Origin of the sequence: Arthrobacter sp. cf158 (genome assembly GCF_900106835.1) — a bacterium.
Lineage (GTDB): Bacteria > Actinomycetota > Actinomycetes > Actinomycetales > Micrococcaceae > Arthrobacter.
The window spans coordinates 55660-111380 of the sequence record NZ_FNNR01000006.1 but is presented as its reverse complement, the minus strand read 5'-3'; the positions used below and the strand labels follow the sequence as shown (position 1 = coordinate 111380).

Below are 55721 nucleotides of genomic sequence, written 5' to 3'. Positions count from 1 at the left end.
CCCTGCCGCGCAGGGGACGGAAGTGTTTCTCCGGGAGCGCCAGGACATCACGTCCGTTGAGCGCTACCCGCCCAGTGGCCGTCGCTTCTCCGTGGGGAAGCAACCGAAGGATCGCTTTGGCGATGGTGGACTTGCCCGATCCGGACTCTCCGATGAGCGCCAGGCTCTCGCCTTTGGCTACAGAAAAGGAGACGTCATGGACGACGGCGGTGGGACCGTAGGCGATGGACAAGCCCTGCACTGTTAATAGGTCTGCTAATAGGTCTGCGGATACGTTGGTGTCCTGGGTGTTCAGAGGCATGTCACTTCGCCTTTCGCAGCCAGCGGCTGATGCGGTTGACGGACAAAACGGTGACCACGATGACCAAGGCAGGCGCATACACCAGCCAAGGGGCCGTCACGTAGGTCTTTCCTGAGGCCACCAGCAGGCCCCAATCGGAGGCCGGGGGCGGATCCCCGTAGCCCAGGAAGGCCAGCGACGCGATGATCAGGATGGACGTGCCGAACTGGAGCACAGCGAGTACCAACACGGACCTGTAGGCGTTGGGAAGGATGTGGCCGAGCAGTGCGTGGAGCCGGTTGCCGCCTTGCAAGTAGGAGGCTTCCACGAAAGTGGCGCTGCGGACGCGCATCACTTCCGCGCGCATCAACCGGGCAAAGACCGCGACGGCGGACACTCCGGTGGCGATGGCCGCGTTGATGGTCTGGAAACCCAACGAACTCACGATGACCACGGCCAACAGGAACCCCGGGATGGCGAGGAGAACGTCAACGAACCGGCCCAGAACGGAGTCCAGCCAGCCGCCGCGGAATCCACTGGCCAGGCCGATGATGCTGCCCACCACCAACCCGATGAGCACTGCCACCAGGGCGCTGGTGACAGAGGATGCCGTGCCGTAGACGACGCGTGCGTATTGATCGCGGCCAAGGTAATCAGTACCGAACCAGTGCGCGGCACTCGGGGCCGCCAGTTTGCTCGCGGTATCTCCCGTGACAGGACTGAACGATGTGAAGAGACCTGGAACAAGGGACCAGAGGATGACGAGCAAAATCACGGCGAAGGACAGGACCACGGTGACCGGGGGCAGCCCCGCCGTGAGTCTTTTGGATGCTGTTCCAACATTGCGCAGTTGGGCGTAGCCAAGCGTGGCAGTCATGCGCTCACCTTCTCGCGGAGTTTGGACTCCCGGAGTTTGACGCGGGGATCGAGCAGCGGCGACGCGAGGTCGGCCACCAGGTTGACGGCCACGAACACCACGGCCGACAGGGAAACCACGGCTTGAAGCACTGGCTGGTCTTCTCCCGTCACGGCTTTTTGGACAACGGTGCCGATGCCGTCACGGCCGAAGATCGTCTCGGTAATAACTGAGCCACCCAGAAGTTCACCAACAATGAGCGCCACCATGGCCACGGAGGGCAGGGCTGACGGTTTCACCAGATGCTTGGCGAAGAGCTTGGCCTCGCTAAGGCCACGCGAACGGGCCACCAAGGCGTACTCCTGCCGGGATTCGTGGTCCAGGCTGGCAATCAGCACCTCGGCCAGCGGTGCCGAGACCGGAATGGCCAAAGTGATGGCTGCGAACAGCGTTGCCACCGGACTGTTGGGATCCGTGGTGGTGAAGGAATGAAGGCGGAAGGCAAAGAGTTCGATCAGCACCAGGCCGATCACGAAGTTGGGCACCGACAGGAAGAACGACGGAATGGAGCGGACGATTGCCGCCCACCTGCCCGGCAAATACTGGGCGCCGTACGCGATGACTACCGCGAAAACGATGGCGATGAGCAGCGCGCTGGTGGCAAGAGTGAGCGTGGAAGGCAACGCGTCTCCCACGATCTGGGACACAGGAAGATTGGATTGAAGCGAGAAGCCCAACTCTCCCGTCAGGAACCGTCCCAGGGAGAGCAACAGCTGCACGATCACGGGCTGGTCCAGGCCGTAGAAGGCCACGATCCGCTGGATGTCCTCCTCGCTCAATCCGTGCTGCGGGTCCCTCAATGTGTTGGTGATCGCATCGCCCGGGAGAACGCTGATCACCAGAAACGTGAGGACATAGGCCAAGAGGACGACGATCACCGCCTGACCCGCGCGGGTCAGGGCAAAACGCTTGTAATCGCTGGTCACTGCGAGATCCAAGCGGTGTAGAAGTTGGCATAGGCCAAGCCGTTGTACTGGACATCCTTGATCTTCGGGTTGATCAGGTAGAGGCGCTGGACAAGCTGGTTAAGAGGGATAAAGTAGCCCTGCTCCAGGACGTATTGCTGGAGCTCGTCGGCGACCTTCTCGCGGGATGCCCGATCCGAGGCCGTGGCGATCGCAGTGGAGAGGTCGTTGAGCTTCTGATCGCTGGTCCCCAGGCTGAACCAGTCCTCGCCCTTGTTCTGGCTGGTCAAGACTCCGGCGACCGTTCCGACGTCGACGAAGCTGCGTGAGGTCTGGAACAGCGGTGGCTTGCTGGCTTGGATGGCGGCGTAGCCGGCCACGTCCACTACCTTGAGGTTGACCTTGATGCCCACCTTCTTGAGTTGCTGGGCGATGAGCTCATCCTCGGCCTTGGTGGACGGGACATACGGATTGGGAGTGAGCGTGAATTCGAGGGTTTTGCCGTCCTTGGTGCGGTACTCGTCAGAACCCTTGGCCCAGCCGGCGTCGTCCAGGAGCTTGTTGGCTTTGTCGGCGTCGAATGCGAAGGAGTCGCTGAACTCGCCTGCTTCCGGGACGTTGCCCTGGATGAAGGTAGTGGCGGCGTTCCAGTCGCTGGTGTAGACGGTCTTGAGGATTTCTTCGCGGTCAATGCCGTGCTGGATCGCCTTGCGCACAGCGGGATCGTTGGTGGGGAAGGCCTGCGTGTTCACCTGGAATCCGTCCACAAAGCCCAGGTAGCGCGGGGTACCCACCGTGAAGCCCTGTGCCTTGAGCGATTCGATTTCCTGCGGCTCAACGTTGAAGGCAACATCGGCCTGGCCGGAGACCACCGTGGAGGTCCGGACCGACGTGTCCTTGATGACCTTGTACGTGATGGTGTCCAGGCGGGCCGGAGCGGTGTGGCCGAGCGCTGCCGGACCCCAGTTGTAGTCCTTGCGCTTCTCCAGGACATAACTGTCGCCCTGTTTCCAGGACTTGACGACGAACGGTCCGCTGCCGATTTCTTGGCTGAGGTCGGCCTGGGCCTCTACGGGCAGGGCCAGAGTCTTTGGGGAGAGCAGGATGCAGCCGTGGTACGCCAACGTGGCGATGAAGCCCAGTGCGGGGGAGGAGAAGGACACCTTCACGGTTTCCGCGTCGGACGCCTCTGCTGACACGAAGTTACTGGACGGGAAGAGGCCCACCTTGCTGACGCCACGGGTGGAATCGCCCTTGGCCCAGGCGTTGAGGTTGGCGACGACGGCCGCTGCGTCCAACGGAGTTCCGTCAGAGAAGGTCACGCCCTTCTTCAAGTGGATCACGAAGTCCTTGGCGCCGTTGAGTTCTTCCCAGCTCTCGGCAACCCACGGGCTCAGCTCACCCTTTTCATTGACGTACACCAGTTTGTCCGTGATCTGGCCCCAGAGGTTGCCCTCGTAGCTGGAGATGGACGTCTTGCTGGAGACCCAGCCGGTGTCGTAGCCCTGGATCAGGAAGGTGATGTTGCCGCCGTCCACGGGAGTTGTGGAGCCGGCGCCGGTGCTGGCCGTTGTGCCGCCGCACGCGGTGACAAGGGCTGAGGTGGACAGTGCGCCGAGGCCTGCAAGGAAGGCCCGCCTGCGGAATTCGGGGGTGCTAAAGGTGTTCATTGGGTGTGCTCCTGATGCGTTGGGGGATTGCGTTGGGGGTGCTGCGGGCAGGCGCTTAGATGGCTTTGCCGGGATTAAGGGTCTGTTGGGGGTCGATTGCCGCTTTGATGGCGTGCTGCACCTCGCGGCTGCGCTCCGAGAGTTCCAGGGCGGCCCATTCGCGCTTGATGGTGCCCACGCCGTGCTCGCCGGTCACTGTTCCGCCGAGCGAAAGCGCCACCTTCACCAGTTCAGTGGCGGCTTCCAGGAGGGAGGCAGGCGGGTTCGCGCCGTCGTCGGGCGTTTTGTCCTTGGTGATGAGCGGGTGAAGGTTCCCGTCGCCCGCGTGCGATACCGCCGAGATGTCCACGCCGAAGCGCGCTTCCAGGGCCGGGAAAGCGGCGTAGACCTTGGGCAGCTGGGACTTGGGAACGGCGATGTCCTCGCCGATGTACCACTTGTCCTGCGGGAGGCCGCGGCCGCTGCGGCGCAGTTCCCACAGCCGCGCGCCGTCGTCGTCGGACTCCACGGTGACACGTCCACCAACCGCACTGAGCGCGGTGGCGAGGTCCGCTGCTTGGTCGCCGATGCCGTAACCATCGATCTCGATGAGGATTAATGCAGCACCGCGGCTGCGCAGGCTGGTCCCCGAATGGGCGTCGATGTTGACCAGGCTGGGGGTATCGAAGAACTCGATCGCCGCAGGGCGCACCGGCGACAAGGTGATGGCTGCCAGCCCGTCCGTGCCCTCAGCGGTGCTGTTGAAGAACGCGCTGACCGTCTTGCGGGCCACCGGGATGGGGCGGAGACGGACCGTTGCCTTGGTGACAATGCCGAGGATGCCTTCTGAACCCACAATCAGCGACGTCAGATCCAGCCCGGTGACGCCCTTAATGGAGCGGTGGCCAACAGTGATGAGGCTGCCGTCGGGGAGAACGACGTCCAGCGACAAGATGGACTCCCGCGTTACCCCATACTTGGCGCAACGAAGACCGCCCGCATTGGTGGCGATATTTCCACCAATTGATGAAATGTCGAAGCTTGCGGGGTCTGGTGCGTAGAAAAGACCAAATGATTCAAGGTGCTTATTCAAATCGGCATTGATGACACCAGGCTCTACAACCGCCACCTCGTCCAGCGGGGACACCTCGATGATGGCCGTCAGTTTTTCGGTCGAAATGACCACTTGGTCCTGTTGTGCGGTTGCCCCACCCGACAAGCCGGACCCCGCGCCGCGCGGAACAACGGTCACGCCGAGTTCCGCGGCGAGTCTGACCGCCGTCTGAACGTCCGCTGCCGAGGAGGGAAGCACGACGGCGGGGCCCGGGTTTCCGCTTGCGGCTGCGGTTTTAGCGGTGGCTGCGTCGTGGCTGTAGCGGGTGGTCCCGGTGCCGGGTTCAAGGACCTCGATGCCTTCCACCCGGCGCCTGAGTTCCTGGACGTATGCCTGGAGTGAGGTGTGGTCTTCGGTGAGCTGCTGTGTTGTCATGCCGGCGTCTCTCTGTCCGGGTGCATGACAAGGCATTCCTGCGTGAAGCACCCAAAGGCTTTTGATGGATTTCCCGGTCACAAAATGACGGGTTCTTCAAAAGTTAGCGGGACTCGGAATTTACTCGCCAGTTTCCTGAAATGTCCATCAATAGTTCTCAATGGGGCGTCGCGGGGATTCCCATTTCGTTAAGTTTGGTCGCTGAAAGACGAATTGTGTCCCAGTAAAAAGCGCCGCGACGTCACATGTCGCTGCCTGCCGCGCCAGCCGAACTGCTACCTGCTTGGGTGGGGCGTGCGCGAGGTCAGCCGCGGGCTGAAGCCGCGAACCGGCGTCGTGAGTTGCTCAGGTGCAGGCGCATCGCTGCCGCGGCAGCAGCTGGGTCGCCCTCGGCGATTGCGTCGTAGATGGAGGAGTGCTCGTGGACCACTTGTTCGAAGCGTTCGCGGGAGTCCTGCTCATCATCGGCGACGAGGCGCGGGCGGGGCATGGTGATCATGGTTTGGCCCAGGGCGGAGATGCAGTCCGTATAGAAGGCGTTGCCGGTGGCTGCCGCAATGGCCCGGTGGAATTCGAAATCGGCCTTCATGGAGTGGGCCGGGTGCCCTGAGCTTGCTTTGAATTGCTCCAAGGCGCCTTGCGCGGCTTTGAGCTGGCGTTCTGTGTGGTTCCGGGCAGCAAGTGCTGCAGCTTCAGTCTCGACGCCGATGCGGAAGTCCAGCATTTGCAGGCGGTCTTCCATGCTGGAAACAGCCCGCGATCCGGGCGCGGGTGACGGACCTTCCGCGGGCGGTGTCAGCGCGAAGCTGCCCCGCCCGCGTTCGGTTTCCACAAGTCCCTCGGCCTGCAGGTGCGTCAGGGCAGAGCGGACCACGGTCCGACTCACGCCGAACTCGCTGATGAGGGTGTTTTCGCTGGGGAGCTTCTCACCTGGCTGGATGACGCCGTCGACGATGCGGTTGCGAAGGTCGGCGGCGAGATCCGCGGTCAGGTTTCGGCTCATGCGTTCAAGATTACGCGCCGAATTCCACAGATTCGGTGGTCCATGCGCGAGCCTGATCGCTGAGGGTGACGCCGAGCCCGGGGCGGTCCGGAACGATCATGCGGCCGTTCTTGGTCTCCAGGCGCTCCTCGAACAGCGGGTCCAGCCAGTCGAAGTGCTCCACCCACGGCTCGCGGGGGTATGCAGCGGCCAGGTGAAGGTGGATTTCCATGGCGAAGTGGGGTGCCAGTCCGAGCCCGCGTTCATCCGCCAATGCTGCGAGCCTCAGGAATTGGGTGATGCCGCCAACCCGGGGTGCGTCGGGCTGGATGATGTCGCAGCTGTTCGCGTTGATGAGGCCCTTGTGTTCCGCGACGGACGCGAGCATCTCACCCGTGGCGATGGGGGTGTCCAGGACCTGGGCCAGGTGCGCGTGGCCTTCAAAGTCGTAGGCATCCAGCGGTTCTTCGATCCAGATGAGGTTGAATTCCTCCAGCTGGCGGCCCATGCGCAGCGCGGTGGCCCGGTCCCACTGCTGGTTGGCGTCCACCATGAGCGGGACGTCCCAGCCGATGTGCTCGCGGACTCCGGCCACACGGCGCAGGTCCTCCTTGGAGTCGGGCAGGCCAACCTTGATTTTGATGCCGCCGATACCCTCATCAATGGAGCGCGTGGCGCGCTCTTTGACCTCATCCAGGGTGGCGTTGAGGAAGCCGCCGGAAGTGTTGTAGGTCTGGACCGAGTCGCGGTAGGAGCCCAGCAACTTGGCCAGGGGGAGTCCGGCGCGCTTGGCCTTGAGGTCGTAGAGCGCGATGTCGATGGCCGCCAGAGCCTGGGTGGCCACACCCGAACGGCCCACAGAGGCCCCCGCCCAGAGGAGTTTGGTGTAGATCTTGCCGATGTCGTTGGGGTCCTCGCCGATGATGCCCTCTGCGACTTCCTTGGCGTGGGCGTACTGTGCGGGGCCGCCGGCACGCTTGGAGTAGCTGAAGCCGATGCCGCTGTGGCCTTGCTCCGTGGTGATCTCGGCGAACAGGAACACCACTTCGGTCATGGGCTTCTGCCTGCCGGTGAAGACTTTGGCATCGCTGATGGGTACGGTGAGGGGCAAACGTGCCGTGGACAGCTTGACGTGGCGAATCAGATCTACGGTGCTCATGGTTCTCCTAGTGGGTGCGGCATCCTTGCCTGCCACTTAGGATACAAGTTTTGAACTTGTACTACAAGGGTTGGGGTTCGTTATGGTGACTGCCGAGGCCTCGCATACCCACCTGTTCCCGGGGGCCGTTCTTGTTGTAACCGGGGAAGGTCCTTCATTGGTGGTCAGGTTTTCGGACGGCGCTTCCGTCGCCGCTGAAATAGTCGACGACGGCGGCAAGCCCGCCTTGGTGATGGAGGCCTACACCACTGGTGCCGGGACGGTGATCCCGCGGAAAATGTGGTTCCTGAGGTCCCTCGAGTCCGAGGGTGGTGAACGGCGGCTGAAGGTTGGGCGGTCAGTGGCTTTGGGGTGATGGGCGCTACACCGGTGTCCCTTGGATCCCCGGGCGGGCAGTGGGTTGGTAGGCGACAAATTTCCATATGCCCTTGGTTTGGGTCCAGACGGCCAGGTAGGTGTTGTGGAGGGTCTTGGGAGTTCCGTTGAGGGTCAAGTGGGCGTTCATTTCCCCGAGGACCAGGGCGGTTTCGCCGAGAAGAACAACGGATTCAATGGAATAGTCGATGGTGGAGTACCGCAGGATACCGTTGCGAAGTTTCGTCAGGTAGGTCTGGAGGGAGTCTCGGTTTCCTGCTGTGTGTCCGTAAACCAGATCTGGATGGCAGAGGTGCTCAACTGTTTCGTAGTCCTGACGGAGAAGTGCGGCGTATCGGGTGTTTTCCAAGTTCAGGATGGTGTCTTGGAGCGAGCTGATCGTGTGGTTCAAACGCTTACTCCTGCGCTCTACTTGGTCCTGAGTCTGAGGGTGCAACGGGTTCGCCGTTGAGCGCCGCGAGGAGTAGGCCGCGAATTCCTGCGGGAGTGACTTCGCGGGGGTTCGCATAAGGGCTTCGTGTTGCCAGATCCGTAGCAGTCTCAACGTCCTGTTCGGTCAGTCCGAGTTCGCGGAGTGACCCTGGAGCGCCGAGACGGATGCTGAGCTCACGGAAGTAGGCCGCCGGGTTGTTCTGCCCGGTGGCACGCTGGAGGGCCTGAATCGCTTCTGGTGCGGAACCGCTATTGTAGGCCAGAGCGTAAGGAAGTATCACCGTGTGCGTCTCGGCGTGGGGAAGATTAAATGTACCGCCAAGGGTGTGACAGAGTTTGTGGTGCAGGGACATGGTGGTTGCTCCCAGCGTTGCACCGCACAACCAAGCGCCGTAGAGCGCCTCTCCGCGATATTCGATATTGCCGGGTTCATGAGCGATCTTGGGCAACGCTTGAATTAGTGCCCGAACTCCTTCCTCGGCCATCAGTGAGGTGATGGGGGAGGCATCAGGGGCGTAGAGGGCTTCGACTGCGTGGGCGATTGCGTTGAAGCCGCTGGTTACCGACATGCTGACCGGGAGAGACAACGTGAGCTCAGGGTCATAGATAACGCTCGTCGGAAGCACTCTTGGATCCCGGCCCGTTTTCTTCACGCCGCCAGCGGTAAGGCCCCAGATGGGGGTCATCTCGGAACCAGCGTAGGTTGTGGGGAGGGCAATGATCGGTGTGCCGAACTCCAAAGCTATGGCCTTGCCCAGGCCAGTGGTGGAGCCGCCTCCAACGGCGATGAATCCATCGGCCCCCGCTTGGCGGGCAAATTCCTGTGCGTCGTGTGCTGTTTCGATGGGGACGTGCATTTCAGCCTTCGCGTAGACTCCGACGCTGAGATCTCCCAGACTGTCAGAAATCTGGTGTGCGAGATCTTTCTGGAACTCTGTGGCCAGGACGAGGACTTTTTGAAGTCCCAGGTTGGTGACCTCATCGGCCAGCTTTGCGCGATGGCCGGCGCCGAAGCTCACCCTCATGGGTAGTGCTTCGTAGAAGAATGCTGTTGACATGGTGAGTCTCCTAGAATTCGGGGTGCAGGACGATATCGAACCGTCCATGGCGGAATGGGTTTTGAACGCCATACTGGGCGGCAGTGGCCGCATCGTCGGTTTCAGCAAAGTTCTTTACGAGGGAGTTCTTGACTGCAAAGACTGCGTCCGAGTCGATGTAATCGCTGCCCCCAATAAAGATGTGAGTCGTCAGTTCCCGGAAGCCAAGGGCGCTGACGAGGAAATGAATGTGCGCGGGGCGGTAGGGGTGGCGTTTCGTGGCCGCGAGTAGTTCTCCGACAGGGCCATCGGTTGGAATGGGGTAGTACATGGGGACGACGCTGCGGAAGTTGAACCGGCCCTGTTGGTCGGCTGTGAGCAGGGCCCGACCGTTGCCGATGCTCTGTACTCCGGGTTGTTGGACGTCGTAGAAACCGTGGGTGTCTGCCTGCCAGATGTCGATCTTGGCCCCCGGAACCGGGGAGCCGTCAACGGAGACAACCCGTCCGCTGACGACGCAGCGCGGCCCTTCGCTTTCCGGGGAGATGTCTTCCCCGAGGTCACGTGCGGGGGATTCGACCATGTGGAAGGGCCCCAGAACCGTTGAATCCGTGGCTTCAGGTGTCTCGACTCCGTTGATGGTTTCAACGAGCATTGATACTCCCAGGACATCGGATAGCAGGATGAATTCTTGCCTTAGGTCGGTGCAGGTCTTTCCGGTCCGGGTGAGGAAATCGATGGCCTTTTCCCATTCGTCAATGGATGGGGAGACCTCCCGCACGAAGGCGTGCAGGTGAGTAGTAAGGCTGTCCAGCATGTACTGGAGCCGTTTGTCGGGTGTTCCTGAGAAGCTCTCCCGAACTTCAGCGGTCAGGTTGTCGACACCAACGTTGCTTGCCATGGTCTTCTCTTCCTGCTGGTTTCTACGTGGAGGCTCACGCCGTGGAGGGCGCGGGCTTCGGTGTTGGCTGGTAGGCCAGCAGCAGCCAGGTGCCTCCGTCGCGGACCCAGACTGCTATGGCTGTGTTTTCCAGCCGCTTTGGAACTCCGGAAGCGGTGATATCTGCCTTCATTTCGCCGATGACTATGGCGACGGCGCCGACCACCAGGATGTCCGTGATGGGGTGCTCTATGGAGTGGTAGCGGTACGCGCCGGTCCGGCACTTTTCCAGGTAGGAGTACAACGAGTCCCGCTCACCATTGGAGTGGGTGTAGACCAGATCCGGGTGTGCCATCGCAGCAAACGCATCGTAGTCCTCCCGCAGAACGGCCTCGTATCGGAGGTCTTCCAGCGCCCGGATGCGCTCTTGCACCGCGGTGGTATCGGAAGTATCCAATTTGGTCATGACATTCCTCCATTGGAAAGACGTTGAGAGGTCAAAGGTAGGCGTCACATGAGCACAGTGTCAAGTAATACCGAACACTCTTGGTTCCGGCTCCGTGCGCGGAAACACCGCCTTTCTGCGGAATATCAAGGAAAATGGCGGCAAATCCATTCTTGACACCGGCCAGGAACGAGAGTTTGATGATCAAGCGTCCAGTCATACTGAACGCTTTTATGTTCGAGCGTCGGTCGGACCACGAGAATGCAAGGAGGGGCAGGTGCCTCAGAAGATGAAAGCCGCGGTGTACTACGGGGCCGGGGACATTCGGATCGAACAAGTGCCGGTGCCGGTGCCGGATGAAGGGGAAGCTCTCATCCGCGTCCTGCGCTCAGGTATCTGCGGGACGGACGCGAGCGAATGGATGTCGGGCCCGAAAGTCTTTCCGGTTGTGCATGCCCATCCTCACAGCGGACATGTGGGACCCATGATCCCCGGTCACGAGTTTGTGGGGGAGGTCCGCGAATTTCGGGGCCCGGCGGCCTTTGGGATCGGCGATGTGGTCGTCTCCGGGGCGGGCATTTGGTGCGGCCGATGTGACCGGTGTTTGGAGGGCCGGACCAACCTGTGCGCCTCTTACAGGACGCTTGGATTGAATATGAACGGTGGCATGGCTGAGTACGTCGTGTGCCCCGTTAAGGCGCTACGAGCCGTGCCGTCCGGAATGAATATCGACGCGGCAGGTCTCGCGCAGCCGTTGGCCGTGGGTATCCACGCGGCTCGCCGTTCAGGGGCCGGACGCGGTGACCGTGTCGTGGTCATCGGTGCCGGTGCCATCGGCTCCTTCGTTCTGGCGGGGCTGAAGCACCTTCGAGACCTCGATGTCACCGTTGTGGACTTTCCCGGTCGGAAACTTGAACGGGCCGCCAGATTGGGAGCTGATCGAACGATCGAGGCCGGAGAACGGCTGACCGACACGGTGGTGGCCATCTTAGGGGGGAAGCCTGATGTTGTTATCGAAGCGAGCGGTGCTCCCGGGCAACTTGCTGTCGCTTTGAAACTGGTGCGAGATGGAGGGCGGGTGCTGGCCGTTGGCATCCCCAAGGGGCATCCAGAACTGGATGTCCATTCCATGGTCTTCCGAGAGGTCACCTTGGAGACCACCTTGGCCCATATCTGCGATGAAGACCTTGATGCGTCGCTGAGGATCCTCTCGCAGGGCGTGCTGGCCGCAGAGTTGGCGGAGACTCCGAGGCCCCTGGAGGATCTGGGGGTGGCTCTGGATCAACTGGCGTCAGGGCGGGTCGAAGGAAAGATACTCATTACTCCATCCTTCGGCTGACGTCGTGACAGCGCGCTGTGGCGGTCCCGCGAGCACCGAGGGGTTGTCCAAGCGGGCCGGCTACTGGCGCCCGACGACGAACCAGATAGCGATGCATTCCTCGGTGTAGGGGTTGCTCAGCCGGTGCGGGGTCGATGAATCGAAGTTGATGCTGTCCCCTGGAGATAGCGTTTGGCGGGCGAACGCCACCTGGACGTCCAGGCGTCCGGACAGGATATGGAAGTATTCCCGCCCACCATGGCTGGACAGGTTGTCAGGGCTGCAGGATTCGCTGCCCGCCACGTACGTCACCCTGAGGAATTCGATGTCCGGATCATCACTGGGTGTAAGCCGCTCCCAGCGAACGCCGCCAATGAAAATTTCCGGCCGCTCGTCTGCGCGCTGCAGCCCTGGCAACTGTCCGACGTCGGGAAGATGCGCCACGTTCCCGGTTGGCCGCAAACCATCCGGGGCTTCATCGAGGTCCGTTGATGCGGCCTTCTCGGCAGTTTGAGCGGTGGATTTCCCGCTGCTTCGACCGTCGTGCATCAGAGTGTCGAGGCTGAGCCCAAGCTCAGAAACGATGTTGTACAGCGTGCCCACTGATGGGGATGCCAAATCCCGCTCAACCTGAGACATAAAGCTGGGAGAGACTCCAACGCGGCGCGCCAAGGCGCGCAACGAGATATTGGCCTCGGTCCGCGCCCTCCTTAGACGGGTTCCGAGCAGCAATCCTCCGGGGTTATCTGTTTCGTCCTGATTCACACTTGTTACTTTACGGCCACAGGTCTGGAAAGTCCCTGAACTCGCGGTCGCTGGAACCATTTAGAGCACATCTTCACCCAAGGACTTGACATGGATCACACTAAGTCGCACAGTTGGATCGTTAAGTATTAGTACACATGTGCATCTGGGATGTACAACGTGAGGCCTTTAGGAGCTGCAATGACGCGGCGGCTAAAGACGGCCCTGCCTGGGTTGGGGCTTTGCGGTCTCTGGCCCGGGCGTACTGACGGACCAAATCGCCGTCCTGGGTGCATAGTCGCTCCGGGGTGCCAAGGCCACGTCAAGAGCGGGAGATTCCCGGCTCGTACTTGTTGGCCCGCGACGTCCCGTGCGGGCCGCTAACTCAATTTCAATCCCATGCCCGCTAGCGGGCGAGACAAGCAAAAGGGGAGCGTTATGAAACGCCCTGTACCTATTTCCGGTCTGCGATTCTGCGGAGGAAGCCAGTGTTGATTGGATTCGCAGGCCTTGGGCGAATGGGCCTGCCGATGGCCACTCACCTCGCTGAGGCGGGACACTCGGTTCTCGCCTTCGACCCTGTGCTGCAGACTGCTCCGTTGGGACTGACGCTGGTCGGCTCGGCGAACGAGCTTGCCCAGGCACCGCTGACAATCAGTATGCTCCCGGATGGGCCCAGCACCATGGATCTGCTCTTCAGTGGACTGGAAAGCGCCGGAAGCGAGCATCTCCATGTAGTTATGGGCACTGTCGGGCCAGCCTTGGTCCGCGAGCTGGCTTTAGCCAGCCCTGTGGCTGTCATCGACGCGCCTGTCTCAGGAAGTGTCTCCATGGCGGAAGCCGCCACGTTGACCACGATGGTTGGCGGCAGCGAGGAACAATTCGCGCTGATCCAACCCATCCTGGCCGAGATGACAGCCGCGCAATTCCACACAGGACCCGCCGGATCCGGGTCAGCGGCAAAACTCGCGGTCAATGCCGTCCTGGCCGGTCTCAGCCAGGCAGTGGCTGAAGGGCTGCTGATAGCGGAAGCCGGAGACCTTGATCCCAAGGCTTTCTACACGGTGCTGCGAAACAGCGCGGCGGGGGCACCGTACGTGGACTACAAGGAGGAAGCCTTCCTTTCGCCGGAAACGGCCGGGGTAGCGGCCCCCGTGTCCTTGATCCGCAAGGATCTGGGCTTGGCGCTCGATCTCGCCCGGTCCCGCCACCTAAGCCTGCCCGGCGCGGAGGCCGCCTACGGGGTGCTTCAGGACGCCATGGCTGAGGGCCTGGGGGATAAAGACATGGCCCAAGTGCTGGCTGCCGTGCGACTGCGCAGTGGCCAGCATTGCGCGGTACGACAGGCGGTCTGACGGGAAAAACCCCGCCGGCCACGGCCCGCTGAAACGAATTCTGGACATATCCGGGCCGCCGCATCCCAGATTCCACCCTTAAACAATAATTTCCTGCCGCCAGTGCTGGCGGCACACAGTTCAAAGCGAAGGTAAGAATAATGCGACAAAACCGTTGGATAGTGCTGGGAGGATGTTTCCTCGCCTACCTGTTTGATGCCCTTGAAATCGTTCTGTTGTCCCTGGCGATGCCGGCAATCAGGCACGACATGGGGCTCTCGGTGACAGAAGGCGGCCTGTTGGCCACCGCGACACTTCTCGGCATAGGCGTCAGCAGTGTTGCTGGCGGATATATAGCCGACAACTTCGGACGCAAGAAAGCCTTGGTGGCTTCCCTGGCAGTCTTTGGCTTGTTCACCGCTGTCCTGTTCTTCGTGCCCAATTTCACGATCTTCCTGATCCTGCGCTTCCTCTCCGGAATCGGACTTGGCGCTGTATGGAGTGTGGTCTCGGCGTACGTGGTCGAAACCTGGCCCGAAAAGAGCCGCGGACGCGCAGCAGCCTTCGTGATCAGCGCCTTTCCTGCTGGCGGTGCCATGGCCGCCTCCATCTCCGGGTTGTTCCTTCCCGACTGGCGTCTCATGTTCCTCGTAGCAGGCACCGCAGCCATCCTGCCTATCCTCGTGGTGCATATTTTCTTCCAGGAGTCAGCCAGTTGGACCGCGGCAAGGACCCGGGACTCCACGGACATCGTTTCCGTCCGCGACGTACTAAGCGGCCCGCTGCGCCGCACAACGCTTTTGGGCACGCTCATGGCCGCACTGGCTTTGACCGGATACTGGGGGGCGACCACCTGGCTTCCTACCTACCTCACCACAGAGCGAGGCTTGCCGGCCGGATCAGTGGCGTTCTTTGTCACGATCCTGAATCTGGGAATGTTCATGGGATACAACGGTTTCGGGATGATAGCGGACCATATCGGGCGGCGCCGGACAATCATCATGACCCTGCTCGGCGTTTCCCTGACAATGCCAATTTATGCCGTGACCACAAACCAAATCGGTCTGCTGTGGCTCGGCCCGTTGTTTGGAGCCTTCACCGCGTTCTTCGGTCTGTTCGGTTCCTACCTGGGGGAGCTGTTCCCAACGCGGGCCCGTGCCACCGGGGCGGGCTTCTGCTTCAACATAGGCCGGGGTGTATCCGCCCTTGCTCCCTTTGGCCTTGCAGGGCTGGCCGGAACCATCGGGTTTAGCGGTGGCCTGATTGTTTGTGCCTGCTTCTTCGCCCTGGCCGCAGTCGTGGCTCTGCTGCTTCCACGCACTGGCGCACATGCTTTTGAACCCGAAACCGTGAAAGTCCACGATGGCGCTGGTCGCACCAGCTGACAAGTCCCCACGCGAACGGCGCCTGCACCTGCAGTCGCCGTTCGCTGTTTAAGCGAGTCCACGTCAGAACTCTCGTGCTCCCCACACTGCGAGCCACGCCGGGACTGCCAGCATCCCGAAGTCAAAGGTCCGTGCCGGTTGCCGGCACGGACCTTTGGTCTCCTGCTTTGGGTTGTCGGGACGCGCTAGCTATCGAGTTGCTGAAACTCGATCCAATTGCCAAATTCGCATCCGAGGTGCCAGCGGTGCCCTGCAACCATAGATTGCGGCACGCCCGCTGGGAACTCCACCGTTAGCCACGCTTCGAAGCCTTCGTGGAGGTCGCGGAACTGATGCCGCACGCCCCCTATGGCCTGCCCCTTGGCCGTGCGGGCTACACCCGCGACCTGCAGCGGATAGTCAGAGCTGGCCGGGGTGGTCAGGGATGAGACGTCCTGGTAGTCGATATAGAAACGTGTGGGCAACGGTGATCCCCCCGTCGTTTCGATGACTTTCTGCCGCCCCAGGTCGTCCTCACCAATAACGTAGTGATCTGGACATGCGGCCAGCATTGCATCGGAATCAGGAAGTGCCGACTGGGCGTTAAACCACTCGGCGAAACCCCGAGCAGACCCGACCGGACTCTGGATCTTGATTGAACTTTGCACCCGCGCCCCTCGGGCCCGGCGCGACGTCAAACCGGTGACAACGCCAGCTGTGCGTATCTTCCATTCGAGGCGCCGCTCCAGCTCACGGGGCCCCTGCTCGCGCTTGAGTGCCAAAAGCCGATCGCGGAGCACATCCACGTCCCCGCTTCGCGACGAGGCCGGAGCCCCAAGGGACTTGAGCACCGCCAGCGCGCGGGTCCGCTCCCAATCCAGGACCCGATCACGAGAGACCTTCTGGCCGTCAATGCTGCTGGTCAAAGCCAGGTGTTGGGTCATCGCAATTCCTCTCGAATGTATGAGAAACTTCAGAGTAACTTAATGCAAGAAAACTTGCGATAGGGAGACGATGGTATCCGAAGACAGGAATATCGCCGCGCAACCCCCTCGGCGTCCGGGAGGGAGGAGCGCACGCATCCGACAAGCAGTATTTTCAGCAACAATCGAGCTCCTACCTCAACATGGGATCGGAAATCTGAGCATCCGGCAGATCGCGGACCGCGCCCAGGTCGCGGAATCAACGATCTATCGCAGGTGGAAAACTCCTAGCGGGTTGGCCGCAGCTGCCGTTGCCGACTACGCCTTCACAGAGAACCCGGTCCCCGATACAGGAAATCTGGAAAGTGACCTACGGCTATTTCTGCAAAATGTAGTCTCGATCCTAGGCAAGTCCGATATGCGTCGGCTTCTGCGTATAGCTATCTCCCTCGATGAGTCTGATGTCCAAAACTCGGCTGCCTACGCCGAATTTTGGCGAAGCCGCTTCGCCACAGGTTCGGTAATCGTGCACCGCGCCGTCGAGCGCGGGGAACTCGCGCCGAACGCCGACCCTTTGATGGTGATTGAAACACTCGTCGGGGCCTCGTATGTCAGGGTCCTCCTACAGGAACTCCCCGTTGACAATGACCTGATGGAAGTGTCTGTCAGGGCGGCGCTGCATATTGCACGAACTGTTGCCGGGTAGCAGCATCAACCGTGTAGACGGAGGCTTCCTCGCAGCGGGGGCGGCTTCGACTGGCGAGGATATTCGGAGCCTCTGCAACACACTTGGGTATGTGGCGGACAGGTACAGGGTATGAGCTACCTTTCGAGAGCCCCTGATCCGGAAGAGGCCTTTCGGGCACTGTACGAATCCGCCTATCCCGACCTTCTCAGGTTCGTTCAACGTCGCACTGACTTGCCGAATGCCGAGGACGTCGTCGCGGAGGCGTTTCTCGTAGCCTGGCGACGGTTTTCGGAAGTGCCGGCACTCGAAACTGACGCCAGAGCCTGGGTTTTTGGCATTACACGAAACCTCATGCTGAATGCCCGCCGCGGTGAACACAGACGGCAGGCGCTCGGCGTTCGCCTGGCCGAGACGATGGTGACATATGGCGGCGACGGTTCTCACGCCGATCTGGTCAGCAGCCGCATCGACCTAAGCCGGGCTTGGGCGCTCCTCTCAGAAGTCCACCAAGAAACTCTGGGACTCGCGATCTTGGAGAATCTTCCCGCGCCTCAGGCAGCACAGGTGGTGGGTATTTCTCCCGTCGCGTTTCGGCTGCGCCTCACACGAGCGAGGCGGGCTCTCCGAATGCTGCTTCACCATGTCCCCGCGAATGAGTCTGCCGCGCCAGCGACATCTTCCGAAAAGGCCTCGACACCATGAAAAACAGCCAGAATATCGACACACTTTTGCGGTCCATGGACGCCGCCGATCAGGGTGCGGATCCCGACCGGCACCGTGTACAGGCAGACCTGGAAAGGATCCTCAGATCCCACCCGGCTGCTGAGGTGCTCGTGGAAAAGAAGACGCCGACGTCGCGTCCGAGCCGAAGGCGTCGAACGCTCGCTTTGGGTGCCCTCGCCTTGGCCGCCACCGTGGGGCTCCTCGTCGGGCCGGTCCTCTCGGGAGGCGACCCGGCCTTCGCCACGTGGACCGCCGCGCCGGGCGCGCTGATCGGTTCGGAGCGCGACAACGCTGTGTCCGGCTGCGTCCGGTCCAGCAAAGGTGTTGGTGATGGCATGTTCGCCAGTGATGTGGCTGCAGCGGAAGTAGCCATCGCTGAGAAGCGCGGTGCGTGGACCACCGTCGTCCTTGCGGGAGCGGATGGATTTGAAGCTACGTGCACCACGGATTCCACAGCGCCGTGGTTCAAAAGAGGATCCTTCGGTTCAGTCGGTAAGCCCGGCAACGGGCGAGGTCCCGAAGCCCGGGAGATCAGGACCACCCAGCTGGGTACCGGCGTCATTGCAGACAATCCGCTCTCAATGGCATCGGGTCAGGTTGGCCCCGAAGTCGTCGGGATGACCTACACCAGTGTGGCTGGCGAAAGGATCACGGCCACGGTCTCGGAGGGACAGTTCGCCTTTTGGCTTCCGGGAGGGGAGCTGACAAACTCCTCAGACGAGTCCGTGCCTGTTGAAGTGACCTACACCGACGACACGACAGAAATTCGCTATCTCAGCCTCTGACGGGCGGGGCGCTACAAGCAGCGAACCTACCCCCGCAGCGCTCCGAATCCCGTGATCAGCGCTTCAAGCCCCAGACTAAAGGCAACATCGGTGGGCCGCTCATGCCGTTCAAGAGCTAACCGATCCACAGCGGCCGTGAAGTTGGGGACCTGCTCGGCGAGGCTGCCGGCGTCGAAGATGTCCTCAGGCGCGGTGACGTCATAAGCGGCGCCGAACACAAACGCCTCCAGGGCCACGATCGCCGAGATGATTTTCTCTTCCGGGAACCCGGCGTCACGGAAGCCGGCCGTCACTGCCTCATACATGGCCAGGGTTTTCGGAGCGTTTGCCACCGGAAGTACTGCAATGACGGGGATGAGCGGCGTATGCTCCGAGAAAACGTCGCGGTAGGACCAAGCCCAGCGGCGCACAGCGGCATCCCACGGCTCCACCCCAAAAGCAGTCACATCCACCATTGCTGCCAAGTGGTCCTCCACCAGCAGCAGGACGTCATCTTTGGAGGCCACATGGTTGTACAGGGCGGAAGGCGCCACGCCCAGGGAGCGGGCCAGGGCGGCCATGGTGAGTCCGTCGTAACCCTTGCTGCTGATCAACTCAAGCGCCGCCGTCGTAATGCCGTCCTGATCCAGGATCGCCGCAGTTGGCCGGCCGGCGCGGCGGCGCGCGGGAACCGTGGAAGGAGCGGGCGTTGGTGCGGGCATCGGAGGCCTTTCTGCTGCCTGTGTCCCCAGCATTATTCCATCGGGCCTTCACAGCCGCCGACTCCGACGCTACTATGGATATAAATGAACGCCATTCATTTACTGGTCAGCCACCGAGGACGGCCACGGAGAGGACATCATGCAGAATCTTGATCGCGACGTTGTGATCGTCGGTGCCGGGCCGTCAGGGTTGACGGCGGCACGCGAATTGAAGAAGGCCGGACTCAGCGTTGCAGTGCTCGAAGCACGCGACCGCGTGGGTGGCCGCACCTGGACCGACACCATCGACGGCGCCATGCTGGAGATCGGCGGCCAGTGGGTTTCCCCGGACCAGACGGTCCTCATGGAGCTGCTGGACGAGCTCGGGCTGAAAATGTACTCGCGCTACCGCGACGGCGAGTCCGTCTACATCGGCGCTGACGGCACGCGCACCCAGTACACCGGCGACACGTTCCCGGTGAACGAAACCACCAAGGCCGAGATGGACAAGCTCGTAGCCATCCTGGACGAACTTGCTGCCGAGATCGGCCCCACCGAGCCCTGGGCCCACCCCAAGGCACGCGAGCTGGACACCATCTCCTTCCACCACTGGCTCCGCCAGAACTCCAGCGACGAGGAAGCCTGCAACAACATCGGCCTCTTCATCGCCGGTGGCATGCTGACCAAGCCCGCCCACGCATTCTCCGCACTGCAGGCAGTCCTCATGGCCGCTTCGGCAGGCTCCTTCAGCCACCTCACGGATGAGGACTTCATCCTGGACAAGCGGGTCATCGGCGGCATGCAGCAGGTTTCGCTGCTGCAGGCAGCAGAGCTGGGTGACGACGTCGTACTTAACAGCCCGGTCCGCACCATCAAGTGGGACGAGGGCAACGTAACTGTCGTGTCTGAGCAGGCAACCGTCAACGCCCGCTTCGTGATCATGGCCGTGCCGCCCAACCTGTACTCCCGCGTCTCGTTCGAGCCCCCGCTGCCGCGCCGCCAGCACCAGATGCACCAGCACCAGTCGCTGGGCCTGGTCATCAAGGTGCATGCCGTGTACGACACCCCGTTCTGGCGCGAAGAAGGACTCTCCGGCACGGGCTTCAGTGCCGGTGCCCTGGTCCAGGAGGTCTACGACAACACCAACCACGGCGACACCCGCGGCACCTTGGTGGGCTTCGTGTCCGACGAAAAGGCCGACGCCGTGTTCGAGCTCAGCGCCGAAGACCGCAAGAAGGCCATCCTCGAGTCCATCGCCAGCTTCCTGGGCGACAAGGCACTCACGCCCGAGGTCTACTACGAGTCCGACTGGGGCTCCGAGGAATGGACCCGCGGCGCGTACGCCTCCAGCTACGACCTCGGTGGCCTGCACCGCTACGGCAAGGACCAGCACGCGAACGTCGGGCCGATCTACTGGTCCTCGTCCGACCTCGCAGCCGAGGGCTACCAGCACGTGGATGGCGCGGTCCGCATGGGCCAGGCAACTGCCGCCCGCATTGTTGAAGCCAACAAGCTGGCCGCGGTAGCCGTCTAACCGCTGACAAAACCAAACCGGCAGGCCCGGGGGAGCGTCATTCCCCGGCCTGCCGGCTCCACTGTTTAAGCACCGAAAGGACCACCATGCGCTACGTAGTGGGGTACACCGCCAATGCGAGGGGGCACGACGCCGTTCACCTCGCCGTCGCGCTGGCCCGGAACCACGATGTCAGCCTGGATCTGGTCCTGGTGATCCCGGAGGATTCCCCCTTCAACGCCGTCTATCCGCCGGAGGCCGGCTACAACGACATCCTCAACGAGCAGGCCCAGCGTTGGTTGGATGAAGGCCTCGATCTGGTTCCGGAGGACGTCACCGCCCGCGCGCACATCCGCCGCGGCGACTCAGAGGCGCAAACCCTGATCGATGCTGCCATGGAATTCGATGCCGCGGCACTGGTCATCGGCGCCACCAACAGCGGCCTGTTGAAGCGCTTCACCATCGGGTCCGTGGCGAGTTCACTGCTCCACTCCTCGCCCGTTCCGGTCGCTTTGGCCCCGAACGGCTATCACCGGATGGAGCCGATCACGCGCTTGAGCTGCGGTTTTGGCACGCGCCCGGGCGCTGATGAACTCCTCGACGTCGCTGTTGAGTCGGCGCGGGATCGCGGCCTTCCGCTGCGGCTCGTCTCCCTGTTGGCGCTCGACGGCGGTAACTCGCCCGGGTTGGCCGACGCCGCCTGGGTGCATGCCGCCGACCGCCTTGCCGCCGTCGGGAGTCCCGCCGTCGGGGGTTCCGCTGAAGCGGCCGGTTCCGATGTGCCCGAACCGGAGATCGTGGTCGCCCAAGGCCGCACCATCGAGGAAGCCGTTGACCGACTCGACTGGGAAGACGGCGAAATCCTGCTGATCGGCTCCAGCCGCCTTGCCCAACAACGAGCAACTTTCCTGGGCAGCACCGCAAACCGGATCCTGCGCGCCCTTCCCGTTCCCATGATCGTGGTCCCGCGGGACTACACGCGACAAAGCTCCTAGCAACCGCCTGAGAGGCAAAACCATGTCAACTGCACCAAAGACGGTCCAGTCGAAAGATTCGTCCCTGAGTGAAAAGGGACTGAAAGCCGGATCGGTGGGCCTGATCGGCGCCGTCGTGATCGGCGTTTCCTGCATCGCTCCCGCCTACACGCTCACTGCGGCCCTTGGCCCCACCGTGTCCGAGGTGGGCGTGCACCTCCCCGCCATCTTCCTGGTGGGTTTCATCCCCATGCTGCTGGTGGCGCTCGGCTACCGCGAACTCAACAACGCAATGCCCGACGCCGGAACCTCCTTCACGTGGGCAACTCGCGCCTTCGGTCCGTGGATCGGTTGGATGGGTGGCTGGGGGCTGATCGCGGCCACCATCATCGTGCTATCCAACCTTGCCGCGGTCGCAGTGGACTTCTTCTACCTGATGCTGGCGCAGATTTTCAGTAACCCGGAGTTGGGGGAGCTCAGTAAAATCCTGCCCCTGAACATTGCCACCACGCTGGTGTTCATCGCGTTGGCGTGCTGGATTTCCTACCGCGGCATGGAGACCACCAAGGGCGTGCAGTACGTGCTGGTGGCCTTCCAGTTGCTGGTGTTGGGCTGGTTCGCGGTCTCCGCCTTCGCGCATGTTGCCAACGGCACGGCCTTCGACGCCACCGCCATTTCGCCCGACTGGTTCAACCCCTTCGCCGTGGACTCGTTCTCACAATTCGCGGCGGGTGTGTCCCTCTCAATCTTCATTTACTGGGGCTGGGACGTCACGCTGACCATGAACGAGGAAACCAAGAACCCGGAGAAAACCCCGGGCCGTGCAGCGACCATCACAGTGCTGGTCATCGTGATCATCTACATGACCGTTGCTCTGGCTACGTTGTCCTTCGCGGGCGTTGGTGAGACCGGGTTGGGTGCCGGTAACCCCGAGAACCAGTCCAGTATTTTCGCAGTCCTTGCCGGCCCGGTGATGGGTCCGTTCGCGATCCTCATGTCACTGGCCATCCTGAGCAGCTCTGCGGCGTCCCTGCAGTCCACGTTCGTTTCACCGGCCCGTACCATGCTGGCCATGGGTCACTACCGCGCTATCTCGCCCAAGTTCGGCAAGATCAGCCCCACGTACAAGTCGCCCAGTTTCGCCACCATCGCGGCCGCGATTGCCGCCGCCGGCTTCTACGTGATCACCCGGACGGTGTCAGAGAACGCGCTGTGGGACACCATCACGGCCCTGGGCATGATGATCTGCTTCTACTACGGCATCACCGCGCTTGCCTGCGTCTGGTTCTTCCGAGCCGAGGCATTCAGGGGAGCGCGTGCCTTCTTCTTCAAGTTCCTGGCACCCCTTGTGGGCGGCGTGATCCTGTTGGTGATGTTCGTCAAGACGGCCATGGACTCCATGGATCCGGAGTACGGGTCCGGCTCATCCGTGGGCGGCGTGGGCCTGGTGTTCGTGCTGGGCATGGGCGTGATCCTGCTCGGAGTGGTGGTGATGCTGGTGATGTACCGCCTGCGTCCCGAGTTCTTCAAGGGCAAGGTTCTGACCCGGGCCTAGGCTCTGCCCACCCCTGCCGCCCGCTCGGCTTCGCTCAGCGCGTCGGCAAGACGTTCGACGGCGGCGCGATAGTCCGTGCCGGCTGTCACCTTGCAGTATTCGGCCTCGCGCATGGCCCGGGTGAGCGCAGCTGTCTCCGCAGTCCTGACGTCGGTCATTGCCGGGTAATCGATGGTCTGCGCCGGATCCAGTTCGTAGCGACGCCACTGCTCCAGGATGCTGCTGTGGCGGGCGGCGTCGTCTGAAAAACCAGCACGACGGCGGGGTTGGGCCGCGTGGATCCGTTCCACTTTACGGATACTCGCCAGGGTTCCTGGCGCGGTGGCCAGGCCGACGAAAACCATGATGAGACCGGCCGGAGGCCATTGCACTGTTGGGACAAGTATGGCGGGCAAAATCACCACCAAACCGCCGAAAAGGTCCCAAAAGACGCCGTCCGGTTCCGGCCCGGGCCCATACGTCAGTTTCCTGTGCAGGACATACGTGGTTGCTGCGGTTGCGAGAACCAGAGCTACACCCCACAGGAGCATCATGGCGGGCATCGGACCACCTCCAGGCGACATCACGCTGCTTTGATTTCAGTATGCGCCAGCGTCCGCGTGGGCGCGAGGGGTCACCCTGTCGCACCTCCGGCGTAGCCTTGGCATCATGAGACTGAAAATGTGCAGCATCCACGTCAAGGACCCCGCAGCAGCTCACACGTTCTACACGGAGACGCTGGGTTTCGAGACCCTGATGGCCATGCCTGAGTACAACCTGTTCATCATTAAGGATCCCGGGGCGGACAACAGCAGTGCGCCCGGGCTGTTGCTGGAACCCAGCGACAACCCGATCGGCGCCAATTACATGAATGCCGTGTACGAGGCCGGTATGCCCGCGGTAGTCCTGGGCGTGCCGGATGTCCAGGCTGAGTATGAGCGGTTGCTCGCTGCCGGCGTGACATTCAAAGGCGAGCCTGCTGAGGACCCGTCCGGCGTCAGCGCGGTCTTCGACGACGGTTGCGGCAACTTCGTGCAGCTCCATCAGGACTAGCACTTAAACAGCTGTGGCCGGGACGCAAGGTCCCGGCCACAGCTCGCTAAACCTTAAGCGTGGTCCCGCTTGGAGGTCTTCGGAGCGTCGCGCTTTGCAGCCGCGTTGTCCCGGGCTTCCTTGGTGGCGGCCTTCTTTGCGGCTTCATCCTTGACCCGCTGCGCTTCGGAGCGGACAGCGGCGTGCGTGGCGCGCTCGGTGACCAGCCACTGCGGCGGAGCCTGCAGCAGCTCGGTGATTTCCGCCGTCGTGAGTGCTTCTTCGACGCCGCCGCGGGCAAGGCCGCTGATGGACACGTTCAGTTTCTGTGCCACCACCGGGCGGGGGTGCGGGCCGTTGCGGCGCAGCTCGGCGAGCCACTCCGGCGGGTTGGCCTGAAGTTCGGCGAATTCGTCGCGGGAGATGGACGAATCCTGGAACTCCTGAGGTGTAGCGGGCAGGTAGATGCCGAGTTTCTTGGCGACTGTTGCCGGCTTCATGGACTGGGAGTTCGAGGACGTCATGCTTCAAGGGTATCTGGCCGGTACTGTGAGTGTGTGCCAGACGCTGAAGAATCCGCCGAAACAACCGAACCCCTAGCCGGTCTCCGCTTCGCCTATGTTGCGGGTGTGACGCCTGGGAAATGGATCCGGCGTTGGGAAGAGCGGATGCCCGACTATCCGTTGCACGCCTTCATGTCCGACGACGCCGCGCAGCTTACGGTGTTGCGTGACGGCTCCGCAGACCTGAGCTTTGTCCGGTTGCCCGTGGACCGCGAAGGCTTGAACGTCATTCCCCTTTATGAAGAGCAGCCTGTTGTGGTTGCTCCCAAAGGGCACGAGATATCGGTGTTTGAGGAAGTCGCGCTGGACGACCTCGCCGAGGAGAACTTCCTGGACATCGACGAAATGGGTGGGCCGGACATGGCCCTCCAGGTAGTCGCATCCGGTGCCGGGCTGGCGATCCTTCCGATGTCCGTGGCGCGTCACCTGAATGCTAAAGACACTGTCATGCGTCGCCTGACCGGGGCTCCCACCACGCAGATCGGCCTTGCCTGGCTGCTTGGAACCGACAGCCCCGTGATCGAGGAGTTCATTGGGATTGTGCGTGGGCGGACAGCTCAGAGTTCACGCCAGCCCTCAGCTCAGCAGGAAAAGCCCAAGAAAGCACCCAAGCCTGATCGTCGCGGTGGTGGTCCCAAGAAGCCGGCCGTCGCGCAACGCTACGCGCCGAATCCTGACAAGGGCCGGGGCAAGGGTTCGCGCAAGAAGGGCAAGCGCTGACTATCCGCCGTGAATCGCGGCCTGCTGCTGTTCTGATCGGTTGAGGTAGGCAAGGAGAAGGTCCCCGGCCTCTTCCAGCTGCCCCGCTTCCAGTGCTGAGCAGATCTGTTCGTTTTCTGTGAGCCAGTCGCTGTAGAAATGCGCGTTCATGGTGGCTTTGTGGAAGTAGAGCCGCATCTCGGCCAGGATTTGAGCCATGATCGTGTCCAGCCTGGTGCTCTCGGCCAGGGCGACGATTGCTCCATGGAAGTGCTGGTTGGCGCTGCCCAAGCCCTCATTGTCGTCGGCGGCCGCTGCGCGCTTGCCCTCTTCGACGGCGGCCCTGACGGCGGCAATGCGCTCGGGTGAGCCTCCTGCGCGGATGGAGCTAACCTCAATGGCCCGGCGGACTGTATAGACGTCGTGGATATCGCCGGCCTCAAGAGTGGCCACGTAGACGCCTCTGTTGGGCTGTCGAAGAAGAAGCCGCTCACCTGCAAGCTCGGCAAATGCTTCGCGGACGGTGTTCCGGGAGACGCCCAGATCCTCGGCGATGGTGGCCTCGGTCAGCTTGGCGCCCGGAACCAGGAATCCCTCGGCCAGTTGGTAACGCAGTTCTTCGGCAACCCTCTCGGCCACGGAAGGGACCCTCAGACGCACCCGCGCCCGTGCGCCATCAAAGCCAGGGTGTTCGCTTTTTTCCTGATCTGCACTGGCCATGACACCAAAAATACACGATTGCCGAAAACCAGGATCGCTGGATCGTTGAACAATCCAGCAAAATGGTGCATGCTGGATGTAACGCACATCACGAGGCAGGGATCACATCATGGCAATCATCGATCTGAACAGCGACGTCGGAGAGTCATTCGGACGCTGGACACTCGGCGATGACGCCGCCATGTTTGAGTCAGTCTCCAGCGCAAACGTTGCGTGCGGATTCCACGCCGGCGATCCCAGCGTCATCCGCAGCACCTGCGAAAAGGCGGTCCAGGCCGGCGTCGTGATTGGTGCCCATGTTGGCTACCGCGACCTCGCGGGATTCGGCCGCCGGTTCCTGGACATCGATCCCACGGAACTGGCTGACGACGTCGTGTACCAGATCGGTGCGCTCCAGGCGCTGGCCGCCACCACGGGAGCCCGCGTCCAGTACGTGAAGCCCCACGGCGGCCTCTACAACGCGATCGTGAAGCACACCGCGCAGGCACGTGCCGTCGTCGACGCCGTGAAATCGGTTGACCCCAACCTTCCGATCCTGGGCCTCCCCGGCTCCGAGGTACTGCGTCTCGCCGAGGAAGCCGGCCTTCGTGGTGTTTCCGAAGCTTTCGCAGACCGCGCGTACAACCCTGACGGCACGCTGGTTTCCCGCTCACAACCGGGTGCAGTACTGCACGATCCCGCCAAAGTGGCCCAACACGTCCTGCGTATGGCCACTGAACAATCCGTCAGGACCATCGACGGTTCCATCCTAAAAATCCGCGCAGAAAGCATCTGCGTGCATGGTGACTCACCCGGTGCTGTGGCAATGGCTACCGCCGTGAAGTCCGCTCTGAGCGACGCCGGCGTCAGCATCGGCTCGTTCCTCTAGCCCGCCCCGGGCTCCCCGCACCAACCCTCATCCCCCCGGAGGACATCATGACCAGCACCAACAAAGCAGCCAAGGCAGTGACAAGGAAGCCACCGCCCGGCGCGCTAAAGGCGTACGTTGCCAGCCTCACCGGCACCTCGCTGGAGTACTACGACTTCGCTATTTACTCCGTGGCCTCAGCCCTCGTGTTTCCCAAGATCTTCTTCCCGGGCAATGACGAGTTCGTTGCACTCCTTCTCTCCTTCTCAGCATTCGCGGTGGGCTACCTTGCCCGTCCGATCGGTGGCGTTATCTTTGGCCGCCTTGGTGACAAGATCGGCCGCAAGTACGTCCTGGTGTTCACGCTTGTTCTGATCGGCGTGGCTACGGTGCTCATCGGAGCGCTGCCCGATTACTCCGTAATAGGCGTCGCGGCCCCCACAATTCTTGTGCTGTTGCGTTTGGCGCAGGGCATTGGCGTTGGCGGCGAATGGGGCGGTGCGGTGCTACTGTCCAGCGAATTCGGTGATCCCAACAAACGCGGCTTCTGGTCCTCTGCCGCCCAGATCGGTCCGCCCGCCGGCAACCTCATGGCCAACGGCGTCCTCGCCATCCTTGCCGCTTCCCTCAGCGATGAAGCATTCCTTTCGTGGGGCTGGCGCGTAGCCTTCCTCGCCTCCGCTCTCCTGGTGGTCTTCGGCTTGGTCATCCGGCTCAAGCTGGAAGAAACCCCGGTGTTCAAGGCCATCCAGGCCAAGGGTGATCGACCCAAGGCTCCCATCAAGGAAGTCTTCACCACGCAGCCCAGGGCCTTGGTGGCCGCGGCTCTCTCCCGCGTTTGCCCCGACATCCTCTACGCACTGTTCACCGTGTTCGTAGCCGTTTACGCCACTAAGCAACTGGGTATGACCACCGGAAATGTCCTGTCCGCCATCCTGATCGGATCGGCCTTCCAGCTCTTCCTGATCCCCTTGGCAGGTGCACTCACGGACCGTTTCAACCGTCGCTGGGTCTACGGCATCGCAGCAGCCGCCACTGCCGCGTACATCCCGCTGTTCTTCCTCATGATCCAGGGCAAGTCCGTAGCCATGCTGACAGTCGGCACCGTGATCGGCCTGGCATTGCACGCCTTCATGTACGGCCCCCAGGCGGCCTTCATCACCGAGCAGTTCCCAGCCAGGCTCCGCTACGCCGGCAGCTCGCTGGCCTATACCCTGGCCGGTGTGATCGGTGGAGCCATTGCCCCCATCATCTTCACCGCACTGTACGGCGCTGCGGGTGGCGGCTGGTACCTGATCGCCGTTTACATCCTGGTGGCCGCTGTTGTCACGATTGTCGGCATGCTCCTCGGCCGCGACCCCAAGCCGGAAGAAGACGTCCGACTGATGCAGGGGACGCACGCTCAGCCGGCGGCGTAGCTAAAGATGGAAACCGTGATGCACACGACTACCGCAAAAAGGGTTCGCTCCGTTCGTCCCGTTGGCACCCGGGCCGTCCTGGCAGAGCTGGAGGGCCTGCAGGATGTCCTTGCCCTTCAGGACATGCTCTACAAGTCCCCGCTTCCCGGCCAGGTGGACGTTCTCGCCGCCGCGGAGACGGTGATGGTGGTTGGCGAGTCCGCGGCGGCCACCCGTGCGATCGGTGCCCGGCTGCTGGAGTTGGAACTCACCACACCTGAGGTCACCGATTCCGGGCTGGTGGTCATCGACACCGTGTACGACGGCGAGGACCTCGCCGATGTTGCGGAGCTGACCGGGCTGAGCGTGGACGGCGTTATTGCCGCGCACACGGGACAGATCTGGACTGTGGCCTTTGCCGGCTTCGCACCAGGCTTCGGCTACATGGTGGGTGAAAACGAGGCCCTCACGGTTCCACGGCGCTCTTCCCCGCGTACAGCCGTTCCTGCTGGTTCGGTGGCTCTCGGTGGACAGTATTCCGCGGTCTACCCCCGCCGTTCGCCGGGCGGTTGGCAGCTGATCGGCCGGACCGGGGCACGTATGTGGGATCTGGACCGGGCCCAACCAGCCCTGGTCCGCCCTGGTGACCGGGTGCAGTACCGGGCCGTTCGCGACGTCGTAACCACCGGTGTTTCGGTGGCGCGTGAGCCTGAAACGGAGCGTCACACTGAGTCCGGGCTAAGAATTGTGAACCCCGGGGCGCAGAGCCTGGTTCAGGACCTCGGCCGTCGAGGCTTTGGTCCATTGGGTGTCTCCGCCGCTGGCGCCTTGGACCGGGCATCGCTGCGACGAGCCAACCGGCTGGTAGGCAATGGCGCTTCGGCCGCTGCTATTGAGACCGTCAATGGCGGGCTCACGGTTGAGGCCGTCGGTGACCAGGTGATTGCCGTGGCAGGCGCGCCCACCACACTGACCATCCAGTCGCCGTCGTGGATTGAGTCCGAAGAGTCCGACGGCGGCGCCCAGCCGGGCGCGCAGCGGACCGTCCCGATGGCCACAGCTTTCGCGCTGCTGGACGGCGAAGTGCTCACCTTGGGTGCTCCCGAGTCGGGGTTCCGAAACTACGTGGCGATCCGCGGCGGAGTGGACGTTCCCGAGGTTTTGGGCAGCCGCTCGGCGGACACCATGTCCGGGATCGGACCGGCACCCTTGGTCATCAAGCAGGTTCTCCCCGCCGGCGACGCCACGGAGTCCACAGCGGTTGGTGCCCCCGAGCTGCAGCCCGACTTCCCCGGCACCGGCGTCACGGTACTGGACGTTGTCCCCGGGCCCCGGGCTGATTGGTTCAACCAGGAAGCGCTCGATTCGCTCTGCAGCCAGGAATGGCTGGTCACGCCGCAGTCCAACCGGGTGGGCATGCGCCTCGACGGCACACCGCTGGAGCGGACCCGCGAAGGTGAGCTCCCCAGCGAAGGCACCATGGCCGGCGCCCTCCAGATCCCGCCAGCGGGACTGCCCGTTTTGTTCCTGGCGGATCACCCCATTACGGGAGGCTATCCGGTGATCGGCGTGGTGCGCGATGAACACCTCGATCGTGCCGCGCAGGTCCCCATTGGCGGGCGTATCCGCTTCCGGTTCGTTCCGGATTCACCGGACGCCTCCATGACTTTTACCAAGACCCCAGAGAAGTGAGTATTAGATGCGCAAGGTCCTGATCGCGAACCGCGGCGAAATCGCCGTCCGTGTGGCCCGAGCCTGCGATGACGCCGGCATTGCCTCGGTGGCCGTTTACGCCGACATTGACGCCGATGCCATGCACGTTGGCGCCGCCGACGAAGCCTACAGCCTGGACGGAAACTCGCCCGCTGACACCTACCTGAACATCGGGAAGCTGCTCGCTGTAGCGGCGCAGTCCGGCGCTGACGCCGTCCACCCCGGCTATGGTTTCCTTTCCGAGAACGCCGATTTTGCGCAGGCAGTGCTCGACGCCGGGCTTGAGTGGATCGGTCCCTCACCGGAGTCGATACGCCAGTTGGGCAACAAGATCACCGCCCGCGAACTTGCAGTCCGCGCCGGCGCGCCGTTGGTTGCCGGCAGTGACGGACCGGTGTCCTCTGCTGCGGAAGCGCGGGCCTTCGCAGAGGAACACGGGCTCCCGCTTGCCATCAAGGCTGCCTTCGGCGGCGGTGGCCGCGGCCTGAAGGTGGTCCGCGAGCTTGCCGAAGTAGAGGAAGCTTTCGACTCCGCAGTCCGTGAGGCTGTGGCTGCCTTCGGTCGAGGCGAGTGCTTTGTTGAGCAATACCTGGACCGGCCCCGGCATGTGGAAGCCCAGATCATCGCCGATGTTCATGGCAACGTGGTTGTGGTGGGGACGCGCGACTGCTCCCTGCAGCGCCGCCACCAGAAACTCGTGGAAGAGGCCCCCGCGCCGTTCCTGAGCGATACGCAGCGGCAAAAGATCTACGAAGGATCCAAAGCAATCATCCGTGAAGCCGGTTACTACGGCGCAGGAACGGTGGAGTTCCTGGTCTCAGCGGATGGCGCGGTGGCGTTCCTGGAGGTCAACACCCGCCTCCAGGTGGAGCACCCCATCACGGAGGAAACCGCCGGAATCGACCTTGTGCAGGAACAATTCCGCATCGCTGCCGGTCTGCCGCTCAGCATCACCGAAGACCCCACTCCGCGTGGGCACTCCTTCGAGTTCCGCATCAATGCCGAGGACGTAGGCCGCGGATTCCTGCCCTCACCGGGCACCGTGGCTTCCTTTGAATCACCCACCGGACCGGGAATCCGCTTGGATACCGGCGTGCGTTCGGGCTCGTTCGTCGCACCGCAATTCGACTCGCTCTTGGCCAAGTTGATCGTCACAGGGGCTGACCGGCAACAGGCTCTGCGCCGCGCCCGACGTGCCCTCGCCGAAATCAACATCACGGGTCTGCCCACGGTGCTGCCGTTCCACCGGGCCGTTCTGGAGTCCGATGACTTCACATCGGTTGCCGGCTTGAACATCCACACTCGCTGGATCGAAACCGACTTCGCTGACCACATCCCCGTGGATCCCGAATACAACGTGGAGGCTCCGGACGGAGAGCGGCGAACCATCACCATTGACGTGGACGGCAAACGCCTTGCCGTTGGGCTTCCGGCTGACCTGCTGGATGGCTGGGCGCGCTCAGGACAGGGGCTTCCAGCTGCCTCGGACGTGACGGGGCTGCCGGGTTCTGTCACAAATGCAGACTCACCAGCCGAATCGGCCCTCGTCTCCAGCATGGCCGGCACGGTGGTCAAGTGGCTCGTTGAACCGGGCGCTGACGTAACCGCGGGTGATCCTTTGGTGGTCCTGGAGGCCATGAAAATGGAAACCCAGGTCCCCGCGCACCGCTCAGGTACGCTCTCCGAAGTACTCTCGGCCCCCGGCGGTGTGGTCACGGCTGGAGCAGTCCTGGCTCACATCGAGTAGTTAGGACGTAACGGCAACGCCCAGCACGCTGTCCAGCAAGCCGTTGCGGAATTTGCCCGAGGGATCATTCGCCTGGACCAGGGCACGGAAGTCCTCGAACCGCGGGTAGAGCGCGGCGAAGTCATACTGGCCGGGCGTGAAGAGCTTGCCCCAGTGCGGGCGTGCACCGAACGGACGCAGGGCTTCCTCAAGCTCGGGCAGCACTGCTTCCACCTCGGTCTGCAGCGGTTTCCACGTGAAGTGGAGCGCCACGCTTTGCTGCTGGTAGAACGGGCTGAGCCAGAACTCATCTGCTGCCACGGTGCGGATTTCGGAGATGAACAACAGCGGCGCCAGCTTCTCCGAGAGTCCGCGAACTGCCTGGAGCGCCGCGGGCGCCTGATCCAGTGGCAGGAGGAACTCGCTCTGCAGTTCCTCGCCGTTGCTCGGGGTGAATTCGTGGCGGAAGTGCGGCAAGCGGTCCAACCACTTGCCAGCGACATCCAGCTGCTCGGTGCAGTTTTCTGCGGACATATCCGGCAAGGGGTGCATGGCGGATGTCGCAGCCGTCGCCCCAAACAGATCAGGCAGCGCCCCCTCGGTGTCCAGTGCTTTGAGCCAGACCTGGGGGATGGTGTCGCCGGTGTAATCCGTGAAAAAGCTGACGCTGTAGGCACTGGAGGCGATGCCCTGGAAGTCCGCCAAGGCCCTCTCCCAAGAGAGACCCGTGAGCACGCGCTGCCGGACCTCATAGCTCGGGCGAATGGCCAGCTCCAGCCCTGTGACGATGCCAAGGGCTCCCACGCCCACCACGCTGGCGAGGAAGGCGTCGTCGTCCGCTGAAAGGGTCACCAGCTCGCCGGAGGCGCGCACCAGCTCGACGCCGACGACGGCGGCAGCCAAGGAGGGATTGTTGACTCCGCTGCCGTGTGTGCCGGTTTGGATGGCGCCCGCAACGGAGATGTGCGGGAGGGAAGCGAGGTTGTGGATGGCGTACCCCTGTTCCTCCAAGGCTCGCCCCAGGGCCCCGTAGCTGATGCCACCACTGACCTTGACCGTGCTCCTGGCGACATCCACCACGATCTCCTGGGGCAGGGAGTCAAGCAGGATATGGATGCCGTCGGTGTCTGCCACCGTGTTGAAGGAGTGCCGGGAACCGAGCGCTTTGATCCGCGACGCGTTGGCTACGAGGTCCTGTAGCTCCTCCACCGACGTGGGGCGGTGGACTTCCGCGGACGAATACTCAAGGTTTCCTGCCCAGTTCTGCATCGACTATTCTTCCCGCTCGGAATACTTATTGGCTCCCGCAATTGTTAACGTTCACAACTAATTGCGTCAAGGGGTGTCCACTCCATTGCCGCTAGAGTTCAAGAAACCCGCTGTCTACCAGGAGTGCCACGTGAGCAAGGGATCCAAGCCCACCATCCGGGACGTAGCAAAGGCGGCTGAGGTCTCGCTGACCACCGTCTCCTACGTACTCTCAGGTCGGCACGGTGGCACCACCCGGATCAGCCAGCCCACCCAGGACCGTGTCCTGGCCGCGGTCAAGGAACTGGGCTACGTGCCCAATCAGGCCGCCCGGGGAATGCGCCGGGGCAAGACGGACGTGATTGCGGTGGCGATCGGAAATCTCGAATGGCCGTGGGACAGGGCCCTTGCCACGGCTGCAGCAGCAATCCTCCCGCAGCACGGCTACCAGCCGGTGATCTTGTTGGGTGACGATTGGCGGAAGTTCATGATGTCCGGCGGTGCGGACGGCGTCATCATTGGCTACTTCCCTGAGGCAAAGTCCGAGGATGAAACCGTCACGGAGCTGGCTCGACGCGGCGTTGCCCAAGTGGTGATCTCCGGAACCATGAATCCTGCCGGGTTCGATGTCCTGGCCCCTGAGGCTGACGCCGGACTCAGGGAGTGCATGGACTTCCTCACCGCCTCCCACCGCAGGATCGCCTGTATTCGAAGGGCGGACCCGGCGGGCCGTCCCAAGAGCCGGTTCTCCGCCTACGCAGCCGGACTGGAAGATGCGGGTATCCCGCTCGATGAGACCCTGGTCAGAACCTCGCAGCACCGTCCAGCCATCGCCTATCAATCAGCGCTGGAGCTGCTCCAGCTGCCGGACCGGCCCACGGCCATCCTTTGCACGGACGACATGGAGGCGCTGCAGACCATTCGGGCTGCCTACCGCCTCGGCCTTCGTGTGCCCGAGGACGTTCAGATTGTCGGCGTCGGCAACTCCACCGAGGGCCAGGAATACGATCCTGCCCTGACCACAGTGGGCCCGGAGCCGATCTTCGAGCAGGTGGTCCGAATGTTGCTCAATCGCTTGGCCGGAGCCACCCCAGTTGAGGGAGTCCGGATTGCATCACCGTGGAAGTTGCACCGGCGCGGCACCACGGCGGGCTAGCTGGTCCCTCAGCGGGCCTGGTTCCTCAGTGGGCTCAGTCCTTCAGCGGACGGCGAGCCAGCCAGGCGGCAACGATTGCGCCGGAGATGTTGTGCCACAAAGAGAACACAGCGGACGGCAGTGCGGCCAGCGCGCCGAAGTGCGCGGTGGCCAGTGTCGCGGCAAGGCCGGAGTTCTGCATGCCGACCTCGAACGCGAGGGCTCGGCGCGCTTTGTCATCCAGGCGGCCAAGCTTGCCAGCCAGGTAACCGAGGCCCAGGCCGAAGCCGTTGTGGAGGACCACTGCCAGGAACACGATTCCTCCGGCGGCAACAATCTTGCTGGCGCTGCCAGCCACCACAATGGCGACAATCAGCGAAATCACGACGGCGGATGCCCACGGAAGTGCCGGAAGAACCTTCGCGACGAGCTTGGAAAGGAAGAGGCGGGCCAGCAGTCCGGCGATCACCGGCAGCAGCACCGTCTTCACGATGTCCATCACCATGGCGCCAGCATCGATGTGCAGGAACGAGCCGGCCAGGAAGAGCGTTAGCGCGGGAGTCACGAGGGGCGCGATGAGGGTGGAAACCGAAGCGACAGCCACGGACAGCGCAACATCGCCCTTGGCAAGGAACGCCATGACGTTGGATGCGGTGCCGGAGGGAGCGCAGCCCACCAGGATGAGGCCGACAGCCAGTTCTGGAGGCAACTGCAGGAGTACTGCAATGAGCCACCCGGCGCCGGGCATGATCACGTAGTGCGCCACGATGCCGAGGGCAACAGCCCATGGGCGGCGCGCTACGGAGGCAAAGTCCGGCGGAGTGAGCGTGAGGCCCATGCAGAACATGATGGTGCCCAGCAGGTAGGGAACGGCGACACCCATCGGTTTGAACAGATCCGGAATCAGGAATCCGAGGACGCCGGCCACAACCACCAGCAGCGGGAAGACCGTGACGGCAATGCGCGCAATCTTGGCTTCAGCGGCAAGGGCGGCGTTGACGGGCGCAGCGGATTCTTCGGTTTTCGATGGGGTATTGGTTGCCTCAAGCATTCATCCATGCTCACACTGCTGCTACCCAACCAACGAGTTCGTTACATTCGCCGGCGTGTATATGTCAGATGACCGCTGTTTCAGGAGTTGAGCTTCCCGGCCAGGCGCTCACGCATGCGGATGCTTGCCTCGTTCAGGCCAATGAACTCCACTTCGCGCCCGTGATTCCGGTATTTCTCTGTGACCGAATCCAGGACTGCCACCGTGGAAGCGTCCCAGATATGCGAGCCGTGAAGATCGATGACCACTCGATCTATGCCATCCGAGGAATCTTTCGCGTAATCGAACTGCGTGTAGAGGTCGTTGGAAGAGGCAAAGAAGAGTTCGCCATCTACCGTGTACGTCGCCACGGTTTCGCCATTGAGGAGCAGTTCCGTCCGCTCCACCGTTGCGAAGTGGGCTACCCGCCGCGCGAACAGGACCATTGCGGTCAGAACGCCGACGCCGACGCCCACCGCCAGGTTGTGCGTCGCCACCACTGCGGCGACAGTAACCAGCATGACGGCGGTCTCCGACTTGGGCAGGCGCTTGAGCGTTGAGAACCGGATGGAATGCCAGTCAAAGGTGATGAGCGAAACGAAGATCATCACGGCCACCAAAGCCGCCATGGGAATCATCCCCACAACGTCGCCCAGCACCACCACCAGGATGAGCAGGAATACTCCGGCAAGGAACGTTGAAAGCCGGCTCCGCGCGCCTGAGCCCTTCACATTGATCATGGTTTGACCGATCACTGCGCAACCACCCAGGCCGCCCAGGAAGCCGGTGACGATGTTGGCAGCACCCTGGCCCCAGGACACCCGCGTCTTGTTGGAACGTGTGTCTGTGATGTCGTCCACCAGCTTGGCGGTCATCAGCGATTCCAGCAGGCCCACCAACGCCATGGACAGCGCGAACGGCGCAATGATCTGGAATGTCTCCAGGTTCAGTGGGACGTTGGGCAGGAAAAGCCCGGGAAGGCTGTCCGGCAGTTCGCCCTTGTCGCTGACGGTGGGGACGTCGATGTTCCCCAGAACAGTCACCAGCGTAATGACAACGATCGCTACCAGAGGTGCCGGAATGGCGGTGGTCAGCCGGGGGAGTCCGAACACGATGACCAACCCCACCACCACGATCGGGTAGACCATCCACGGTACGTTGAACAGCTCGGGCATCTGCGACATGAACACCAGGATGGCCAGTGCGTTGACGAAGCCGATCATCACGGAGCGGGGAATGAACCGCATCAGCTTGGTGACACCCAGGACCGCCAGGATGATCTGGAAAACGCCCGCCAGGATGATGGTGGCAATGAGGTAATCGAGCCCGTGTTCTTTCATCACGGGAGCGATCACCAAGGCCACGGCACCGGTCGCCGCGGAGATCATGGCCGGACGGCCTCCCACCAGAGCGGTCACCACGCCCATGGTGAACGATGCGAACAAGCCGATGCGGGGATCCACTCCGGCAATCACGGAGAACGCGATGGCCTCCGGGATGAGCGCCAAGGCCACCACGAGTCCCGCGAGGGATTCCGTCAGCAGGCGGCGGGGCGAGCGGAAGGTCGCCCGCAGTGACATGAGTTGCTCGGGTGTCATGGGTCCTTACAGTGCGGTCTTTTATAAAGCAGTCTGGCGGTAGCGCTCAATCTGCTTAAGACGCCGCAGGAGGCTGTCGCGCCGCGGGTGCGGGACGACGTCGGGCGCCTCAGCGGTGAGATCAATATGTTCGGTTCCGTACTGCCACAGCAGGAGGTCGTCCAGGAGGCGGTCGGGTCCGGGGGAGTAGCGGTGGTCCAGGGCCTTGCGGACCTCGGTGATCCGGTTGGCGCTAAGCAGTCCGGCTAGCTCCACGGTCTTGGTGAGTCCGTGGGCAGCGAGCAGCTCAGCAGCCCATCCCCAGTCGTCATCAACTTTACGGTCAACGTGCGGCAAGAGGGTACGCCAGACGTCACGAACCCGGTTTGGCGTCAGCGGCGAGCCACCCTCACCTTCGAGGTCCCAGTAGCTGCGGACTTCCTCGTAGCGCTCGTGAAGATCCGCGAAGGCGCTCTCCACGGTTTCCAACATGGCTGCTGTGGCCGTGAATTGGCGGTCGAAGTGCGGCGTCCAGGCGCGGGGGTCTTCGGCCTTGAAGCGGATGTCGTGCTCGATCTCGCTCCAGGCATGGGCAAACACTGTACGGATCTGGCATTCGAAGAAGTAGCTGCCGTTGGCAGGCATGTCCGGATTGAAGACGTGCTGGTACTCCTTGACGGCCTCGTTCTGGATGGTGCGCAGGATGAGGTGCCGGCTGGAGTAGCCGTAGGTTCCGGACTCGATGGAACCGATGTCCTTCTCACGGTCGCCTCGGCAGTCGAAGAGCTGCCGTTGGCGCTTGATGATGTTGGCCACGGCCGCGTTTTCGGCCGGAAGTTTGGTGATGACACGGATGCCCACCATGTCGTTCAACGTGCGGAACGGGTCCGGAAATTTCAAGACACGCGGGCCACCGGGCTCCAACGGGTCATCCGTGCGGGAGATTTTTTCCCGGAACGACTCCACAGTTTTGGTCCGGCCAGTGACAAACAACGGAGTTACCTCGGCGTCGTTCAGCATGTCCCTCAATGTCAGCAGGACATCGCGCGTGACCCGCTTGAGGGCAGGGCGAACACGCTCATAGAGCGCCACGTTCGCATCCACTGCGTCGCGCTGATCCTGGTCCAGGCTGTCCCAATTGCTTGCCATGCCCCCAGCTTACGGGGCGGGTCCGACACTGAACCGGCCACCCGCCGTCGGGGTGCCTCTAGCCAAACTTCCGAACCGTCACGATAGGCTCAGTACAAAGGAGGGCGCAATGTTGCGGCACAAGTACAGCTACGGCGAACACCCCAGTCAGTGGGGCGAACTCTTCATACCTGAACCGAGCAACGGAAACCATCGCGGCGTATCAGCCGTGGCCGGTGGAATTGCCGTTGTGATCCATGGCGGCTACTGGCGGTCCCAGTACGGCGCTGAGCTCGGAGAGCCCCTTGCACGGGACCTCGCAGCGCACGGAATCACCGCGTGGAACCTCGAATACCGGCGTGCCGGAAACGGCGGTGGTTGGCCCCATACTTTTGAGGACATCTTGGCCGGCATCGACCATCTCTCCCACATTGCCGGCGAGCATGACCTTCAGCTTGGCAAAGTAGTGGCGCTGGGCCACTCTGCGGGTGGTCATCTGGCCGTCTGGGCGGCGGGACGTCAACGGCTCTCCTCCATCGGAACGCCCGACGCCGACAGGCAACTGGTGCGCGGACCGGAGGACACCGCGGTGCACCTGACGGGCGTCGTCAGCCAGTCCGGCCTCCTGAACCTTGCCGCCGCGGAGAAGCTGAACCTCAGTAACGGAGCTGTCTGCAACCTCATGGGTGGCGATTCGGGCAGATACCCCAAACGGCATAAATACGCTGATCCCATGAGTTCACTCCCACTGGACGTCCCCGTATATGCCGTGCACGCCACGGATGACGAGGACGTTCCTGCGAGCCAGTCCGAGGCATATGTGGCTGCGGCAACTGCAGCGGGGAGTGCGGCCCAGCTGTTGCGCGTTCCGGGAGACCACTTCGACCTGATCGATCCCAAAGCCGTGGCATACAAGAAGTGCCGCGAGTTGGTGCAGCGCCTCCTGTCGTAATCTGTGGTCCGTGAGGTCCGCCTCTGGCAGAGTTGTCCCATGCTGACAGTCATTGGTGAAGCCCTGGTGGACGTCGTTCAACGCTCCTCTGGAATTGAGGCGCACGTTGGCGGGAGTCCGCTCAACGTTGCCGTCGGCCTGGCCCGGCTGGACCACCCTGTGCAGTTCATCGGGCGCTACGGCCGCGATGCCTACGGCGATTCCGTTGCGGCGCACCTGCGGTCGAGTTCAGTCATGGTGCCGCTTCCGCCGGACGAGAAGGCAACCAGCGTGGCCACCGCGCAAATCGACGACGACGGCGCGGCCACGTACGTTTTTGACCTCACCTGGGAACTGCCCGGACTTGCCGGAAGGTTGCCGCTGATGCTGCAGGGTGCCACTTTGCTGCACACGGGTTCCATTGCCACCTTCCTGGAGCCGGGCGCTGCTGACGTGCTGGCCGCGGTCGAGCATGCCCACCCGGGCAGCACTATCAGCTTCGATCCCAACTGCCGTCCCAGCATCATCACGGACGTTGAGTACGCCCGGACCCAAGCCGAGCGCTTCGTGGTGCTTTCCGACGTCGTGAAGGCCTCTGATGAGGATCTTGAGTGGCTGTACCCTGGCGTTGATCCAACGGAGTCTGCGCGTCGATGGCTGTCCTTGGGCGGCGACGAGGGGCCGGCGTTGGTGGTGGTTACGCGTGGTTCGCGCGGGCCGTGGGGCGTCACCCGCGCAGGCGAAACCCAGATCCCGGCGCCATCTGTGAGCGTGGTGGATACCGTGGGCGCAGGCGACTCGTTCATGGCCGGGTTGTTGTCCGCGATTGTGGATCATGGCTTTGACGGCGCGCAAAACAGGGGTGCCTTGCGGGCAATGCCGGTGGAAACGCTGGCTGCGATCATGGATCACGCAACCCGTGCGGCTGCAGTCACGGTGTCCCGGGCAGGAGCCAATCCGCCAACCCGGGCCGAGCTCAACCACGGGACAGCCGCCGGCAAAGTGGGCTGAGACCGCCGCGTAGACTGGCATGATGCGGCTCGTAGCAAGCGATATTGACGGCACCATCCTCGGTCACGACGGCAAAATCAGTGATCGGACCATCAAGGCATTCCAGGCGTGCCGCGACGCCGGCGTGGAACTGGTGTTCGTCACGGGTCGCCCGCCGCGGTGGCTGTACCCCCTCCAGGAGCAGCTGGGGCACAGCGGAATTGTGATCTGTTCCAATGGCGCCGTGGTGTGGGACCTGGAAACCGAGAAGGCGCTGTCTTCCTGTGCGCTGGATGCCGACTCCGTCTTCGAGGCGCGCCGCATCATCAAATCCCTCCGGCCTGATGCCCTGTTTGCTGTGGAGACACTCACGGGTTTCCAGCTGGAGCCTGGGTTCATTGAAAATGAAACCAGCGAACTGCTGGCCGAGTTCACCCCCAAGCCGCTGGTGGAGACGCTCACTGCGGATGACGCCGTCGTGAAGTTCCTGGCCATTACCCGCAACGGAACGCCGGACGAGTTCCTTGCCGAGGTTCAGCCCGCCGTTGCCCACTTGGTGTCCACAACGCACTCTGCGCCGCGGACGGCGATGCTGGAGATGTCCGTTCCTGGCATCAACAAGGCCGTCACCCTCGCCAAGTACGCCGAGTCGCTGGGTATTGAGGCTGCCGACGTGGTGGCATTCGGGGACATGCCCAACGACATCGAGATGCTCCGCTGGGCCGGTCACGGCTACGCGATGGCCAGTGGACACCCTGAAGCCATTCTCGCGGCCGGCCAGCAGGCACCGCACTTTGACGACGACGGCGTGGCCCAGATTTTGGAAGCCAAGCTGACGGAGCAGCGGGTTTAGTTTCGCCTGACGCTGGGAATCCAGCAGCGAACCGAATCGCGGTAGTGACGGAACTCGGCCCCAAACCGGTTTTCGAGGTCTGTTTCCTCAAGCGGCCGGACGGCGTAGTTCCACAACAGTGAGCCGATCAAGGCGTAGGCGATGACCAGCCACGAGCCCAGAATGAGGCCTACTCCCACGCCTTGGGTGATGCCGGCGACAGCCATCGGGTTGCGAACCCAACGGTACGGACCTGCAATGACCAGACGGTTCGGCATGGCAGATGGCAGCGGAGTACCACTGCCACGGGATGACATTGTCACAGCGGAGGCGACACCCAGGCAGCTCGCCAGCACCAGGATGCCCACACCGATAACCCCGGAAAGCGGTGGGAGTGCGAGCGACACCAACCATCGCTGTTCCAGCCACGAAATGACCACGGGGACCACCAGAAGGAAAAAGCCCCAAAAGAGGGCCATCTGTCCCAGTGTCGCGCCCACATGTGCTGTAACCCCGCGCTGCTCGTCAGCGGGACGGAAAGCGAACGGGCCCCGGACAATCCACTCGGTTGGAAGCCGTCCCAGCAGGACACAGCAGAGTGCAACCGCCGAGCAGGCCGCAGCAGCGAGCATCATCAGTACACCCAAGCCCGCCTCGGAAGAAACCGTGGCGAAGACCGCCAGGGCAATAGCCACGACGGCGGTCCAGCCGGTAGCAACCACGGCCGCAGCCTTAACGCCGAACGCCGCGACGGCCGAGCAAACCACGAACAACGGAATGTCGAAGGCCGCAACAGCCAGTGGATCCAGGCGGCCGAGCGTGGCTTCGCGGACAGGTGGTGAAAGGAACACGGCCGCCCACCAGCACAGACCCGCAACGGCCTGTGCTGCAAAATAGGCCCGGCCCCAACAACCCAGGTTCGGTGTCACCGCAAGGGAAGGGCGGCTCACGGGTGCCGTACGCCCTGACCGTCCAGTAGGGCCCGGTACCCTTCCTCGAAGGTGGGGAATGCGAAGTCAAAGCCACTCGCCCTCAACAGCGCATTCGAACAGCGCTTGTCGCCGGGGCCGGCGTCGGACGCGCCGCCGGGTTCCGCCGTCGGGGGTTCCGGGCATCCCATCCCAGCGGCGAGAAACCGCATCACCTCGCCCATCTCAGCCGGGTAGTCGTCAACACCTACGTACACCGGATCCGGAACCTGTTCCATGGTGGTGAGGTGGACGATCATGGCCGCAGCATCGTCCCGGTGGACACGGTTTGTGTGCCGGGGCTGTGCCGGAATGACGGCCTTGCCTGTCCGGACCTGGTCTATCAGCCGGGTGCGTCCGGGCCCGTAGATCCCGCCCAGCCGAAGGGAAATCGGCCGGGTGGCTGTGCCGTGGGTTCGGGCGAACAGCAAATCCTCGGCCTCTACCAGGATCTTCCCGCTGAAACGCGTGGGCTCGGTGGGGGTCGACTCGTCCACAACAGCCCCGCCGGAATCCTTGTAAACGGCGGTGGAGGAGACGAAGAGGATCCGGCGCGGTTCCAGGGATTGCCGCTCCAGCGCATCCAGGATGTTCTTTACACCGTTCAGGTAGGCCGCGCGATAGGCCTCTTCAGTGGAGGCATCGGCGGCCACAGCCACCACAACAATGTCCACATCTGCCGGCAGTTGGGGCACGCCCTTGGAAAGGTCCGCGTATACGCCGTGGATTTCAGGCGGCAGTTTTTCCGGGGACCGGCGCAGGCCCACAACCTGGTGGCCAGCTGCGGCGAAGCGGAGTCCGGCTTCCGTTCCGAGGTCGCCGCATCCGGCAATCAACACAGTCATGTCCCTAGTCTGGCAGTACCAGGCTGTCACCTGCTTCCCAGCCTCCATACAACCAGCGTTCACGTTGCCTCCGTAGGCTTCCAGCCAAGGACCCGTTCGCATCGTGTCTACCAGTCGGATTAGCAGGGGGAAACATGGCCAAGCGCAGGATCAACGATTTCAACACGGCGCCTTTGCGGCGCATCGAACCCGATCATCACTGGCGCTCGCTGCGCCAGGGCGACCGCGTCAGCGTCACGCTCACCCCGGGGTACGCATCGGCCGGCGTTGTTGACGCCGTCACCGGCGATGCCACGGCGGTTTGGGTGGAGCTCGACGGCGGTCGCGGACGGACGCTGGTGCACGTCAGTGACGGCGTGGCGATAGTTCCGCACGAGGCCTGACGCGCTTCATCGGGGTGCACGTCGGCTACGCTACGGGTGTGACGCTGCCCTATTTCCTCCGCAAGGACGGTTCGGTGGGCCCTTTGGCCTTCGCGCACCGTGGTTTCTCGCTGGACGGCCTGGAGAATTCCATGGCTGCTTTCAGAGCTGCAGTGGAACTGGGGACCGTGCACCTTGAAACGGATGTCCACACCACCTCGGACGGCGTGCTGCTTGTCTTTCACGACTCGTCCCTGGACCGCGTGACCGATTCGGCTGGGGATATTGCATCTCTGACCGCCTCGGAAGTCTCCGCTGCCCGGATTGGTGGGATTGAACCGGTCCCAACGTTTGATGAGCTTGTTTCGGCGCTCCCGACTGCCCGGTTGAACCTGGACGTCAAGGACTGGAACTCGGTGGGCCCCATGGCCAAGGCCATTGAGAAGCACGGGATCCATGATCGCGTCCTGGTCACAAGTTTCTCGGACCGGCGCCGCCGGGCAGTCCTGAAGCTCCTGTCCCGCCCGGTTGCCACGTCCGCTGGAAGCACCTTGACCGCCGTTTTCGCCCTGCTTGGCCCCGTGCTTCCGGTTCCGTTGGCGCGCAAACTGCTTGCCGGCGTCGACGTCTTCCAGGTTCCCGTTCGCTACGGACTGTTCCGGGTGGTGACTCCGGGATTCATCGGGCGGGCTCATCGGCTGGGCCTCCAGGTGCATGTGTGGACCATCAATGATCCCGCTGAGATGGAGCGCCTGCTGGACCTGGGCGTGGATGGAGTCGTGTCAGACCGCTTGGACCTCCTTAAGGAAGTCCTGGTCCGCCGAGGCCGGTGGGTCTAGGCCCTTCCTGCGTACACCGCGAGGTGGAACTAACGGCCATCCCGGCGCAGCTGGCTGGCGCGGATCCGGGCGAGATCGAACTTGCTGGTGCGATCGAAGGTGAAGATGCCGTTTTTCTCCTGGAACACGTCCGTTAGCTGGGTGTAGCAGTAGCCGAACATGTCCGGGTTCTCCAGCAGGACACCGCAGAGACCGTCGAAGCGGGCGTAGAACTCTTCCTCGCTGCTGACCCGCTGGCCGTAGCCCCAGGAGGTGGACACATCCGATCCCTCGGCTGCCTGCCGGGCTTCTTCTTCGTTCCACCAGATGCCGCCGAACTCCGAGACGAAGTACGGCTGGCCGGCGTAGGGCACGGAGTACTCTTCGCCGTCAGCTTTGCGGTTGATATACGGCTTCCCTTCGGCGAGGCCCTGCTGTTCCAGGCGGAAACGGTCAGGGTCTTGCTCGTAGGAGTGGGAATCGTAGATGTCCGTTCCGCGGATCCGATGCGCGTAGCCGGAGGCGTCGATGACCGGCCGGGTGGGGTCCGCGAGCTTGGTGGCCAGGAACATTGCCTGGGTGACGTCGTCCAGCACCGTCAGGCGGTCGTGCAGAATCTGGTGGGTCTCGTTCAGGGGGCACCAGCCGATGATCGACGGGTGGTTGACGTCGCGTTGCAACACCTCCAGCCACTGGGCAACAAAGCTGGCCGTCGGCTGCTGGTTGTGCCCTACGGTTCCGCTGCCCGAGACGCCCCAGTCGCCGAACTCGCCCCACACGAGATACCCCAGCCGGTCCGCGTGATAGAGAAAACGCTCCTCAAAGACCTTCTGGTGCAGGCGGGCACCGTTGAATCCGGCGGCCTTGGAGAGCTCGATGTCCTTGACCAGCGCCCCTTCATCGGGCGAGGTCATCAGCGACTCCGGCCAGTATCCCTGGTCCAGGACCAGACGCTGGAACACGGCCTCGCCGTTGATGCGGACCACCTTGCCGTCCAGGGCTATCGACCGCACGGCCGCGTAGCTGCCCACCCGGTCAACAACTTCTCCGGAACCGTCCCGCACAGTCACTTCAAGGCCGTAGAGGAACGGGTCTTGGATGGACCACGGGCGGAGGGAATCCGCTGGGATGCTGAGACGGAGGGACGGAGTGAGATCCAGGTCCGCCCGCGCAGAGGCCTCAATCCTTTCCGTTCCACCAGTGAGGACCGCAGAAACCGTGTGCCCAACCCGATTCTGGCTGAGCGGGACCTCCACCGTGATGCTTGAGTCCGCCAGATGGGGGGTCATGCGGAGGCGTTCGATGTAGACCTCGGGAACGGCCTCCATCCACACCGTCTGCCAGATTCCGGTGGTGCGGGTGTACTGGCAGTGCGTGTTGTTGTACCAGGTTGCCTGCTTGCCGCGTGCTTGCAGCTCGTGCCGGGAATCCCTGGCACGGACAACAATCACAGCGTCCGCGCCGGGCTCCACTACACCGCCCAAATCTGCGGTAAACGGCGTAAATCCGCCCCGGTGCCGGGCAACCTCAATCCCGTTCACCCACACCGTGGCGTCGTGATCCACGGCGCCGAAGTGCAGCAGCACGCTGTGGCCGGACCACTCCTGCGGAATGGTGACCATCCGGCGATACCAAACGGCTTCCATGAAATCAACGTTCCCGATCCCTGAAAGCACTGATTCCGGCGCGAACGGCACCAGAATACTGTTGTTCAGTTCGCGGGTGGTGAGCCCGCGCTCCAGGCCGGAGTCCCCGGCGTCGATTTCAAATCCCCAGGTGCCGTTGAGGTTCATCCACTTGTCGCGGACCAGTTGTGGGCTGGGGTGCTCGGGCTTGGGTATGGTGGAGGTCACATTTTGGCTCACACTCAAAAACCTAACGTGAGATGGTGTTCAGTACCACCAGCCGCCGCGCGAGGAGAGATTGACGTGACCCGATTCCGTTTGGCCATCCTTGATGACTACCAGCAAGTGGCAGGGGACTATGCCCCCTGGGATTCACTGCTCGACGACGGCGTGAAGGTCAGCGTTTTCAGCGCACCTTTCGTCTCGGAAGAGCAAGCTGTGGCCGCCTTGGCACCGTTCGACATCATTGTGGCGATGCGCGAAAGGACCCGATTCCCGCAGCGCGTCCTCGAGTCGTTGCCCAATCTGAAGCTCCTGGTGACAACGGGCATGGCGAATGCGGCGATCGATCTCGATGCGGCGTCGGAGCGGGGCATTGTGGTGTGCGGAACGGGGGGCTCTCCGGCCGCGGCTCCGGAACTGACATGGGCGCTCCTGTTGGCGTTCGCGAGGAACGTGGTGGTGGAGGAGAACTCACTGCGGGCCGGTGAGTGGCAGAGCAGGGTGGGGTTTGAACTCGAGGGCAAGACTCTCGGGATTGTTGGCCTGGGCAAGATTGGCCAGCGGATGGCGGGGTACGCCAAAGCCTTCGGGATGGACGTGGTGGCATGGAGCCAGAACCTGACCGCAGAAGCGGCCCACGCTGCGGGTGCCCGCAAGGTAGGCAAAGAGGAGCTGTTCCGCGAGTCCGACGTCGTCACGCTGCACTTGCGCTTGTCTGAGCGGACGGAGGGGATTGTCGGTGCGAAGGAGCTGCGACTCCTGGGCCCTGATGGCGTGTTGGTCAATACCGCACGGGGACCCCTGGTGGATGAAGCCGCGCTCATCCAGGCCCTTGAGGAGGGCTGGATCCGTGGCGCAGCCTTGGACGTCTTCGACGAGGAACCCCTGCCGGCCGGGCACGCGCTGCTGCATTCTTCGCGGACCGTGCTGTCGCCTCACACCGGCTATGTGACTCACGAGAGCTACCGGCAGTTCTACGGTGGTGCATTCGAGGATGTGAAGGCGTGGATTGAAGGGGCGCCGGTGCGGGTCATCAACGGGTAGTTCACTTCATTACGCGCTGGGCAAGCGCTTTCCGAGCAAAGCTGGCAAGATGGGTCCATGCGTATCCTCATCGCCCCGGACAAGTTCAAGGGATCACTGACCGCCGCCGAAGCCGCGTCAGCCATGGCCGAAGGTGCCCTCCGCGTTTACCCGGATGCCGTGACCACCCAGTTCCCGGTTGCCGACGGCGGCGAAGGCACCCTGGATGCCGCCATCGCCGCAGGTTACGAGGAGCGGAACAACGCAGTGGTGGGCCCCATTCTTAAGCCTGTTGGTGCTTCCTGGGCGATCCGCAAGGATGCGTTTGGTGGGGCCAGCGCTGTGATCGAGACCGCGATGGCTTCCGGCCTGGCTCATATGGAACCTACTCCGGAGAACTCGCTTCGCGCCCATAGCTACGGCTGCGGCCAGCTGATCGCCGCGGCGCTCGACGCCGGTGCCACGGAGATCGTGCTGGGCCTGGGCGGCTCGGCAATGTCAGACGCCGGCAGCGGCGCGTTGCGTGCCTTGGGACTCAAACCCCTTGATGCGGCCGGAAACGTGGTGCCCCTCGGCGGAGGTTCGCTCATCGACGTCGTTGCCTTGGATGTTTCCGAGCTGGATCCGCGACTTTCGGCCGTGAAGTTCCGGATCGCCGTCGACGTCCAAAACCCGCTGTACGGACCGGAAGGTGCCGCGCATGTTTTCGGCCCCCAGAAGGGTGCCGATGAGGACGCCGTTGAGAAGCTCGACGCCGGTCTCCGCAATTGGGCGTCGCTCCTTCGGGAGGCCGCCGGCCGCGATGTGAACGTACCGGGAGCCGGAGCGGCAGGTGGGTTCCCGGCGTCGTTCCTGGCTTTCACTGACGCTGCGCTGGAAGGCGGCTTTGCGCTGGTGGCCGGACTCACTGGCCTCGCGCAGCACTTGGGCGATGCAGATTTGGTGATCACCGGCGAGGGTTCCATGGACGAGCAGTCGCTCACCGGCAAGGCACCCATTGCGCTTGCCGATGCTGCGAGTGTGCACGGCATTCCCGTCATCGCGGTGGCTGGACGCATCACAGTCACGCCTGAAGATCTGGCGAAGCACGGCATTGTTGCTGCAGCCCAGTTGCTGGACGTGGCGCAGCGCAAAGATGGCCTCCCGGACGTTGCCGACGCCGTGGCTAACGCTGCCAAGTACCTGGCGTGGGCCACCAGCCAGGTACTTGAAGGAGCCTAATTACTGCCGGTAGCCCTCAACCTCGTTAACGCTTCGGGCTGAGGCGTCGTCCGGGTTCCCACCGGCGTCCTTCTTGGCCCGCCGTTGGCGCAGCAGGTCCCAGCACTGGTCGAGTTGGGCTTCCAGGTGGGCAAGGCGGGCGGTCTCATCGCCCGTCCCTGTGCCGGCTGCGTCGCGGAGACGGTGCTCTTCTTCCACCAGCGACTGTATGTGTTCCAAGAGATCCTGGTTGTCCATGGCTTTGACTCCTTTGCGAGGTTTGCAGGGCTATCTCGAACGTAGTCCTGCTGGTGGGGTGCGTCTACGGGTGGCCACCGGCATACTTGGCTCATGAAATTCACTACGACCATCGTGGGCGATGGGAACAAGGCGGGCATCGAAGTTCCGGACCAGATTGTTGACGGGCTGGGCGCCGGCAAACGGCCTCCCGTGGTGGTGACCATCAACGGCCGGAGTTATCGCAGCAGCATCGCCGTGATGGGCGGCAAGTACATGGTGGGCGTCAGCTCCGCCAACCGCGAACTCACCGGCGCTGCTGCAGGAGACACCATCGAGGTGGACCTGGAAGTGGACACCCAGCCGCGCATCATTGAGGTTCCGGAGGACTTGGCGGCCGCGCTCCACGAGGAGCCGCAGGCGAAGGCCTTTTACGAGACCCTGAATTACAGCAGCCAGCGGAGATATGTGGAGCCGATCGGGGATGCCAAAACGGAGGAAACCCGTGCCCGGCGCATCGCGAAAGTGGTGTCGGATTTGAAGGCCGGGAAGAAGTAGGCGCCGGGAAGACCTAGTCCGGCTTATCCATCAGCAAACTCCGGCACGCCAACTGCAGCGCCAGCCGGGCCTCCGGGTCCTCCAGGTTGATGGCGATGAGTGATTGGATCCGCCTGATGCGATCACTGACCGTGTTGCGGTGAACATTCAGGATCGCTGCGGTTTCGGTCAGGGAAGACTCGCAGTCCAGGAATGTGGTGAGGGTCTGAAGGAGTTCGGGCCCGGCTTTGAGGAGCGGAGCCAGGAGCTCCCGGGCCGCCGGACGGAACGTATCAGTGCGGGTCCAGATCAGGAGCAGCTGGGCCATATCCAATCTGTCCACGTGGACAAAATAGCCGGAGTTCTCCCGTGCCCCGGCGATGCGTGCGGCGTCGTTGGCTTCCTCGAGGGAGCGGACGATCCCTTCGGGCTGCGCCTGCATTCTTCCCACTCCGAATTGAGTGGCAACAGTGGACGCCAGTTCCCGCTGGGCCCTGCGGAGGGCGTTGCTGATTTTACTGACTTCGGCCGGGTCTGGTTTGGAGGGAAAGGAGATCCACCCTGCCCAGCCGTCGGATTGCTCAACTGTGGCAGCCTCGATCTTCTCGCGGATCAGGGCGCGGTCCAGATCCGGTTTTCGGGCCACCAGGTCCACTGGCTGGCGGGTGATCACCCGGAACGCTATGTGGAATCCGTCCAGGGTCCAGCCCAGCTCCAATGCCCTGGCCCTGAAGGGTGGGCTGACAGTCCCGGCGTTGTCGATCAGTTCGCCCAGCAAGGCAATCCTGTGCCGGGCATCGCGCTCCCGCTCCAGCCGTTGCCGCGACAGCAGCTCGGAAACCGCTATGGCTGCCACTTCCAAGGCCGCTCTGATGGCCGCCTGTTCTTGATCCAGCGCGGGACCGGGGACCACCCTTAGCCGGGGGCCGTTGTCCTGCTCCCGGTGGACAGATGCGAAAATTTCGGTTCCGCCGGTTTGCGCATCTCCGTTGGCGCGCGGGTCATCTTCCCCGGCAGAAATCAGCTTTCCGGACGGATCCACCAGTGTCACAGAATGCCCGAGTGCCACTCCCAGCCGGTGCAGCAAATGGCCCAGAGATCCAAATGGCACACGGCATTCGACGGCCACACGGGAGATCAGCTGCCCCTGACGATGCGCTGCGCCGGACAGCAGTTCCTGCGCAGCCATCCCGAATTGCCAGGTGTTATGGACGGCCAGCACCACCAGCCCCAGGCGTTCGGCGAGCCTTGTGACGTTGGGCGGCAACGCGCCGTCGTCGTTCTGCAGCCTGACGGCAAGAGCCACGACGCCGGCGCCGGACGCCAGCGCCAGCAGGGCCTCCACCTCCCACGAGACGCCTGACGGCAACGGCTCAAGGGGGAGCAGAATGCAGTTGCGGAGTGTCAGGGGGTCGTTGTCGAGGTTTTTCTGTTCGCGGACCTGGCGATTGACCTCTGCCAGTGAACCCGCCAAAGCGACCAGCGACGACACGGTTGTGGTGCCCGGCTCTCCGACGCTCTCCATCACGCCCGCCGGGAGGTGGTTGGTGACGGACCACAGCGGGATCGGGGGGATCATTCAGCTGCTCCGGTTCTCCTCGATGGCTACCACCCCATAATGCCACCGCCGCGCCACCAACGGTGGTTGGTGGCGCGGCAGGGCAACGTTCGACGTCGGTCAGGCGCGGTATCGCCCGATGGACTCGGTGTGTTCCTCCTGAGTCCCATCCCAGCGATGTGACGGGACGCCGTATCCGAAGTACTCGGGCCCGGCCAGCGCGAGGCCCTCCGTGGTGTGCCAGCGAGGGTCGCTGGGAGCAGTAAGGATGCACAAGCGCTGCCCATAGCGCAGGTTCTCCGTGGTTATCGGCTCGGCGGATTCGGCGTCCACCACAATGATGAGGTCCGGCGTTGTGGTCACGACGGTTCCGTCCTTGGTGGCCAGCAAGTGCTCGTTTTGGAAGTGCAGCGAAAGCACGGAACCCGCGTCCGGACCCATTCCCTCGATCAGGGCCTGCCCTTTCGCGAAGCCGCCTGTGGTCTGGCGCTGCAGGTCCGTGACCTTGCCCAGATGCACTATGCGCCCGCTGAGGGTTTCCGCCAACACATCACAGGGGTTGAGGTTGTTGTGCTGGGCGTTGGCGATGGCGTCTCCGATAGCGATCGCGAAGGACATGGAACCGGCCACGAAGCTCTCACGGGCCTGCGCGCCGGTCATGGCATAGGTGCTGTTGAAGGCGTTGCATCCCATTTCGATGGAGGCCTGCCGGGCAAAGCGCTCAGCCCAGAACGAGTCGATGGCTTCGATAACAAGCGTGTTGCCCTTCTCGTCAGCCAAGGCCATGGGGGTGGCCTGAATTCCATAAAGCGGTGCCATTCCCATTTGTATCTCCGGGAACGCCCGCCCGATCAGGTCACCGTCGATCAAGGGAATCCCCAGCTGCGCTGCCGCCACGATGGGCAGCAAGGAGTTTGACCCACCGATTTCCAGGCACGCGGTGTGGGTTGCCGTCCTGTTGACGGATGCCGCCAGTTTCTCGATGGTCAGGTACAGGTTTTCCACGGTGTCGAGCTTCTCCACGGCTACCGTGGGTGCGCCGATCGCAGCAATGGGAACGATGAAGGCATCATCTGCCAGGTCCTCAACGGACACGAGTTCCACTGGACCGAACTCCTCGATTGCCTGTTTCGCCAGGAGGGCGCCAATGTATGGATCGCCGCCGCCGCCCGTGCCGAGGATCGCTGCTCCGCGTGCCAGCGAATCAATGTCTTCAACGGTGATCCACTTCAGCTTGCGGCCGTGTGTCACTTCCAGGGTCATCTCATTTTCCTAACGTGAGGTTGCCGGCTGCCTTGACGCGAACGCGCATGGCGTTTCCGGGAAGGTAGGGGATGGGGATGGCTTCCTGCTCGACAATCGTCACCGTGTCCGGGTTGGCGCCGGCAGCGACGGCGCGGTCAACAGCCTCCTGCCGCGCGGATTCCAGGGCACGTTTCTGATCTCCGTCGGCAATGGAGGACACTCGATCCACCTCGCCGCTGATCTGGGCAATGGCGGCGCCGTAAGCGTTGGCGACGTCGAAGTTTTCGGGGCGGTGGATGGTGCCCAAGCCGTCCAGTTTCTCGGCCAGCAGGATGGAGCCGCCGCCGACGGCCACCACCGGAAGTTCCGCGGACGAGGTCCGGATCCGATCGGCGATGTCCGCGATGGTCCTGTCGATCTGTTCCAGGGCTGACCGGACCACGGCGTCACTGACATGGCTCACCAAAGATGCGTCTCCGACGTCGGCCCTTCCGCTGCGGACGGCGATGTCAGTGGCCGTCAGGACTGACCCGCCAAAGACCAGCGACTCTTCGGTGAGGCGGTAGCCTACCGAATCCGGGCCCACGGTTCCCTGATCAGTCCGCATGCGGGAACCGCCACCCAGCCCGGCGGAGAGGACATCAGGCATCCGGAAGTTGGTGCGGAGCCCCGCCAAGCGGACGTGGGTGCTGGACTCGCGGGGGAAACCATTCACCAGGACCCCGACGTCCGTGGTGGTGCCGCCGATGTCCACGATCAGGCAGTCGGAGAAACCGGAGAGCGCCGCTGCTCCGCGCATGGAGTTGGTGGGACCTGATGCGAACGTGGCCACCGGGTAACGGCGGGTGTATTCGATGTCCATGAGGGTGCCGTCGTTCTGGCTGACGTAGAGCGGCGCGGTGATGCCCTGCTCCAGCACAGCCTTGGCGAGGCCGTCAACAATCCGGTTCGCCATTTCAGCGAGGGAAGCGTTGACGATGGTTGCGTTCTCGCGCTCCAGGAGGCCCACCCTGCCGATTTCGTGTGAGAGGGAGACAGGGAATTCGGGGCCGAGTTCTTCCCGGAGGATGGCCAATGTGCGCTGCTCGAATTCATCATTGACGGGCGAGAAGACGCTGGATACCGCTACTGATCGGATGCCGTGTGCGGCGATGTCAGCTGCGTGGCGCCTTATCTCGTCGGGATCGAAGGGGCTGATGGGGCGGCCATCGAACTCGTGGCCCCCATGGGCCAGGTAGGCGCGGCCCTTGACTGCGTTGGTGAGGGTGCCGGGCCAATCCGTGAACGGCGGCAGGGAAGCGGTGGCGGGAAGTCCCAGCCGGATGGCAGCTGTCGGGCAGAGGTCACGCGCCTCAATGAGGGCGTTGATGAAGTGCGTGGTTCCGATCATCACGCCGCGTATATGGTCCGGGCTGAAGCCGTTCAGTTCCTTCAGTGCGGTGAGGACCTGGGTGATGCCGCTGGTGACGTCCCTGGTGGTGGGGACTTTGGTGGAGGCGAGTACCTGCGCGCCATCCAGCAGCACGGCGTCAGTGTTGGTTCCGCCGACGTCAATGCCGATTCTCAGGCTGCTCATGGTGTGGTTACCGATTCTTCCTGTGTGGTGGTTTCACTGGTGGGGTGGTTGTCGCCGTAGGACCGCAACAGGTTCAGCTTGCCGGCGACGATGTAGAGGATGAACGCCGCGGCGAGCGAGGTGAAGGCCGGGAGTCCGAAGGTGACGAAGTAGCCCAATGCCGCAGAGATCGCCCAGATGACAAACGTGGCGGGGATCCAGTTGGGTGATTCAGCCGGCGGGAGCCCTGAATCGCGGCTCGCTTCCAGCAACGGCCGCCACTTCCTGATGACGAAGTATTCAGCCATGATGATGCCGGCTACCGGCGGGAAGACGACGCCCAGCACCATAAGGATGTCGATGAATCTGTCCAGGATGCCAATGGCCGCGAGGACACTTCCGAATACGCCCAGCAGCAGCGTCACGTGCCCACGGTTCAGGCGCTTGTTCATGGCGCTGTTGAAGAAGGACACAACGCCCAGCCCGGCACTGTAGAGGTTCCAGTCGTTGATCTTGGACGTGCCCAGGACGATGATCAGGATGCCCACCCAGCCCACGGAGGAGAAGATGATCTGGGTGACGTCCGCCGTCTTTACTGCGTGGGCCAGCAGGACGCCGATCATGCCGATGCTGTAGTTGCCGAGGGTCATGCCGACGACGGTCTGCTTGACGACGTCCCCGGCGCTCCTGTTGTAGCGGGTCATGTCGGGCGTAATGACTGCCCCAAGAACGGCGCTTCCAGCAACGATGGTGGTAGCGGTGACAAAGTCCAGCTGCGGGCCCGGTGGGGCATCGTTGATGAGCTGGCTGATGGAGTGGTTGCTCAGCTCGGCCCATGCGGCCCAGGCGATCAGGATCATGAAAAGTGGCACCGTGATGTTGGCCAACCACTGCATTGATTCGAAGCCGCGGACCACGATCAGCGTGACCACCAGGCCAAAGACGAGCGACCAAGCCCAGGTGGGAATTTCAGGGACAATTTGGTTCAGTCCGGCGCCGGAAATCCCTGACTGGATACCGAACCAACCGATGAGGCTGATGCAGATGGCAAGGCCCAGGACCGATGCCCCGCCGCGGCCGAATCCGGTCCAGCGGGCCAGCATGGAGGTGGTGAGGCCTTGGCGCATGCCGGCGATGCCGACAAAAATCATGAGGGCTTCGACGATCAATGCGCCTACCGTGAAGGCCCAGAAGGCGTCCCAGAAGGTCATGCCGAAGCCAAAGGTTGCCCCGAGAAGAAATTGGCTCAGGTCAGAAGTCTGGCCAAAGCGTTGGACTGCGATGCCGAACCAGTGCTTCCGCTTCGTTGCGGGAACTCTGGTGATGGGGTAGTCATCGTGCCCTGTGTCGGAGGTGGACATGACATACATTCCTTTCGAGTGATTCACTTCACAGTATCTGTGGGTCACTCGAAGGTCATTGGGCAATGTGCAGTGATGGGCTGCCCCGGGTATGCGAAGTGCACACTCACCCCGGGTCCGCGGAGTTGACGCCTAGTCCGCTCGCGTCACTGACCCAGCCACCCGCCGTCGTACGCTCTCGCGGGAGTCAACCATCTGCGCACCTGTCAGGACGCCCGAAAGTCCTCGCGACTTTGTAAGGGGGACTGCCACGAAGGCCGCCAACAAGAGCAGGCCTGCCAGTGGTCCAAACGCCGTTGACGGCAGCTGGGCGCCAAAGAACGACAACACCATGTAGAGGCCGCCCGTGACGCTCGCCCGGAGCAAGGCCCGACGCCGGGTGGCCGGCCACTGCGGTTGCAGCCACACGGCTCGCTGGCCGAGGGACGCTCCCGAGCCGACGAGTGCCGGCAGATAGAACACCAGGAACCCGGGCACTAGGTGCATGAGGAGGAGCGAGATGGAGTCGTCTGCATCCGGGAGGTTCGCGCCAACGGCGAGAAGCACAACCCGGTAGACCACAACGAACCCGAAGCCAAGGAAGCCCAGCGAAACGTAATCGATGATCATGCCCAGCCACCGCCGCCATACCGTGACGGGGCGGCTCTGGCCGCGGGCTGCGCGGAGTTCCCGTCGTTGCGGCATGAACCAGAGCACCAGGGGCGCCGTGAGCGCACCGATCAGGGCGCCGAGGGTGTTGGTGATGAGGTCGTCGACGTCGGCCAGGCGGTAGGCGCAGTCGTAGATACCCCACAGTCCGGTAAACTGTGTGGCCTCGATGAGCCCCGAGGCCACAGCGCCGGTGAGGGTTGAAACGGCAATGTTCCACGAAAGGTAGCGCCGCGCGATCACGCCCCACGGAATGAACAGCACCACGTTGAACACAACCTGCAGCGTGGCGCGGCTGGTCAGTGTCCCCGTGAACCCAAGGCCTGACGTTTCGCGGTGGATGTCGTCCAGGAACTGAAGCGGAAGAGCTTGGAACGTGCTGCCGCCCGGCCCGCATTTCAACAGGGTGGGGTCCGGCAGCGGCAGCAAGGTGTACGCCACCAGCGCTACGCCGTAAACACTGAGCCCTGCAGCGCCCAGGAACCGCCGCCACGTGAAACGGCCGTACATCCTGTACTGGATCGCCACAATCGGCACCATGAACACGCCAAAGAGGATCACCCCTCCCAGCACACCCACGTACGCCGGCCACACCCATTCCCCCATGATTCCCTTTCACGCGCTCACTCCATGCTTTCAGGATGGGGCGTTCAATTCCTCCGTCTGCATGGTGATGTTGCTCGCGGCAGGCTGGTACCGGGGGTGGAGTTTGGCGTAACGAATCGGCGTCTGCCGGCACATGAAGGACGTGGGTAAATCGATGTGGGAGGTGGCTTGGGCGCACCCTGATCGGACGAGGTTAGGCGGATCCCGCCGTCGT

The 55721-nt window shown here is 62.9% G+C and carries 56 protein-coding genes (2 of these 56 only partly in view); 25 read left to right on the top strand and 31 right to left on the bottom strand.

What is annotated here, in order from left to right; translation table 11 throughout:
* From BLW08_RS13460 to BLW08_RS13430, 7 genes are all read right to left on the bottom strand, one after another.
* Window positions 1-301: the start of an ABC transporter ATP-binding protein gene (locus BLW08_RS13460; protein ID WP_091325716.1), read on the bottom strand. Its footprint begins 1415 nt before the window's first position; the window shows 301 of its 1716 coding nt (coding positions 1-301); it begins with the start codon at window positions 299-301; the stop codon falls past the left edge of the window.
* Window position 302: 1 nt separating this feature from the next.
* Window positions 303-1157, bottom strand: a complete 855-nt coding sequence (locus BLW08_RS13455; RefSeq protein WP_090822194.1) for an ABC transporter permease — start codon at window positions 1155-1157, stop codon at window positions 303-305.
* A complete protein-coding gene (locus tag BLW08_RS13450) occupies window positions 1154-2122 on the bottom strand; it encodes an ABC transporter permease (RefSeq protein WP_091325714.1) in 969 nt (322 codons plus the stop codon). Before BLW08_RS13450 ends, BLW08_RS13455 begins: the two co-directional genes overlap by 4 nt.
* Entirely contained in the window at window positions 2119-3771 is a 1653-nt protein-coding gene (locus tag BLW08_RS13445; protein WP_091325712.1) for an ABC transporter substrate-binding protein, read from the bottom strand. Before BLW08_RS13445 ends, BLW08_RS13450 begins: the two co-directional genes overlap by 4 nt.
* 55 nt (window positions 3772-3826) lie before the next feature.
* Window positions 3827-5239, bottom strand: a complete 1413-nt coding sequence (locus BLW08_RS13440; RefSeq protein ID WP_091325711.1) for an FAD-binding oxidoreductase — start codon at window positions 5237-5239, stop codon at window positions 3827-3829.
* Window positions 5240-5543: 304 nt separating this feature from the next.
* A complete protein-coding gene (locus BLW08_RS13435; protein WP_091325709.1) occupies window positions 5544-6242 on the bottom strand; it encodes a FadR/GntR family transcriptional regulator in 699 nt (232 codons plus the stop codon).
* A 10-nt stretch (window positions 6243-6252) separates the two neighbouring features.
* Complete coding sequence (locus BLW08_RS13430) at window positions 6253-7380, bottom strand: L-talarate/galactarate dehydratase (protein ID WP_090822204.1); 1128 nt, start codon at window positions 7378-7380, stop codon at window positions 6253-6255.
* Between the two features lie 82 nt (window positions 7381-7462).
* Here BLW08_RS13430 and BLW08_RS13425 point away from each other — a divergent pair, with 82 nt between their 5' ends.
* The gene (locus BLW08_RS13425; RefSeq protein ID WP_091325706.1) at window positions 7463-7735 is read left to right on the top strand and encodes a hypothetical protein; all 273 of its coding nucleotides are present in this window, start codon (window positions 7463-7465) and stop codon (window positions 7733-7735) included.
* A 6-nt stretch (window positions 7736-7741) separates the two neighbouring features.
* Here BLW08_RS13425 and BLW08_RS13420 read toward each other — a convergent pair whose 3' ends face one another.
* Genes BLW08_RS13420 through BLW08_RS13405 form a run of 4 tightly spaced genes read right to left on the bottom strand, consistent with a single transcriptional unit; the run spans window position 7742 to window position 10570 of the window.
* Window positions 7742-8146, bottom strand: coding sequence for a nuclear transport factor 2 family protein (locus tag BLW08_RS13420; RefSeq protein WP_175538699.1), 405 nt, complete (start codon window positions 8144-8146; stop codon window positions 7742-7744).
* A 4-nt stretch (window positions 8147-8150) separates the two neighbouring features.
* Complete coding sequence (locus tag BLW08_RS13415) at window positions 8151-9245, bottom strand: maleylacetate reductase (RefSeq protein WP_091325702.1); 1095 nt, start codon at window positions 9243-9245, stop codon at window positions 8151-8153.
* 10 nt (window positions 9246-9255) lie between these two features.
* Window positions 9256-10125, bottom strand: a complete 870-nt coding sequence (locus BLW08_RS13410; protein ID WP_091325700.1) for a dioxygenase family protein — start codon at window positions 10123-10125, stop codon at window positions 9256-9258.
* Between the two features lie 34 nt (window positions 10126-10159).
* Window positions 10160-10570: a nuclear transport factor 2 family protein gene (locus BLW08_RS13405; protein ID WP_091325698.1), complete on the bottom strand. Its 411-nt coding sequence runs from the start codon at window positions 10568-10570 to the stop codon at window positions 10160-10162.
* 94 nt (window positions 10571-10664) lie between these two features.
* Here BLW08_RS13405 and BLW08_RS13400 point away from each other — a divergent pair, with 94 nt between their 5' ends.
* A complete protein-coding gene (locus tag BLW08_RS13400; protein ID WP_217639244.1) occupies window positions 10665-11888 on the top strand; it encodes a zinc-dependent alcohol dehydrogenase in 1224 nt (407 codons plus the stop codon).
* A 60-nt stretch (window positions 11889-11948) separates the two neighbouring features.
* On the opposite strand, the gene BLW08_RS13395 is transcribed toward BLW08_RS13400, so the two are convergent.
* Window positions 11949-12632, bottom strand: a complete 684-nt coding sequence (locus tag BLW08_RS13395; RefSeq protein WP_217639243.1) for a helix-turn-helix domain-containing protein — start codon at window positions 12630-12632, stop codon at window positions 11949-11951.
* Between the two features lie 467 nt (window positions 12633-13099).
* Here BLW08_RS13395 and BLW08_RS13390 point away from each other — a divergent pair, with 467 nt between their 5' ends.
* Together BLW08_RS13390 and BLW08_RS13385 are read left to right on the top strand one after the other, a co-directional pair.
* Window positions 13100-13966 carry an NAD(P)-dependent oxidoreductase gene (locus BLW08_RS13390; protein WP_091325694.1) on the top strand — a complete coding sequence of 289 codons (867 nt, stop codon included), beginning with the start codon at window positions 13100-13102 and terminating at the stop codon, window positions 13964-13966.
* 140 nt (window positions 13967-14106) lie between these two features.
* Window positions 14107-15330: an MFS transporter gene (locus tag BLW08_RS13385; RefSeq protein WP_091325692.1), complete on the top strand. Its 1224-nt coding sequence runs from the start codon at window positions 14107-14109 to the stop codon at window positions 15328-15330.
* Between the two features lie 185 nt (window positions 15331-15515).
* Here BLW08_RS13385 and BLW08_RS13380 read toward each other — a convergent pair whose 3' ends face one another.
* Window positions 15516-16253: a hypothetical protein gene (locus tag BLW08_RS13380; RefSeq protein ID WP_091325690.1), complete on the bottom strand. Its 738-nt coding sequence runs from the start codon at window positions 16251-16253 to the stop codon at window positions 15516-15518.
* Between the two features lie 70 nt (window positions 16254-16323).
* On the opposite strand from BLW08_RS13380, the gene BLW08_RS13375 reads away from it, so the two are divergent.
* From BLW08_RS13375 to BLW08_RS13365, 3 genes are all read left to right on the top strand, one after another.
* Window positions 16324-16938, top strand: coding sequence for a TetR/AcrR family transcriptional regulator (locus BLW08_RS13375; protein ID WP_091325688.1), 615 nt, complete (start codon window positions 16324-16326; stop codon window positions 16936-16938).
* A 111-nt stretch (window positions 16939-17049) separates the two neighbouring features.
* Window positions 17050-17622, top strand: a complete 573-nt coding sequence (locus tag BLW08_RS13370; RefSeq protein ID WP_091325686.1) for an RNA polymerase sigma factor — start codon at window positions 17050-17052, stop codon at window positions 17620-17622.
* Window positions 17619-18428 carry a hypothetical protein gene (locus BLW08_RS13365; RefSeq protein WP_091325684.1) on the top strand — a complete coding sequence of 270 codons (810 nt, stop codon included), beginning with the start codon at window positions 17619-17621 and terminating at the stop codon, window positions 18426-18428. Before BLW08_RS13370 ends, BLW08_RS13365 begins: the two co-directional genes overlap by 4 nt.
* Before the next feature lie 26 nt (window positions 18429-18454).
* On the opposite strand, the gene BLW08_RS13360 is transcribed toward BLW08_RS13365, so the two are convergent.
* Entirely contained in the window at window positions 18455-19162 is a 708-nt protein-coding gene (locus BLW08_RS13360) for a TetR/AcrR family transcriptional regulator (protein ID WP_090822218.1), read from the bottom strand.
* 106 nt (window positions 19163-19268) lie between these two features.
* On the opposite strand from BLW08_RS13360, the gene BLW08_RS13355 reads away from it, so the two are divergent.
* The 3 genes from BLW08_RS13355 to BLW08_RS13345 all read left to right on the top strand — a co-directional run bounded on the left by BLW08_RS13355 (window position 19269) and on the right by BLW08_RS13345 (window position 23150).
* On the top strand, window positions 19269-20642 hold the full coding sequence (locus BLW08_RS13355; protein ID WP_090822220.1) for a flavin monoamine oxidase family protein: 1374 nt from the start codon (window positions 19269-19271) through the stop codon (window positions 20640-20642).
* Window positions 20643-20728: 86 nt separating this feature from the next.
* Window positions 20729-21616: a universal stress protein gene (locus BLW08_RS13350; protein ID WP_091325681.1), complete on the top strand. Its 888-nt coding sequence runs from the start codon at window positions 20729-20731 to the stop codon at window positions 21614-21616.
* Between the two features lie 22 nt (window positions 21617-21638).
* Entirely contained in the window at window positions 21639-23150 is a 1512-nt protein-coding gene (locus tag BLW08_RS13345) for an APC family permease (protein WP_090822224.1), read from the top strand.
* Here BLW08_RS13345 and BLW08_RS13340 read toward each other — a convergent pair.
* On the bottom strand, window positions 23147-23692 hold the full coding sequence (locus BLW08_RS13340; RefSeq protein ID WP_091325678.1) for a hypothetical protein: 546 nt from the start codon (window positions 23690-23692) through the stop codon (window positions 23147-23149). The two genes, BLW08_RS13345 and BLW08_RS13340, sit on opposite strands and share 4 nt — an antisense overlap.
* Window positions 23693-23798: 106 nt before the next feature.
* On the opposite strand from BLW08_RS13340, the gene BLW08_RS13335 reads away from it, so the two are divergent.
* Window positions 23799-24182: a VOC family protein gene (locus BLW08_RS13335; protein WP_090822228.1), complete on the top strand. Its 384-nt coding sequence runs from the start codon at window positions 23799-23801 to the stop codon at window positions 24180-24182.
* Between the two features lie 53 nt (window positions 24183-24235).
* Here BLW08_RS13335 and BLW08_RS13330 read toward each other — a convergent pair whose 3' ends face one another.
* Window positions 24236-24685, bottom strand: coding sequence for a DUF5997 family protein (locus tag BLW08_RS13330; protein WP_090822230.1), 450 nt, complete (start codon window positions 24683-24685; stop codon window positions 24236-24238).
* Window positions 24686-24718: 33 nt separating this feature from the next.
* Between BLW08_RS13330 and BLW08_RS13325 the strand changes: the two genes are divergently transcribed.
* On the top strand, window positions 24719-25444 hold the full coding sequence (locus BLW08_RS13325) for a LysR family transcriptional regulator substrate-binding protein (protein ID WP_091325675.1): 726 nt from the start codon (window positions 24719-24721) through the stop codon (window positions 25442-25444).
* On the opposite strand, the gene BLW08_RS13320 is transcribed toward BLW08_RS13325, so the two are convergent.
* Window positions 25445-26143 (bottom strand): GntR family transcriptional regulator, encoded by a 699-nt coding sequence (locus BLW08_RS13320; RefSeq protein ID WP_091325673.1) that lies wholly within the window; start codon window positions 26141-26143, stop codon window positions 25445-25447.
* Between the two features lie 109 nt (window positions 26144-26252).
* On the opposite strand from BLW08_RS13320, the gene BLW08_RS13315 reads away from it, so the two are divergent.
* From BLW08_RS13315 to BLW08_RS13300, 4 genes are read left to right on the top strand one after another with little or no spacing between them, the layout of a single operon-like run.
* Window positions 26253-27011: a LamB/YcsF family protein gene (locus BLW08_RS13315; RefSeq protein WP_091325672.1), complete on the top strand. Its 759-nt coding sequence runs from the start codon at window positions 26253-26255 to the stop codon at window positions 27009-27011.
* Between the two features lie 47 nt (window positions 27012-27058).
* Window positions 27059-28408 carry an MFS transporter gene (locus BLW08_RS13310; RefSeq protein WP_091325670.1) on the top strand — a complete coding sequence of 450 codons (1350 nt, stop codon included), beginning with the start codon at window positions 27059-27061 and terminating at the stop codon, window positions 28406-28408.
* A gap of 6 nt (window positions 28409-28414) precedes the next feature.
* Window positions 28415-30079: a 5-oxoprolinase subunit B/C family protein gene (locus tag BLW08_RS13305; protein ID WP_091325668.1), complete on the top strand. Its 1665-nt coding sequence runs from the start codon at window positions 28415-28417 to the stop codon at window positions 30077-30079.
* Between the two features lie 7 nt (window positions 30080-30086).
* Window positions 30087-31847: an acetyl/propionyl/methylcrotonyl-CoA carboxylase subunit alpha gene (locus tag BLW08_RS13300; RefSeq protein WP_091325667.1), complete on the top strand. Its 1761-nt coding sequence runs from the start codon at window positions 30087-30089 to the stop codon at window positions 31845-31847.
* On the opposite strand, the gene BLW08_RS13295 is transcribed toward BLW08_RS13300, so the two are convergent.
* Window positions 31848-33095, bottom strand: coding sequence for a D-arabinono-1,4-lactone oxidase (locus tag BLW08_RS13295; protein ID WP_091325665.1), 1248 nt, complete (start codon window positions 33093-33095; stop codon window positions 31848-31850).
* 130 nt (window positions 33096-33225) lie between these two features.
* Between BLW08_RS13295 and BLW08_RS13290 the strand changes: the two genes are divergently transcribed.
* A complete protein-coding gene (locus BLW08_RS13290; protein WP_091325663.1) occupies window positions 33226-34230 on the top strand; it encodes a LacI family DNA-binding transcriptional regulator in 1005 nt (334 codons plus the stop codon).
* A 34-nt stretch (window positions 34231-34264) separates the two neighbouring features.
* Here BLW08_RS13290 and BLW08_RS13285 read toward each other — a convergent pair whose 3' ends face one another.
* The 3 genes from BLW08_RS13285 to BLW08_RS13275 all read right to left on the bottom strand — a co-directional run bounded on the left by BLW08_RS13285 (window position 34265) and on the right by BLW08_RS13275 (window position 37965).
* Window positions 34265-35260, bottom strand: coding sequence for a bile acid:sodium symporter family protein (locus BLW08_RS13285; protein WP_090822247.1), 996 nt, complete (start codon window positions 35258-35260; stop codon window positions 34265-34267).
* An 80-nt stretch (window positions 35261-35340) separates the two neighbouring features.
* Entirely contained in the window at window positions 35341-36837 is a 1497-nt protein-coding gene (locus BLW08_RS13280) for a SulP family inorganic anion transporter (RefSeq protein WP_090822249.1), read from the bottom strand.
* 21 nt (window positions 36838-36858) lie between these two features.
* Window positions 36859-37965, bottom strand: coding sequence for a GTP pyrophosphokinase (locus tag BLW08_RS13275; RefSeq protein WP_090822251.1), 1107 nt, complete (start codon window positions 37963-37965; stop codon window positions 36859-36861).
* Between the two features lie 109 nt (window positions 37966-38074).
* On the opposite strand from BLW08_RS13275, the gene BLW08_RS13270 reads away from it, so the two are divergent.
* From BLW08_RS13270 to BLW08_RS13260, 3 genes are read left to right on the top strand one after another with little or no spacing between them, the layout of a single operon-like run.
* The gene (locus tag BLW08_RS13270; protein ID WP_090822253.1) at window positions 38075-38896 is read left to right on the top strand and encodes an alpha/beta hydrolase fold domain-containing protein; all 822 of its coding nucleotides are present in this window, start codon (window positions 38075-38077) and stop codon (window positions 38894-38896) included.
* Between the two features lie 39 nt (window positions 38897-38935).
* A complete protein-coding gene (locus BLW08_RS13265) occupies window positions 38936-39886 on the top strand; it encodes a carbohydrate kinase family protein (RefSeq protein WP_091325660.1) in 951 nt (316 codons plus the stop codon).
* Window positions 39887-39908: 22 nt separating this feature from the next.
* Window positions 39909-40718: an HAD family hydrolase gene (locus tag BLW08_RS13260; RefSeq protein WP_175538698.1), complete on the top strand. Its 810-nt coding sequence runs from the start codon at window positions 39909-39911 to the stop codon at window positions 40716-40718.
* Here the strand turns inward: BLW08_RS13260 and BLW08_RS13255 are convergent.
* A complete protein-coding gene (locus tag BLW08_RS13255) occupies window positions 40715-41626 on the bottom strand; it encodes a methyltransferase family protein (protein ID WP_254779879.1) in 912 nt (303 codons plus the stop codon). The two genes, BLW08_RS13260 and BLW08_RS13255, sit on opposite strands and share 4 nt — an antisense overlap.
* 17 nt (window positions 41627-41643) lie before the next feature.
* Window positions 41644-42558: an NAD-dependent epimerase/dehydratase family protein gene (locus tag BLW08_RS13250; RefSeq protein ID WP_302846907.1), complete on the bottom strand. Its 915-nt coding sequence runs from the start codon at window positions 42556-42558 to the stop codon at window positions 41644-41646.
* Between the two features lie 86 nt (window positions 42559-42644).
* Here BLW08_RS13250 and BLW08_RS13245 point away from each other — a divergent pair, with 86 nt between their 5' ends.
* The gene (locus BLW08_RS13245; RefSeq protein ID WP_090822261.1) at window positions 42645-42893 is read left to right on the top strand and encodes a hypothetical protein; all 249 of its coding nucleotides are present in this window, start codon (window positions 42645-42647) and stop codon (window positions 42891-42893) included.
* 38 nt (window positions 42894-42931) lie between these two features.
* The gene (locus BLW08_RS13240) at window positions 42932-43711 is read left to right on the top strand and encodes a glycerophosphodiester phosphodiesterase family protein (protein WP_175538697.1); all 780 of its coding nucleotides are present in this window, start codon (window positions 42932-42934) and stop codon (window positions 43709-43711) included.
* Window positions 43712-43740: 29 nt separating this feature from the next.
* On the opposite strand, the gene BLW08_RS13235 is transcribed toward BLW08_RS13240, so the two are convergent.
* Window positions 43741-45543, bottom strand: coding sequence for a glycoside hydrolase family 2 protein (locus BLW08_RS13235; protein ID WP_091325653.1), 1803 nt, complete (start codon window positions 45541-45543; stop codon window positions 43741-43743).
* A gap of 75 nt (window positions 45544-45618) precedes the next feature.
* On the opposite strand from BLW08_RS13235, the gene BLW08_RS13230 reads away from it, so the two are divergent.
* Window positions 45619-46581 (top strand): D-2-hydroxyacid dehydrogenase family protein, encoded by a 963-nt coding sequence (locus BLW08_RS13230; protein ID WP_091325652.1) that lies wholly within the window; start codon window positions 45619-45621, stop codon window positions 46579-46581.
* A gap of 57 nt (window positions 46582-46638) precedes the next feature.
* Window positions 46639-47781, top strand: coding sequence for a glycerate kinase (locus BLW08_RS13225; RefSeq protein ID WP_091325650.1), 1143 nt, complete (start codon window positions 46639-46641; stop codon window positions 47779-47781).
* Here BLW08_RS13225 and BLW08_RS13220 read toward each other — a convergent pair whose 3' ends face one another.
* On the bottom strand, window positions 47782-48018 hold the full coding sequence (locus tag BLW08_RS13220; RefSeq protein WP_091325649.1) for a DUF2630 family protein: 237 nt from the start codon (window positions 48016-48018) through the stop codon (window positions 47782-47784).
* A 93-nt stretch (window positions 48019-48111) separates the two neighbouring features.
* Between BLW08_RS13220 and BLW08_RS13215 the strand changes: the two genes are divergently transcribed.
* Complete coding sequence (locus tag BLW08_RS13215) at window positions 48112-48555, top strand: YdeI/OmpD-associated family protein (RefSeq protein WP_091325648.1); 444 nt, start codon at window positions 48112-48114, stop codon at window positions 48553-48555.
* Between the two features lie 13 nt (window positions 48556-48568).
* Here the strand turns inward: BLW08_RS13215 and BLW08_RS13210 are convergent, their stop codons facing one another.
* The 6 genes from BLW08_RS13210 to BLW08_RS13185 all read right to left on the bottom strand — a co-directional run.
* Window positions 48569-50113 (bottom strand): PucR family transcriptional regulator, encoded by a 1545-nt coding sequence (locus BLW08_RS13210; protein ID WP_091325646.1) that lies wholly within the window; start codon window positions 50111-50113, stop codon window positions 48569-48571.
* Window positions 50114-50212: 99 nt separating this feature from the next.
* Complete coding sequence (locus tag BLW08_RS13205) at window positions 50213-51355, bottom strand: DUF917 domain-containing protein (protein ID WP_091325644.1); 1143 nt, start codon at window positions 51353-51355, stop codon at window positions 50213-50215.
* Window position 51356: 1 nt separating this feature from the next.
* Window positions 51357-52904, bottom strand: coding sequence for a hydantoinase/oxoprolinase N-terminal domain-containing protein (locus BLW08_RS13200; protein ID WP_091325991.1), 1548 nt, complete (start codon window positions 52902-52904; stop codon window positions 51357-51359).
* Between the two features lie 5 nt (window positions 52905-52909).
* The gene (locus tag BLW08_RS13195) at window positions 52910-54253 is read right to left on the bottom strand and encodes a purine-cytosine permease family protein (RefSeq protein WP_091325642.1); all 1344 of its coding nucleotides are present in this window, start codon (window positions 54251-54253) and stop codon (window positions 52910-52912) included.
* Between the two features lie 132 nt (window positions 54254-54385).
* On the bottom strand, window positions 54386-55507 hold the full coding sequence (locus BLW08_RS13190) for a VanZ family protein (protein WP_091325641.1): 1122 nt from the start codon (window positions 55505-55507) through the stop codon (window positions 54386-54388).
* 193 nt (window positions 55508-55700) lie between these two features.
* Window positions 55701-55721, bottom strand: partial view of an MFS transporter gene (locus BLW08_RS13185; protein ID WP_091325640.1) — the 3' end only. It continues 1266 nt past the right edge of the window; only the last 21 of its 1287 coding nucleotides appear in the window; its start codon lies off the right edge, out of view — the gene reads right to left on this strand; the stop codon is at window positions 55701-55703.

What these genes read in the sequence shown, in the direction of transcription:
- BLW08_RS13375 (WP_091325688.1), top strand. Translation starts at nt 16,324, where the DNA reads ATGGTATCCGAAGACAGGAATATCGCCGCGCAACCCCCTCGGCGTCCG.
- BLW08_RS13345 (WP_090822224.1), top strand. Translation starts at nt 21,639, where the DNA reads ATGTCAACTGCACCAAAGACGGTCCAGTCGAAAGATTCGTCCCTGAGT.
- BLW08_RS13335 (WP_090822228.1), top strand. Translation starts at nt 23,799, where the DNA reads ATGAGACTGAAAATGTGCAGCATCCACGTCAAGGACCCCGCAGCAGCT.
- BLW08_RS13430 (WP_090822204.1), bottom strand. Translation starts at nt 7,380, where the DNA reads ATGAGCACCGTAGATCTGATTCGCCACGTCAAGCTGTCCACGGCACGT.
- BLW08_RS13220 (WP_091325649.1), bottom strand. Translation starts at nt 48,018, where the DNA reads ATGGACAACCAGGATCTCTTGGAACACATACAGTCGCTGGTGGAAGAA.
- BLW08_RS13405 (WP_091325698.1), bottom strand. Translation starts at nt 10,570, where the DNA reads ATGACCAAATTGGATACTTCCGATACCACCGCGGTGCAAGAGCGCATC.
- BLW08_RS13445 (WP_091325712.1), bottom strand. Translation starts at nt 3,771, where the DNA reads ATGAACACCTTTAGCACCCCCGAATTCCGCAGGCGGGCCTTCCTTGCA.
- BLW08_RS13315 (WP_091325672.1), top strand. Translation starts at nt 26,253, where the DNA reads ATGGCAATCATCGATCTGAACAGCGACGTCGGAGAGTCATTCGGACGC.
- BLW08_RS13210 (WP_091325646.1), bottom strand. Translation starts at nt 50,113, where the DNA reads ATGATCCCCCCGATCCCGCTGTGGTCCGTCACCAACCACCTCCCGGCG.
- BLW08_RS13260 (WP_175538698.1), top strand. Translation starts at nt 39,909, where the DNA reads ATGCGGCTCGTAGCAAGCGATATTGACGGCACCATCCTCGGTCACGAC.
- BLW08_RS13295 (WP_091325665.1), bottom strand. Translation starts at nt 33,095, where the DNA reads ATGCAGAACTGGGCAGGAAACCTTGAGTATTCGTCCGCGGAAGTCCAC.
- BLW08_RS13370 (WP_091325686.1), top strand. Translation starts at nt 17,050, where the DNA reads ATGAGCTACCTTTCGAGAGCCCCTGATCCGGAAGAGGCCTTTCGGGCA.
- BLW08_RS13410 (WP_091325700.1), bottom strand. Translation starts at nt 10,125, where the DNA reads ATGGCAAGCAACGTTGGTGTCGACAACCTGACCGCTGAAGTTCGGGAG.
- BLW08_RS13455 (WP_090822194.1), bottom strand. Translation starts at nt 1,157, where the DNA reads ATGACTGCCACGCTTGGCTACGCCCAACTGCGCAATGTTGGAACAGCA.
- BLW08_RS13275 (WP_090822251.1), bottom strand. Translation starts at nt 37,965, where the DNA reads ATGGCAAGCAATTGGGACAGCCTGGACCAGGATCAGCGCGACGCAGTG.
- BLW08_RS13330 (WP_090822230.1), bottom strand. Translation starts at nt 24,685, where the DNA reads ATGACGTCCTCGAACTCCCAGTCCATGAAGCCGGCAACAGTCGCCAAG.
- BLW08_RS13205 (WP_091325644.1), bottom strand. Translation starts at nt 51,355, where the DNA reads ATGACCCTGGAAGTGACACACGGCCGCAAGCTGAAGTGGATCACCGTT.
- BLW08_RS13320 (WP_091325673.1), bottom strand. Translation starts at nt 26,143, where the DNA reads ATGGCCAGTGCAGATCAGGAAAAAAGCGAACACCCTGGCTTTGATGGC.
- BLW08_RS13280 (WP_090822249.1), bottom strand. Translation starts at nt 36,837, where the DNA reads ATGACACCCGAGCAACTCATGTCACTGCGGGCGACCTTCCGCTCGCCC.
- BLW08_RS13270 (WP_090822253.1), top strand. Translation starts at nt 38,075, where the DNA reads ATGTTGCGGCACAAGTACAGCTACGGCGAACACCCCAGTCAGTGGGGC.
- BLW08_RS13245 (WP_090822261.1), top strand. Translation starts at nt 42,645, where the DNA reads ATGGCCAAGCGCAGGATCAACGATTTCAACACGGCGCCTTTGCGGCGC.
- BLW08_RS13355 (WP_090822220.1), top strand. Translation starts at nt 19,269, where the DNA reads ATGCAGAATCTTGATCGCGACGTTGTGATCGTCGGTGCCGGGCCGTCA.
- BLW08_RS13380 (WP_091325690.1), bottom strand. Translation starts at nt 16,253, where the DNA reads ATGACCCAACACCTGGCTTTGACCAGCAGCATTGACGGCCAGAAGGTC.
- BLW08_RS13435 (WP_091325709.1), bottom strand. Translation starts at nt 6,242, where the DNA reads ATGAGCCGAAACCTGACCGCGGATCTCGCCGCCGACCTTCGCAACCGC.
- BLW08_RS13305 (WP_091325668.1), top strand. Translation starts at nt 28,415, where the DNA reads ATGGAAACCGTGATGCACACGACTACCGCAAAAAGGGTTCGCTCCGTT.
- BLW08_RS13250 (WP_302846907.1), bottom strand. Translation starts at nt 42,558, where the DNA reads ATGGAGGCTGGGAAGCAGGTGACAGCCTGGTACTGCCAGACTAGGGAC.
- BLW08_RS13195 (WP_091325642.1), bottom strand. Translation starts at nt 54,253, where the DNA reads ATGTCCACCTCCGACACAGGGCACGATGACTACCCCATCACCAGAGTT.
- BLW08_RS13415 (WP_091325702.1), bottom strand. Translation starts at nt 9,245, where the DNA reads ATGTCAACAGCATTCTTCTACGAAGCACTACCCATGAGGGTGAGCTTC.
- BLW08_RS13285 (WP_090822247.1), bottom strand. Translation starts at nt 35,260, where the DNA reads ATGCTTGAGGCAACCAATACCCCATCGAAAACCGAAGAATCCGCTGCG.
- BLW08_RS13215 (WP_091325648.1), top strand. Translation starts at nt 48,112, where the DNA reads ATGAAATTCACTACGACCATCGTGGGCGATGGGAACAAGGCGGGCATC.
- BLW08_RS13360 (WP_090822218.1), bottom strand. Translation starts at nt 19,162, where the DNA reads ATGCTGGGGACACAGGCAGCAGAAAGGCCTCCGATGCCCGCACCAACG.
- BLW08_RS13300 (WP_091325667.1), top strand. Translation starts at nt 30,087, where the DNA reads ATGCGCAAGGTCCTGATCGCGAACCGCGGCGAAATCGCCGTCCGTGTG.
- BLW08_RS13425 (WP_091325706.1), top strand. Translation starts at nt 7,463, where the DNA reads ATGGTGACTGCCGAGGCCTCGCATACCCACCTGTTCCCGGGGGCCGTT.
- BLW08_RS13365 (WP_091325684.1), top strand. Translation starts at nt 17,619, where the DNA reads ATGAAAAACAGCCAGAATATCGACACACTTTTGCGGTCCATGGACGCC.
- BLW08_RS13440 (WP_091325711.1), bottom strand. Translation starts at nt 5,239, where the DNA reads ATGACAACACAGCAGCTCACCGAAGACCACACCTCACTCCAGGCATAC.
- BLW08_RS13190 (WP_091325641.1), bottom strand. Translation starts at nt 55,507, where the DNA reads ATGGGGGAATGGGTGTGGCCGGCGTACGTGGGTGTGCTGGGAGGGGTG.
- BLW08_RS13310 (WP_091325670.1), top strand. Translation starts at nt 27,059, where the DNA reads ATGACCAGCACCAACAAAGCAGCCAAGGCAGTGACAAGGAAGCCACCG.
- BLW08_RS13225 (WP_091325650.1), top strand. Translation starts at nt 46,639, where the DNA reads ATGCGTATCCTCATCGCCCCGGACAAGTTCAAGGGATCACTGACCGCC.
- BLW08_RS13340 (WP_091325678.1), bottom strand. Translation starts at nt 23,692, where the DNA reads ATGCCCGCCATGATGCTCCTGTGGGGTGTAGCTCTGGTTCTCGCAACC.
- BLW08_RS13350 (WP_091325681.1), top strand. Translation starts at nt 20,729, where the DNA reads ATGCGCTACGTAGTGGGGTACACCGCCAATGCGAGGGGGCACGACGCC.
- BLW08_RS13385 (WP_091325692.1), top strand. Translation starts at nt 14,107, where the DNA reads ATGCGACAAAACCGTTGGATAGTGCTGGGAGGATGTTTCCTCGCCTAC.
- BLW08_RS13265 (WP_091325660.1), top strand. Translation starts at nt 38,936, where the DNA reads ATGCTGACAGTCATTGGTGAAGCCCTGGTGGACGTCGTTCAACGCTCC.